At 46.9% G+C, this 57,671-nt stretch carries 56 protein-coding genes (2 of these 56 cut by a window edge); 55 read left to right on the forward strand and 1 reads right to left on the reverse strand.

Annotated features, from left to right (window positions below; translation table 11 throughout):
- From ACFOLF_RS19595 to argH, 50 genes are all read left to right on the forward strand, one after another.
- Positions 1-329: the 3' portion of a stalk domain-containing protein gene (locus ACFOLF_RS19595; RefSeq protein WP_210039018.1), read on the forward strand. Its footprint begins 2,392 nt before the window's first position; 329 of the gene's 2,721 nt are visible here — the last part of the coding sequence; its start codon lies off the left edge, out of view; it ends in the stop codon at positions 327-329.
- Between the two features lie 73 nt (positions 330-402).
- Entirely contained in the window at positions 403-1,563 is a 1,161-nt protein-coding gene (locus ACFOLF_RS19600; protein WP_210039017.1) for a sensor histidine kinase, read from the forward strand.
- Between the two features lie 7 nt (positions 1,564-1,570).
- On the forward strand, positions 1,571-2,299 hold the full coding sequence (locus ACFOLF_RS19605) for a response regulator (RefSeq protein ID WP_210039016.1): 729 nt from the start codon (positions 1,571-1,573) through the stop codon (positions 2,297-2,299).
- Positions 2,300-2,468: 169 nt separating this feature from the next.
- Entirely contained in the window at positions 2,469-2,867 is a 399-nt protein-coding gene (locus ACFOLF_RS19610) for a glycosyltransferase family A protein (protein WP_210039015.1), read from the forward strand.
- A 357-nt stretch (positions 2,868-3,224) separates the two neighbouring features.
- Positions 3,225-5,315 (forward strand): DEAD/DEAH box helicase, encoded by a 2,091-nt coding sequence (locus tag ACFOLF_RS19615; protein ID WP_379114466.1) that lies wholly within the window; start codon positions 3,225-3,227, stop codon positions 5,313-5,315.
- A gap of 12 nt (positions 5,316-5,327) precedes the next feature.
- Positions 5,328-6,164, forward strand: a complete 837-nt coding sequence (locus ACFOLF_RS19620; protein ID WP_210039014.1) for a ComF family protein — start codon at positions 5,328-5,330, stop codon at positions 6,162-6,164.
- A gap of 120 nt (positions 6,165-6,284) precedes the next feature.
- Entirely contained in the window at positions 6,285-6,707 is a 423-nt protein-coding gene (locus tag ACFOLF_RS19625; protein WP_210039013.1) for a TIGR03826 family flagellar region protein, read from the forward strand.
- Between the two features lie 174 nt (positions 6,708-6,881).
- Positions 6,882-7,163, forward strand: a complete 282-nt coding sequence (flgM, locus tag ACFOLF_RS19630) for a flagellar biosynthesis anti-sigma factor FlgM (protein ID WP_210039012.1) — start codon at positions 6,882-6,884, stop codon at positions 7,161-7,163.
- 28 nt (positions 7,164-7,191) lie between these two features.
- The gene (locus ACFOLF_RS19635; protein ID WP_210039011.1) at positions 7,192-7,692 is read left to right on the forward strand and encodes a flagellar protein FlgN; all 501 of its coding nucleotides are present in this window, start codon (positions 7,192-7,194) and stop codon (positions 7,690-7,692) included.
- A 19-nt stretch (positions 7,693-7,711) separates the two neighbouring features.
- Positions 7,712-9,244, forward strand: coding sequence for a flagellar hook-associated protein FlgK (gene flgK / locus ACFOLF_RS19640; RefSeq protein ID WP_210039010.1), 1,533 nt, complete (start codon positions 7,712-7,714; stop codon positions 9,242-9,244).
- An 18-nt stretch (positions 9,245-9,262) separates the two neighbouring features.
- On the forward strand, positions 9,263-10,171 hold the full coding sequence (gene flgL, locus ACFOLF_RS19645; RefSeq protein ID WP_210039009.1) for a flagellar hook-associated protein FlgL: 909 nt from the start codon (positions 9,263-9,265) through the stop codon (positions 10,169-10,171).
- A gap of 13 nt (positions 10,172-10,184) precedes the next feature.
- Positions 10,185-10,754 carry a DUF6470 family protein gene (locus ACFOLF_RS19650; RefSeq protein WP_210039008.1) on the forward strand — a complete coding sequence of 190 codons (570 nt, stop codon included), beginning with the start codon at positions 10,185-10,187 and terminating at the stop codon, positions 10,752-10,754.
- 108 nt (positions 10,755-10,862) lie between these two features.
- Positions 10,863-11,306, forward strand: a complete 444-nt coding sequence (gene fliW / locus ACFOLF_RS19655) for a flagellar assembly protein FliW (protein WP_210039007.1) — start codon at positions 10,863-10,865, stop codon at positions 11,304-11,306.
- Between the two features lie 16 nt (positions 11,307-11,322).
- The gene (csrA, locus tag ACFOLF_RS19660; protein WP_210039006.1) at positions 11,323-11,550 is read left to right on the forward strand and encodes a carbon storage regulator CsrA; all 228 of its coding nucleotides are present in this window, start codon (positions 11,323-11,325) and stop codon (positions 11,548-11,550) included.
- Between the two features lie 131 nt (positions 11,551-11,681).
- Entirely contained in the window at positions 11,682-12,449 is a 768-nt protein-coding gene (locus ACFOLF_RS19665; RefSeq protein ID WP_210039005.1) for a flagellin N-terminal helical domain-containing protein, read from the forward strand.
- A 284-nt stretch (positions 12,450-12,733) separates the two neighbouring features.
- Positions 12,734-13,501, forward strand: a complete 768-nt coding sequence (locus ACFOLF_RS19670; protein WP_210039004.1) for a flagellin N-terminal helical domain-containing protein — start codon at positions 12,734-12,736, stop codon at positions 13,499-13,501.
- Between the two features lie 773 nt (positions 13,502-14,274).
- Positions 14,275-15,042 (forward strand): flagellin N-terminal helical domain-containing protein, encoded by a 768-nt coding sequence (locus ACFOLF_RS19675; protein WP_210039003.1) that lies wholly within the window; start codon positions 14,275-14,277, stop codon positions 15,040-15,042.
- 125 nt (positions 15,043-15,167) lie between these two features.
- The gene (locus ACFOLF_RS19680; RefSeq protein WP_210039002.1) at positions 15,168-15,557 is read left to right on the forward strand and encodes a flagellar protein FlaG; all 390 of its coding nucleotides are present in this window, start codon (positions 15,168-15,170) and stop codon (positions 15,555-15,557) included.
- An 11-nt stretch (positions 15,558-15,568) separates the two neighbouring features.
- On the forward strand, positions 15,569-17,071 hold the full coding sequence (gene fliD, locus ACFOLF_RS19685) for a flagellar filament capping protein FliD (protein WP_210039001.1): 1,503 nt from the start codon (positions 15,569-15,571) through the stop codon (positions 17,069-17,071).
- Positions 17,072-17,084: 13 nt separating this feature from the next.
- A complete protein-coding gene (gene fliS / locus ACFOLF_RS19690) occupies positions 17,085-17,477 on the forward strand; it encodes a flagellar export chaperone FliS (protein ID WP_210039000.1) in 393 nt (130 codons plus the stop codon).
- Positions 17,470-17,793 (forward strand): hypothetical protein, encoded by a 324-nt coding sequence (locus tag ACFOLF_RS19695; RefSeq protein WP_210038999.1) that lies wholly within the window; start codon positions 17,470-17,472, stop codon positions 17,791-17,793. Before fliS ends, ACFOLF_RS19695 begins: the two co-directional genes overlap by 8 nt.
- Positions 17,794-17,889: 96 nt before the next feature.
- On the forward strand, positions 17,890-20,157 hold the full coding sequence (locus ACFOLF_RS19700; RefSeq protein ID WP_210038998.1) for a motility associated factor glycosyltransferase family protein: 2,268 nt from the start codon (positions 17,890-17,892) through the stop codon (positions 20,155-20,157).
- A 22-nt stretch (positions 20,158-20,179) separates the two neighbouring features.
- Positions 20,180-21,187, forward strand: coding sequence for an NAD-dependent 4,6-dehydratase LegB (locus ACFOLF_RS19705; protein ID WP_210038997.1), 1,008 nt, complete (start codon positions 20,180-20,182; stop codon positions 21,185-21,187).
- 7 nt (positions 21,188-21,194) lie between these two features.
- Positions 21,195-22,364 (forward strand): LegC family aminotransferase, encoded by a 1,170-nt coding sequence (locus ACFOLF_RS19710; protein WP_210038996.1) that lies wholly within the window; start codon positions 21,195-21,197, stop codon positions 22,362-22,364.
- Between the two features lie 30 nt (positions 22,365-22,394).
- Entirely contained in the window at positions 22,395-23,741 is a 1,347-nt protein-coding gene (locus ACFOLF_RS19715) for an NAD(P)-binding protein (protein ID WP_210038995.1), read from the forward strand.
- Between the two features lie 18 nt (positions 23,742-23,759).
- Positions 23,760-24,425 carry a class I SAM-dependent methyltransferase gene (locus tag ACFOLF_RS19720; RefSeq protein WP_210038994.1) on the forward strand — a complete coding sequence of 222 codons (666 nt, stop codon included), beginning with the start codon at positions 23,760-23,762 and terminating at the stop codon, positions 24,423-24,425.
- 12 nt (positions 24,426-24,437) lie between these two features.
- On the forward strand, positions 24,438-25,094 hold the full coding sequence (locus ACFOLF_RS19725) for a class I SAM-dependent methyltransferase (RefSeq protein ID WP_210038993.1): 657 nt from the start codon (positions 24,438-24,440) through the stop codon (positions 25,092-25,094).
- Positions 25,095-25,107: 13 nt separating this feature from the next.
- Positions 25,108-25,788: a WbqC family protein gene (locus ACFOLF_RS19730; RefSeq protein ID WP_210038992.1), complete on the forward strand. Its 681-nt coding sequence runs from the start codon at positions 25,108-25,110 to the stop codon at positions 25,786-25,788.
- 16 nt (positions 25,789-25,804) lie between these two features.
- Complete coding sequence (gene neuC, locus ACFOLF_RS19735; protein WP_210038991.1) at positions 25,805-26,998, forward strand: UDP-N-acetylglucosamine 2-epimerase; 1,194 nt, start codon at positions 25,805-25,807, stop codon at positions 26,996-26,998.
- Positions 26,999-27,021: 23 nt separating this feature from the next.
- Entirely contained in the window at positions 27,022-27,693 is a 672-nt protein-coding gene (locus tag ACFOLF_RS19740; protein WP_210038990.1) for a PIG-L deacetylase family protein, read from the forward strand.
- Positions 27,693-28,769: an N-acetylneuraminate synthase gene (gene neuB, locus ACFOLF_RS19745; RefSeq protein WP_210038989.1), complete on the forward strand. Its 1,077-nt coding sequence runs from the start codon at positions 27,693-27,695 to the stop codon at positions 28,767-28,769. Before ACFOLF_RS19740 ends, neuB begins: the two co-directional genes overlap by 1 nt.
- The gene (locus ACFOLF_RS19750) at positions 28,766-29,404 is read left to right on the forward strand and encodes an acetyltransferase (RefSeq protein ID WP_379114470.1); all 639 of its coding nucleotides are present in this window, start codon (positions 28,766-28,768) and stop codon (positions 29,402-29,404) included. Before neuB ends, ACFOLF_RS19750 begins: the two co-directional genes overlap by 4 nt.
- The gene (locus ACFOLF_RS19755; protein ID WP_210038988.1) at positions 29,401-30,450 is read left to right on the forward strand and encodes a nucleotidyltransferase family protein; all 1,050 of its coding nucleotides are present in this window, start codon (positions 29,401-29,403) and stop codon (positions 30,448-30,450) included. The genes ACFOLF_RS19750 and ACFOLF_RS19755 overlap by 4 nt, the downstream gene beginning before the upstream one ends.
- A complete protein-coding gene (locus tag ACFOLF_RS19760) occupies positions 30,447-31,382 on the forward strand; it encodes a Gfo/Idh/MocA family protein (RefSeq protein ID WP_210038987.1) in 936 nt (311 codons plus the stop codon). The genes ACFOLF_RS19755 and ACFOLF_RS19760 overlap by 4 nt, the downstream gene beginning before the upstream one ends.
- Positions 31,354-32,055: an acylneuraminate cytidylyltransferase family protein gene (locus ACFOLF_RS19765; RefSeq protein ID WP_210038986.1), complete on the forward strand. Its 702-nt coding sequence runs from the start codon at positions 31,354-31,356 to the stop codon at positions 32,053-32,055. The genes ACFOLF_RS19760 and ACFOLF_RS19765 overlap by 29 nt, the downstream gene beginning before the upstream one ends.
- Positions 32,056-32,059: 4 nt before the next feature.
- A complete protein-coding gene (locus ACFOLF_RS19770) occupies positions 32,060-32,884 on the forward strand; it encodes an SDR family oxidoreductase (RefSeq protein ID WP_210038985.1) in 825 nt (274 codons plus the stop codon).
- A 189-nt stretch (positions 32,885-33,073) separates the two neighbouring features.
- Positions 33,074-33,271 carry a cold shock domain-containing protein gene (locus tag ACFOLF_RS19775; protein WP_125666700.1) on the forward strand — a complete coding sequence of 66 codons (198 nt, stop codon included), beginning with the start codon at positions 33,074-33,076 and terminating at the stop codon, positions 33,269-33,271.
- A gap of 197 nt (positions 33,272-33,468) precedes the next feature.
- Entirely contained in the window at positions 33,469-35,508 is a 2,040-nt protein-coding gene (locus ACFOLF_RS19780; RefSeq protein ID WP_210038984.1) for a sulfatase-like hydrolase/transferase, read from the forward strand.
- A gap of 20 nt (positions 35,509-35,528) precedes the next feature.
- Positions 35,529-36,209, forward strand: a complete 681-nt coding sequence (locus tag ACFOLF_RS19785) for a class I SAM-dependent methyltransferase (protein ID WP_210038983.1) — start codon at positions 35,529-35,531, stop codon at positions 36,207-36,209.
- Positions 36,210-36,294: 85 nt separating this feature from the next.
- Positions 36,295-36,834 carry a ribosome hibernation-promoting factor, HPF/YfiA family gene (gene hpf / locus ACFOLF_RS19790; protein WP_210038982.1) on the forward strand — a complete coding sequence of 180 codons (540 nt, stop codon included), beginning with the start codon at positions 36,295-36,297 and terminating at the stop codon, positions 36,832-36,834.
- A gap of 172 nt (positions 36,835-37,006) precedes the next feature.
- Positions 37,007-39,523 (forward strand): preprotein translocase subunit SecA, encoded by a 2,517-nt coding sequence (gene secA / locus ACFOLF_RS19795; RefSeq protein ID WP_210038981.1) that lies wholly within the window; start codon positions 37,007-37,009, stop codon positions 39,521-39,523.
- A gap of 49 nt (positions 39,524-39,572) precedes the next feature.
- A protein-coding gene (gene prfB / locus ACFOLF_RS19800) for a peptide chain release factor 2 (RefSeq protein WP_210038980.1) occupies positions 39,573-40,680 on the forward strand; the annotation gives its coding sequence in 2 pieces (ribosomal slippage) (positions 39,573-39,644 and positions 39,646-40,680; 1,107 coding nt in all).
- A 296-nt stretch (positions 40,681-40,976) separates the two neighbouring features.
- Positions 40,977-41,897: a YitT family protein gene (locus tag ACFOLF_RS19805; protein ID WP_210038979.1), complete on the forward strand. Its 921-nt coding sequence runs from the start codon at positions 40,977-40,979 to the stop codon at positions 41,895-41,897.
- A 142-nt stretch (positions 41,898-42,039) separates the two neighbouring features.
- Positions 42,040-43,089, forward strand: a complete 1,050-nt coding sequence (gene argC / locus ACFOLF_RS19810; RefSeq protein ID WP_379114472.1) for an N-acetyl-gamma-glutamyl-phosphate reductase — start codon at positions 42,040-42,042, stop codon at positions 43,087-43,089.
- A 45-nt stretch (positions 43,090-43,134) separates the two neighbouring features.
- A complete protein-coding gene (gene argJ / locus ACFOLF_RS19815; RefSeq protein ID WP_210038978.1) occupies positions 43,135-44,376 on the forward strand; it encodes a bifunctional ornithine acetyltransferase/N-acetylglutamate synthase in 1,242 nt (413 codons plus the stop codon).
- Between the two features lie 20 nt (positions 44,377-44,396).
- The gene (argB, locus tag ACFOLF_RS19820) at positions 44,397-45,185 is read left to right on the forward strand and encodes an acetylglutamate kinase (protein WP_210038977.1); all 789 of its coding nucleotides are present in this window, start codon (positions 44,397-44,399) and stop codon (positions 45,183-45,185) included.
- Positions 45,186-45,248: 63 nt separating this feature from the next.
- A complete protein-coding gene (locus tag ACFOLF_RS19825; RefSeq protein ID WP_210038976.1) occupies positions 45,249-46,544 on the forward strand; it encodes an acetylornithine transaminase in 1,296 nt (431 codons plus the stop codon).
- 30 nt (positions 46,545-46,574) lie between these two features.
- Complete coding sequence (argF, locus tag ACFOLF_RS19830; protein ID WP_210038975.1) at positions 46,575-47,531, forward strand: ornithine carbamoyltransferase; 957 nt, start codon at positions 46,575-46,577, stop codon at positions 47,529-47,531.
- A 127-nt stretch (positions 47,532-47,658) separates the two neighbouring features.
- Entirely contained in the window at positions 47,659-48,897 is a 1,239-nt protein-coding gene (locus tag ACFOLF_RS19835; RefSeq protein ID WP_210038974.1) for an argininosuccinate synthase, read from the forward strand.
- 116 nt (positions 48,898-49,013) lie between these two features.
- Positions 49,014-50,429: an argininosuccinate lyase gene (argH, locus tag ACFOLF_RS19840; protein ID WP_210038973.1), complete on the forward strand. Its 1,416-nt coding sequence runs from the start codon at positions 49,014-49,016 to the stop codon at positions 50,427-50,429.
- Positions 50,430-50,593: 164 nt separating this feature from the next.
- Here the strand turns inward: argH and ACFOLF_RS19845 are convergent, their stop codons facing one another.
- The gene (locus ACFOLF_RS19845) at positions 50,594-52,150 is read right to left on the reverse strand and encodes a VanW family protein (protein WP_210038972.1); all 1,557 of its coding nucleotides are present in this window, start codon (positions 52,148-52,150) and stop codon (positions 50,594-50,596) included.
- A gap of 296 nt (positions 52,151-52,446) precedes the next feature.
- On the opposite strand from ACFOLF_RS19845, the gene ftsE reads away from it, so the two are divergent.
- The 5 genes from ftsE to ACFOLF_RS19870 form a co-directional block, all read left to right on the forward strand.
- A complete protein-coding gene (gene ftsE, locus ACFOLF_RS19850) occupies positions 52,447-53,133 on the forward strand; it encodes a cell division ATP-binding protein FtsE (protein ID WP_210038971.1) in 687 nt (228 codons plus the stop codon).
- Positions 53,123-54,040 carry a permease-like cell division protein FtsX gene (ftsX, locus tag ACFOLF_RS19855; RefSeq protein ID WP_210038970.1) on the forward strand — a complete coding sequence of 306 codons (918 nt, stop codon included), beginning with the start codon at positions 53,123-53,125 and terminating at the stop codon, positions 54,038-54,040. Before ftsE ends, ftsX begins: the two co-directional genes overlap by 11 nt.
- Positions 54,041-54,052: 12 nt before the next feature.
- Positions 54,053-55,225 carry a murein hydrolase activator EnvC family protein gene (locus ACFOLF_RS19860; protein WP_210038969.1) on the forward strand — a complete coding sequence of 391 codons (1,173 nt, stop codon included), beginning with the start codon at positions 54,053-54,055 and terminating at the stop codon, positions 55,223-55,225.
- A gap of 161 nt (positions 55,226-55,386) precedes the next feature.
- A complete protein-coding gene (locus ACFOLF_RS19865) occupies positions 55,387-56,853 on the forward strand; it encodes a S41 family peptidase (protein WP_210038968.1) in 1,467 nt (488 codons plus the stop codon).
- A 136-nt stretch (positions 56,854-56,989) separates the two neighbouring features.
- Positions 56,990-57,671 carry the 5' portion of a PDZ domain-containing protein gene (locus ACFOLF_RS19870; RefSeq protein WP_210038967.1) on the forward strand. It continues 614 nt past the right edge of the window, so 682 of the gene's 1,296 nt are visible here — the first part of the coding sequence; its start codon is at positions 56,990-56,992; its stop codon lies off the right edge, out of view.

The raw sequence follows: 57,671 nt of genomic DNA on the forward strand, positions 1-57,671 counted from the left end.
AGGTTGGAGGAGTGGCGATGAAGCTGGATGTGGCTCCTCTGGTGATTAAAGGCACCACGTATTTGCCGCTCCGCTTTGTTACCGAAGCGATGGGGGCACAGGTTGTGTGGGAGCCTGCGAATAAGCGGGTATCCGTCCTTCGCGGCGACAAGCTGATGGAAATGTGGATCGGACGCGAGGAATTCCTGCTAAACGGACTGCTCAAGGAATCAGAAGTAGCCCCAATTACCCGGTCAGGACGGACCTTGGTCCCAATCCGCCTTGTGTCGGAACAACTAGGACTTACCGTAAATTGGGATGGCAAAATGGGCACGATTACCGTCGAATGATAGTGACTCGTTTGCGTAATTGTGTGCTATGATAGAAAGTAGATATTTTTTAAGAAAGTGGGCCGAGTCTAACGTGGATTATCGCATTAACGATATCGATCGCGTGATCAAAAACGCCGTTCTTGTGATGGAAGACAGTAAATACCAAATTTACGAAATTTGCGAATCCGCGCGCAAAGAGCTTTTTTCGCTCGGCCAGGAGCTTACCCAGGTCATTAAAGAAGCAGCTGAAATTATTGATAAAGTGGACAAGCTGGAGCTCGACTATCGTCGGGCTCGGATCCGGCTTACGGAAGTAAGCCGTGATTTTGTAAGGTTTAAAGAGCAGGACATTAAGATTGCCTATGAGAAGGCTACCCAATTACAGCTGGATCTTATGGTTTTTCGGGAGAAAGAAAGCTACTTGAAGGCGCGTCGCGATGATTTGCAAAAGCGGGTTCGCAATGTCGAGCGGTCTGTTGAACGGGCCGAGTCGATCGGATCCCAGATCAATGTCGTCCTCGAGTATCTGTCCGGCGATCTGAATCAGGTGACCCGAATCCTGGAATCCGCCAAAAATCGCCAACAGATCGGGCTGAAGATTATTTTGGCCCAGGAAGAAGAGCGCAAACGAATCGCCCGGGAAATTCATGATGGTCCCGCACAATCACTCGCAAATATAGTTCTTAGGACGGAAATTGCGGAAAGAATGCTGGGAAAGCAGGAATTTCAATTAGTACAAGAAGAATTAATAGACTTGAAGGGACAGGTTCGCTCGGGAATTGAGGAGATCCGTAAAATCATCTTCAATCTGCGTCCTATGGCCTTGGATGACCTGGGACTTATCCCGACCCTTCGCAAGTATGTCCAGGATTTTGAGGAGAAGACCAAGATTCGGACGATATTCGACACAATCGGAAAGGAAATGCGATTGCCCTCCGCTATGGAAGCAGGCATGTACCGGCTTGTTCAGGAAGCCTATAGCAATGCTTTCAAGCATGCAAACCCTACTTTCGTCGCGCTTGAATTTACGTTTCAGGCACAGATGGTGAAGATTGTCGTTAAGGATAATGGCGTCGGTTTCCATGTCGATCTGATTGAATCCCGGACCAAGGACAACGCACATTTCGGTTTGATCGGAATGCGTGAAAGAGTGGAACTGTTGGAAGGGAGGATGGAGATCGAATCGGCAATCAACGAGGGAACAAGAATTACGATTCATATCCCTATCAACGCGGAGCAAAGAAAGGAGTAAACTGACGATGGATCAAAGAGCAACGACTGCCAAACGCAAGATTAAAGTATTAATTGCAGACGATCATCAACTATTCCGCGAGGGACTCAAGCGGATCCTTAATATGGAAGATGATTTGGAAGTCATTGGCGAATGCAACGATGGTATACAGGTGCTGGAGTTCTGCAACGAGAACAAGCCGGAAGTTGTGTTGATGGATATTAATATGCCCATCGAGAACGGTGTTGTCGCAACCGAGCGGCTGCGCGACATTTTTCCCGATGTGAAGGTTATTATTTTATCCATTCATGATGATGAGAGCTACGTGTTCGAGACCCTTCGCAAGGGAGCATCCGGTTATTTGCTCAAGGACATGGAGGCGGAGGCCTTAGCGAATGCGATTCGCTCCGTCGTGAGCGGCTATGCATACATTCATCCCAAAGTGACGGGCAAGCTGATCAATCAGCTGCGCCGGATGACTTATCTGGACGAGATCGGTTCAACTTCGGGCGCTGCGGCAAGCCGTGAGGCCGGTGTGAAATTTGTCCCCAGCGAGAATAATCCGCTGACTCGCCGTGAAGCGGAAGTGCTTCGCTTGATGGCTGAGGGCAAAAGCAATAAAATGATCGGCGAATATTTGTTTATCAGTGAAAAGACGGTCAAAAACCATGTCAGCAGCATTTTGCAAAAAATGGAAGTTGACGACCGGACGCAAGCGGTCATTAACTCCATCAAGTTCGGCTGGGTGACCCTCTAGCATTAACGTTTTACATACAAAGGAGAAGAGCTTCCGCATCAGGCGGAAGCTTTTTTCATTTTTTTATCAGCTATCCCGTACAGAGGCCTCTTTGTGCGACTTGTCCGTTGGTGTCCCGCACTTATAGGCTGCTGGCGGCATATGATGTCACAAAAAGGAGGTGGCCGCCTTGATCCCGATTTTGCTGGGAATCATCGGTTGTTACGCCTTGGCGGCAGCTGCTGTGCATCTGGCTTATGTCTTCACGAGGAAAAGGAGACGAGCTGAGCGGCATTATGTCCTGCTCGCCCGGAATGAGCAGCATATGATGGAATGGTATATACGGTCAATCCGCCGGCTATCCCACCGGACAGGAGAAGAAGTAAAGGTTACAGTGATCAATCAGGGAAGCGAAGACGATACCTTGCAGATTGCGGGGAGATTTGCAAGAAGCGGGATGAAGGTGGACATAGCTGCCGGGTTGCAGCCTGACGTAACCAGTGCCGTATCGGACGATGAACCATATGAAGGAGAGCAGGTGCTCGTGGATCTGGGAAAACCTGCGGAACTGTTGAAGCTTCCTCTATGACAGCCTGGAGGACAAGAAAAGAACCATTTATGAGGATTGCTTACGCAGAGGAGGTCGGGGTATAATCAGCTATATACAAATATCGGACGAGTGAAGCACACACGTACCGCTGCCCCAAGGCAGCTGGCGGGTGTGCTTTTTTTGTTCGATTTATACATTCTGCAGGGAAGATTCGCTTCACTATCAGTGACGGTATCAGCGATTAATTTCTTCTTGCTGAACACGAATGCAAGCGGCTTTTATCGTTTTTCCATGCGGCTGGTGAAGGAGCTTGCCTGTTAGGATGCCCACTTATGTGGTTCAGGACAGCTTGAAAGTGGTTGTTTCACGGAATAATCGGATCTGGAGGAGGAGCCTTTGAAAGTTACTTTATACATAATGAGATCCGGGCAGGAATCCCGTGCGTCATGGTCGATAGCGCCCGAGATTGATTTTGCCTACTGGCTGGATACCGCTTTCCGGAATGAGGCCGATCAGGAGACCAAGGGGATTCTACTGGCTTCCGGGTATGGGAATATGAATACTATCGCCAATGAATTGAACGGGCGCTTGCTTGAAGCAAAGGTCATAGAACTGATTGTTTGGCCATATATGCTGCCGCTTGGTCTTGCGCAGAGGATTTCAAAACATTGGCCGGATTCTGTTCGCAAGGGGGCTGGCAAGAAGGAAATAATCAGCCATTTGACACGTCAGATTCGCGAGTCAAAGCTGATGGACATGAAGATGGATCAAGCTCATCCAATGGCACAACCCGTCGAGATAAGAACACCGGATTCCCCCACTTCCACGGACGCGGTGGCTGCCCGGGAATTGGCGCGGCAAGCATGCGGCGCCGCCATGAGAGTGCAGGGGCGGCTGCTCCTTACCGGCGAAGTCCTTGCACTAATTGCGGCGGATGCCCGTGAGATCTCTGAAGGCGTGCCCGTACAGGCGTCCTGGGACGCTGTTGCCCCCACACTCCAGTTGGCCGCTTTGCAGGGTCTGATGGGTTTGGAAAGCGCAGTTTCCCAGCAGGTCCCAGATTCGCAGCCGTTATGGCGTTCTATGCGGCGTAATGGTGCGGGGGTACAGCTTCAATGCCAGCGCTGCGGCAGCACGGCTGCCCGGATGAGACGAACGCCATGTGCAGTATGCGGACAGTCGTGCACCTATTGCGAGGCGTGCTTGACCATGGGACGAAGCCGCGAATGCAGCCTGCTTGTCAGCGGCACTCCGGTGCGGGCGACCAGAAAAGACGGGGTCGGATCTGCTGATGAGTTCGCCGCGCCTCGTACGCTTTCAAAAACACGGAGCACGGATGACCGGCTTGCACGCTGGAGCCTGAGTCCGGCGCAGAGTGCTGCGACTGCGGCAGCGCTGAGTTATATGGAAGGCGGCGAAGCTTCTGGTCGGACCACATGGATTCAGCGTATTGCCGGGCTTATTGGAGGCACTGCGCCAGCCAGCCAGCAGCGACGCTTCCTGCTGTGGGCCGTGACGGGGGCGGGCAAGACGGAGATGATTTTTCCGCTGATTGAAGCCTGCTTGCAGCAGGGGGGCCGGGCGCTTATTGCGACACCAAGGCGCGATGTTGTGCTTGAACTGGATCCCAGGCTGCGCAAAGCCTTTCCAGGCACAACCGTTGTTACCTTATATGGCGGGAGTACACAGCGCTGGGAATATGGGGAGTTGACGATTGCCACTACACATCAGCTGTTTCGTTTTCGTCATGCTTTTGATCTGGTGGTAATCGACGAACTCGATGCTTTTCCTTACCATAACGACCCGATGCTTCAATATGCGGCAGGCCATGTATGCAAGCCTGGTGGAACAACAGTCCTGCTTTCTGCCACACCGCCTGCGCAGTTGAGGCGTGCTGCGCAGCTTGGAGGCTTGGCGCATGTCCGTGTACCCGTGAGATTTCACCGGCATCCGCTGCCTGTGCCAAAGCTAATCCGGATTCCGCCGGTAAGCAAGCTGCTGCGGCAGCGAACTTTGCCGCACCTCCTCGTCTCAGCTTTGAAAATATCAATTGGGCGGGGCGCTCAGGTCTTTATGTTCGTCCAGCAAATCCGTGACGTGCAGCCGCTTGTCGGGAAGCTGCAGACTTTATTTCCCGACATTGCGATTGAGGGAACCTCCTCCAAGGACGGGGGCCGTGCCGACAAAGTGCTTCATTTTCGCGACCGCAGCATTCGTTTATTGGTTACAACGACCATTTTGGAGCGTGGTGTGACCGTTCCCAAAAGCGATGTCTATATTCTTGACGCCGATGGAAAATTATTCGACGATGCTTCGCTTGTACAGATGGCAGGACGTGCAGGCCGATCCAAGGATGACCCGGCAGGTCATGTCTATTTCTGTGCTTCAGCACGAACAAAGTCTCAGAAGTCTGCGATTGCCCAAATTAGAGGAATGAATAGAATCGCAAGAAAAAACGGTTATCTTGTTACACCAGGGAAGGAGTAAGGATCAGAGCCCATGCCATCCTTTTGGAGCCTGCTGCACCAAACATTACCGAAAGCTATTCATAGCATTACCGCTCTGTTGGCGCCATCGTCCAGTCAGTGTCTGATGTGCGGCAATGCGTCACGGCGTACGGCGGATGCCCCATTCTCCGCTCTTTGCGGAGACTGCCAGCAGGCTATACCATGGATCAGGCATATTCATTGCCCGGTTTGTGGACGGCCCGAGCACTGTCCGGACTGCATGCGCCGCGAGGATACGGCATTTATATGCAACCGCAGCGCGGTTCGATATAGTCCGCTCATAAGAGAGTGGCTCGCTTTATATAAATACCGCGGCCATGAAGCGATTGCGCCGCTTCTTGGAGAAATGCTCTTCACTGCATATTCACAGACGGTCAGAGAGATGACAGGGAGGTCGGAAGCTTTTGCCATCAACGGATTCATTCCCGTGCCGGTGAGCGAAGAACGTCTTCTTGAACGCGGCTTCAACCAGGCCGAACGGCTCGCCAGGATTATGGCAGAACGCAGCGGACATCCGGTATTCGATATTTTAAGACGAACGCGACATAGCGGCAAGCAAAGCTTCAAAACCAGGGGCGCCCGTATAAAGGATGCCGAGAATCTATTTGCAGTGGATCATGATAGTTTTACATCCATGCTGCTTCAGCTTTCATCGATTCGTCCGGAGGGAAGTTTACAGAATCATAGACCCCGGCTGATGATCATTGATGATATTTATACGACGGGAAGCACAGTCAATGCCTGTGCTCATGCGATCCAGGACGCGTACCGCAGGAGCTCTTCAGACGGCATAATCGAAATTTTTATTTTGACATTAGCCAGGTCCTAAGTTAATTACCGTTATATGGGAGGCGGAGATCGCGCAAACATTTGAAAAAGATGATGAATATTGTCAAATTATGAGTTAGAATAAAGGTAAGTGTACGTGCTGTAGAAGGAGGCAAGAGGCATGGAGCTCGACAACTGCCCGCGATGCGGCAAATTGTTTGCCAAGAACTTTCGTGAAGTATGTCCCGCCTGCATTAAAGTCATCGATCAGGAATACCAGACATGCGCCGATTATTTACGCAAAAACAGAGGAACAACGATCAACGAATTGTCGGATGAGACGGGGATTACGATTAAACAAATTACCAAATTCATTCGTGAGGGCCGGATCTCTCTCATCGATGCTCCTAATTTATCTTATCCATGCGAGGCTTGCGGAACGCTCATTCGGGATGGCAACATGTGTCTGGACTGCAAGACCCGGCTTCTGGCGGATGTCAAAAAATCAAATGTGCAGCAAACAGCCAAAGAAGAGCCGGAGAAACCGCCTTCCTCCGCAGCGGCAGCCTACCGGATTATGGACCGTCTTCGCGATCGAAAATAACGATATCCATTCTTCTATAAATTTTTATACAAAAGTGCCGATAATACTCTTATACAGAGTTATCGGCTTTTTTACGTAGTAAAATATACATCTTCTCTGTACTTTGATTTAATATATAGGGGACGGCACCTGCCTGCCGATCCTGATGGTTGCCTTACATTTGGAGGGATTACAATGAAAATCAATGAAACACAGAGAATTGGAGCAATGAACCCTTATCAGAAGCAGAACGAGCAGCGGACTGAGAATGCAGGACGCAAGCGGCAGATCGATGAGGTACAAATTTCAGCAGAGGCGCAAGAGATGCTATCATACAGCCGCACAAGCAAAGCCGACCAAAGCAAGCGTATCGACGAACTGAAGCAATCCGTAAGCACTGGGAGCTATCATGTTGACGCCGGTAAAATTGCCGAGAAGCTGCTTCCGTATCTGACAGATAAGAAGAAAGACAACTAAACAACCATTATGAAAATAGGTGAGCCCTGTGTCAGTTGAAATCATCGTCGAAACGCTGGAGAAGCAGGCGGAGCTGTATGCACTGCTTTTGGAAACGGCCAAGCTGAAAACTCCCGTGCTTGTGAAGAACGAAGTGGAGCAGTTGAATGCAATCATCCAAAAGGAGCGCAAGCTGCTGGTGCAGGCCGAGAAGCTGGAGCTGCAGCGGATGCAGTATTCGCACAGCTATTTTCAAAGCATTGGCGTGATCCGATACAAGGGCGGCAAGATAATCGATATCATTCGAACCATCACATCTCCGCAGGAAAAAAAAGAATTAACCGAGCTCCATGGAAAGCTGACGGGATTGCTGGATGAGCTTCAGAAGGTCAATAAACTCAACCAGGAGCTTACGATGCAATCGCTCAAATTTATTGATTATTCAATTGATCTTGTCATCGAGGATCCCAATGATTCGGTTACCTACCAGCATCCGATGAATACCGGTTACGGGAATCAACGAAACGGTTTTTTCGATACAAGAGGGTAGATAGAGGAGGCAACCTGCAATGGCGTCAACTTTTCATGGCATTGAAACGGCCAAAAGAAGCGTATTGACTCAACAAGCGGCAATCAATACGGTAGGCCATAATATTTCGAATGCAAATACGGATGGATACTCCCGCCAAAGAGTGACCATGGTTGCGAGCCGGCCTATGGAAGCATTCGGCATGAACCGCTCTACGGCTCCGGGCCAGCTCGGGACAGGTGTGGAGTTCACGGCAATCAACCGGATCCGTACGGCTTATCTGGACGATCAATTCCGCAATCAGAGCAAATATCTGGGAAGCTGGTCGGTCCAATCCGATACGCTGAGCAAGCTGGAGGCTGTCGTCAACGAGCCATCGGACACGGGGATCCGCACGGTTATGGATAAATTTTATCAATCGTGGTCCGATTTGAGCAAAGACCCGGAGAATGTTACAGGACGTAAAATCGTTCGTGAAACCGCTTTGGCTTTAACGGATTCCTTCAACCAGACCAGCAAGCAGCTGTCCGATTTGAGCGCCGATCTAACGAGCAGCATCGATGTGAAAGTAACACAAGCCAATACGCTGCTCAGTACCATCTCTTCGCTCAATTCCGAAATCAAACGTATTGAATCTCTTGGCGACAATGCCAATGATCTGCAGGACCAACGGGATCTGTTAACAGATCAGCTGTCGCAGATCGTGAATATTCAAGTGACCAACACGCCCGATGGCTACACGATCGCTATGGGAGCTACCAATCTATTGACCGGTGATACAGCGGTTCCGTTAACCGCCGCTTCTGTGGCAACCGCTTATCAATCGGGAGATTTGAATAACGGCGAAGTATTCGGGATGATCGTTTCCCGTGATGTCTACGTGGCCGACTATCAGCGCCAGTTGGACGTGCTGGCCAATACACTCGCCAATGGCGATATTAATGTCACCGTGCCTGCCGGTTCCATTCTTCCGGGAACGACAACTCCGCTTGCCGCAGATACGGTGATGACGGTTAAAGGAATCAACGGCTTGCATAAATTGGGTTATACGCTCGAGGAGCCGGCAACGGCAGGGCAGGATTTCTTTACTTTCAAGGCGGGGACGACCGCTATAACGGCATCCTCCATTCAGCTTAATACGACTATCAGCAATGACGCCAATAAAATAGCAACTTCCATGCGGACGATTACGACAGGCGGCGTTGCATCGGTTGTGAAGGGCAATAACAGCATGGCTCTTTTGATGTCCGAGCTGAGCGACGTAAAATTCAAATTTGACCAGTCCGCAACGGGCAACGGGATTTCCGAAGCGACAATCAGCAACTTTTACAATTCGATGGTGGGTTCGCTTGGCGTGCAGTCGCAGGAATCTCAGCGTCAATACCAGAATGCGCAGGCACAGACCGATCAGGTTGAAGGCAGCAGACAGTCGGTCAGCGGTGTCTCACTTGATGAGGAGATGTCCGACCTGATCAAATATCAGCATGCCTACAGCGCCTCTGCGCGATTTATGACAACTTATGATGAAATGCTCGAAAAATTAATCAACGGAACCGGAACGGTCGGCCGTTAAGAATAGGAGGGGATCATAATGTCACTACGAGTCACTCAAAGCATGATGCAAATGCAGCTCTCGCGCAACCTGAACCGCAACCTCTCCCAGATGGAAGGTTTGCAGGATCAGTTGACAACAGGCCGTAAGATCAATAAAGCATCGGATGATCCAGTCGGTATCACCTATGCGCTGCGTTACCGCGGGGAGCTCGCATCTAATGAGCAGTATACGAAGAATGCGGATTCTGCCCACTCATGGCTGGATTTTAACGATACCGTTCTTAATCAGGCAGGGGATGTTCTGAAAAGGGTAAAAGAGCTTGTTGTACAAGGTTCCACGGGAACGAACCCTCAAGTGGCTCTTGATAATATCAGAGACGAGGTTATTCAATTAAAGGATCAGATTATTGATATCGGAAATAGCAAAGTGAATGGTAAATATGTTTTTAATGGTCAAACCTATGATAAAAAGCCCTATGATGTTACCGCAGCAGGATTCGATGCCAAGGCTATTGTTACGGATGGCGGCGATGTCTCTTATGCGATAGGTGTTGGAGTTGTACTGCCGGTTAACGTTTCAGGAAACGAAGTTTTCGGTAATCCCGGCGATGCCGACAATGTGTTCACTGTACTGGATAACATCATCTCTTCTTTGTCTTCTGGTGATTACGCTGGTACATCAGCCCAATTGGATAACCTGGATTCAAGAACGAACAAGGTACTCAACGCCGCCTCCGAGATAGGTGCCAGAGTCAATCGTGTGGAATTGATGCAAAACCGCCTGGATGATTTGGGTCTTAATCTGACATCCATGCAATCCAAGGTAGAAGATGCAGATTACGACAAGCTGCTGATTGACTCTAAAGTTAATGAAAATATCTATCAGGCTTCCTTGTCCGTTGGAGCCAAAGTTATTTCGCCGTCGCTGGTAGATTTCCTTCGATAGAGGGTGAGTTTGAATGAAACTGCCATATATCCAGGCGGAATCGGTGAAAGGACGAATTGGCATTGAGACGCAGCCAGGCCAGTATGATATACAGACCCAGCAGGCAGAGCTGCAAATAAACTCGACACCCGCACAAATGAACACACATTCGCAGATGGCTTCGATAGAAATTGACTCGGACCGGATGTGGGCGGCGTTCAATGGCGGCAAGCCAACCGAATTCATCAACCGCATATATTCGCAGATGCCGGATATCGCTCTGCAGGGAATTGCGCTCATTGTGGAAAAAGGAAACAGAATGGGTGATCTGCGGAATAAGGAGGATCCTGTTCCGGATATTGCACTGGAGGGTATGCTGGAAGGCCCTTCAAGTGTTGAAGTATTCGGCCCTGCATCATACAAAAATGTAGATGTATATATAACCCCTCATTACGCGGATGTTCAGGTTGACGTCGGGGGTGTAGATATACAGGTACAAACTCACAAGCCGGATATTGAATATCAACGAGGCAAGATTAATGTATATATGGAGCAGTATGCATCCGTACGCTTTCAAGTGGCGAATTTGGACATGCTGGTTTAGGTAGTGTGATTATCAGTAATAAGCTTAAGCTATAGAGAACCGGAATCGGTTTCATTCTATAGCTTTTTTCTTTCGAATTCGATAAGATGTCATCAGAATGGAGTGTGAATGAAGATCATGCAACTGCGAACGGAGCGCTTCGGCGAAATAAACATTTCGAAAGAGGATATCTATATTTTCACAAAAGGCATTCCAGGTTTTGAGGAGCACACCGGTTTTGTTATTATTGCTCCGGAAGACGATCAACCTTTTGCTTTTTTACAGTCGGTTAACGATGAGAAGTTAAACTTTTTGATTGCGGATCCGTTTCTTTTTTATCCCGAATACGAATTTGAGATTCCGAGTTCTGCACTTGCGGAGCTGGGCGTAGATTCCGTTGAGCAGGTGATGGTGCGGTCCATTATTAATATAGATAACAGTCTTGAATCGGCAACAATTAATTTAGTCGCGCCAGTCGTATTTAATACCAGTCGTCGGGTTGCCAAGCAGGTTGTTCTGGGCAGAACATCATACATGACCAGACATCCGTTATTTGCAACTGCGGAGAAATGATAGAGGAGGTGCTTTCATGCTTGTTCTTTCGCGTAAGAAGGGTGAATCCATTATTATTCAAGATGATATTGAAATTACGATTCTTGAAGTGAATGCGGATACGATAAAGTTGGGATTTAACGCACCTCGGGATGTGGAGATTTTACGAAAAGAAATTTATACCATGATCGCACAAACCAATAAGGAATCAGCTGCTCATGGGATGGATATTCAGGTATTGAAAGACAAGATGAAGAAAACATAAAAATAACGGATTGCTCTAACAGAGCAGCGCTTTCCTGCCGATATAGATAATAGAATCGGTTAAGGGTGATCGACCTTATCACGGTTTACCACAAGGATGTGGTAAAAAACCATTTCAGGGAGGAAATTAAAATGCGTATTAATCACAACATTACAGCTCTAAACACACACCGCAACATGACATTGAACAATACGGCAGCAGGCAAATCGATGGAGAAACTGTCTTCGGGTCTTCGCATCAACCGTGCGGCCGACGATGCTGCCGGCCTGGCGGTATCCGAGAAAATGCGCGGTCAAATCCGGGGTCTGGAACAAGCGCAGCGCAACGTTCAAGATGGTATCTCGTATGTTCAAACGGCTGAGGGCGCGATGAATGAAGTTAGCTCCATGCTGACCCGTATGAAAGAGTTGAATGTTCAGAAGGCGAATGGAACCTATTCTTCCGGCGACAAGGACAACATCGATCAAGAGCTGGATCAATTGGGTGAACAAATCGATAGCATTATTGACGATACGAAATTCAATGGTATCAATATTACTTCCGGTGCAACGATCCAAAGCGATGATGCTTCTCAACAGATAACGATTTCTGGTGTTGCTACATCAGGAATTAAAAGCTTGACTAGTTCGGCCACATTAACAAATATCGAAACAGCAATCAAGAACACTTCGACGGAACGCGCAAAATTGGGTGCGAAACAAAACCGTTTGGAATACACATCCAACAACCTGGGCACAACGGTTGAGAACCTTACAGCATCCGAGTCCCGTATCCGTGATACAGACATGGCTTCTGAAATGGTGAACCTCACGAAGAACAATATTCTGCTTCAAGCTTCGCAAGCGATGCTGGCCCAAGCCAACTCGCAGCCGCAAGGCGTGCTTTCCTTGCTCCGTTAATTCATATTCAAGCAGAAGGCTCTGGATTTCCAGAGCTCTTTTTCTATACGCTTTAATTATTGATAGGGTTAATTGTCGGCCTTTGACCAAATGGCATCAACCGCCTGTATGAGAATATCAAAGTTTTAAAAAACAAGCTTAACAATCTAAAGAAAATACTAATTGCTATAACAGAGTAGCGTTTTATTACCGATATAGGTTAATAGAATCGGTTAAGGACGCTCAACCTTATCACGGTTTACCACATGGATGTGGTAAAAAACCATTTCAGGGAGGAAATTAAAATGCGTATTAATCACAACATTACGGCTCTAAACACACACCGCAACATGACATTGAACAATACGGCAGCAGGCAAATCGATGGAGAAACTGTCTTCGGGTCTTCGCATCAACCGTGCGGCTGATGATGCTGCAGGTCTTGCGGTATCCGAGAAAATGCGCGGTCAAATCCGTGGTCTGGAACAGGCACAGCGCAACGTTCAAGATGGTATCTCGTATGTTCAAACGGCTGAGGGCGCAATGAATGAAGTTAGCTCCATGCTGACCCGAATGAAAGAGTTGAATGTTCAGAAGGCGAATGGAACCTATTCTTCCGGCGACAAGGACAACATCGATCAAGAGCTGGATCAATTGGGTGAACAAATCGATAGCATTATTGACGATACGAAATTCAATGGTATCAATATTACTTCCGGTGCAACGATCCAAAGCGATGATGCTTCTCAACAGATAACGATTTCTAGTGTTGCTACATCCGGAATTAAAGGTTTGGATAGTACAACGTCATTAACGGGTATTGAAACAGCAATCAAGAACACTTCGACGGAACGCGCAAAATTGGGTGCGAAACAAAACCGTTTGGAATACACATCCAACAACCTGGGCACAACGGTTGAGAACCTTACAGCATCCGAGTCCCGTATCCGTGATACTGACATGGCTTCTGAAATGGTGAACCTCACGAAAAACAATATTCTGCTTCAAGCTTCCCAAGCCATGCTGGCCCAAGCCAACTCGCAGCCGCAAGGCGTACTTTCCCTGCTTCGGTAATTATTATAATAAAGTGAGAGGTCTTGAGATTCTCAAGGCCTCTTTTCGTATTAGCAGATCAACCAGACTTTTCTGGATGGCCTCTCTTATGGTCGTAATACGATGAATGCAGCCGGGAGAACATGGGCTTTTTTTGGTGAGCACCTGTTATAAGGCGTTGGCTATTCGACCGACAACATGTTACGGGCATGTTCGTGCAAGCGAAGTTAAACACGAGATCGTTACTGGAACAGGTCTTTTCGGCCTATTAAAAGTTCTTCGATGATCTGTTCTCTGTTACGTCGCCAAAGGTGTTGGCTCGTGTTTAGAAGGCGAGCTTGTGGATCTTGTCGACGCGATCGTACAGGGAAGTCTCATTCCAGGTGTTGGGCGGAAGAGGAAGCGGAGCGACTCGAGGAGTTCCTGTTCACGTGTACGCCATCTTTAGTAAGAGTCAGCCCTACAGCCAATAAAACTAAATTTATCCATAGCCTTTCTCAGAGAATTGTTCGCACTGCGCGCAGCTCCCAGCGCGCGGTGTGGCGTTGCATGACGGCGGCCGACCACATGATTTTATGCTATTAATTAAACAAATCATTAAGATTGCCAATTAAAATATCATTGATATTCAGTATTTAAAAGTGAAGATAGAAAAATAAATGAAAATTTGTAATTGGTATAATAGAGTAACGGTTACTTACCGATATAAGTAATAGAATCGGTTAAGGGCGATCGACCTTATCACGGTTAACCACATGGATGTGGTAGAAACCATTTCAGGGAGGAAATTAAAAATGCGTATTAATCACAACATTACGGCTCTAAACACACACCGCAACATGACATTGAACAATACGGCAGCAGGCAAATCGATGGAGAAACTGTCTTCGGGTCTTCGCATTAATCGCGCGGCAGATGATGCTGCAGGCCTTGCGGTATCCGAAAAAATGCGCGGTCAAATCCGTGGTCTAGAACAGGCACAGCGCAACGTTCAAGACGGTATCTCGTTTGCTCAAACAGCTGAGGGCGCAATGAATGAAGTTAGCTCCATGCTGACCCGGATGAAAGAGTTGAACGTTCAGAAAGAGAATGGAACCTACTCTAGCGGCGACAAGGCCAACATCAACCAGGAACTGTCTCAATTGGGTGCTCAAATCGATAGCATTATCAGCAATACAAAATTCAATGGCATCAATATTACTGCTGGAGCAACAATCCAAAGCGATGATGCTACCCAAACGATTACGATCGCTGCTATTTCAACAACAGGGATTACTCAATTGACCAGTGCATCAACTTTATCGGCTATCGAAACGGCAATTAAGAACACTTCGACAGAGCGGGCCAAATTGGGAGCAAAACAAAACCGTTTGGAGTATACGTCCAATAACTTGGGTACAACGGTTGAGAACCTTACAGCATCCGAGTCCCGTATCCGTGATACAGACATGGCTTCTGAAATGGTGAACCTCACGAAAAACAATATTCTGCTTCAAGCTTCGCAAGCGATGCTGGCTCAAGCCAATTCGCAACCGCAAGGCGTTCTTTCCTTGCTTCGTTAATAACAATAATAAACTGAGAGGCTCTGGAAATTCCAGAGTCTCTTTTTTTGTGCAAATAATCTAATAATGCTGCGGAATAATTCCGATATAAACAATAAGAACGAAACTTGAGGCGGGGTGCCATTATGTCGATGAATATTCATTCTGCAAACACGACAACAAGTTATACACCAGAGAGAAATTCAACTGATAGCGAACAAGGGCAATTGAAATCAATAGAAAACGTGAGTCAAATTAATTCGGTAAGAGCATTAACGAAAGCAGAACTGACAGGTGTTAAGGTGACTACCGGAGATGAGCAGACGGTCAAAAATATTGAGCGTGCACTCAAGGTCATCCAAGGGCATGACACATCATTTGAAATGTCGGTACACAAGGCAACGAATACCATCACGATTAAAGTGTTGAATAAAGATACCGGTGAGTTAATAAGAGAGATTCCACCAGAGAAAACGTTGGATTTAGTTGCGAAGTTTATGGAGATTAATGGAATCCTTATCGACGAGAAAATTTAAGGGGGGTTTATATGAGAATTTCAGGTTTTGCCTCAGGTTTGGATATCGATGCAATGGTCAAGGAATTAATGAAAGCCCAGCGTGCGCCGCTTGATAAACTCTCCCAACAACGAACAGTGGTGGAGTGGCAGCAGGAGCAATATCGGGATATTAATATTAAAATGGTGGATTTTCGAAACAATAAATTATTCAGTTATGGCATGAGTGATCAAATAAGCGCCAAACAAGTTAATGTTACCGGCAATACAAATGCAGTAAGCGCAGCAGCCGTTTCAGGAGCAACAACCGGTTCAATGACGATTGAAGTCACTAAACTTGCCAGTGCTGCATCTTTGACTAGCGGCCCTGGCACAGGACCAGTAGATACAAATCTTTCTCTCAGTGCGCTTAAAGCCGCGGGAGCTGTTAATTATGATTCGGCAGACCAAAGTATTACCATAAACGGCAATAAAATTACCTTTGATGAAAATACAGATACATTGGCGAGTCTGGTAAAAAAAATTAATAGCAACAGCGGAGCCAATGTCAATGCGTTTTTGGATAGCACAACCGGGAAGATGTCTATCACATCCAAGACGACGGGTGCTGCAAGTACAGTTGCCGTCTCGGGAGATGTGCTGGGAAGATTCAATTTAACTGTATCAAAAGCGGGAGCCGATGCCGAAGTTAAAATCAATGGAATTGAAACCACACGATCAAGTAATACCTTTACGGAGAACGGTGTCGCCATTACATTGAATGCTGTATCGGGCGGTGCAGCAACAACATTAAATGTGACTGGCAATACTGATAAAACATTAGAAACGATTAAGTCATTTATCGCCGATTATAATTCCTTGTTGGATACCGTCAATGGCAAGCTGAATGAGCAACGTTATCTGAAATACCAACCATTAACTGATGAACAAAGAACAGGAATGAGTGACGATGAGATCAAATTATGGGAAAGTAAAGCAAAGAGCGGTTTGCTTTATAACGATTCCACCCTTTCTCAAGCGATCAGCAGCATGCGGCTTTCATCCATTACAGATGTAGTTATTGATGGTAAGAATGTCAATTTGACATCATTAGGGATTACCACAGGAGACTATACCAGTCGCGGTAAACTCGTCATTCAAGATGAGAATAAGCTTCGGGCTGCTATCGAAGCAGATCCTGATAAAGTTATGAAATTTTTTGCCCAACAAACCAAAGAAACAGACTCGGTGAAGAAAGCCTCTCCGACCAATCCAGATAACGGTCTGTTTAACCGGCTATCCAACAATATTATGGCTGCCCTCGATGGGATGTATCAAAAAGCGGGAACGTCCAAACTCAGTACAGACGCAAACGCTGCATTTTCGCCAACCAGCTTATTAGGAAGTCAGCTTAGAGATATTGACACCAGAATGAGCAATCTGACCGACCGTTTAACAGATATTGAGAATAATTACTATAAGCAATTTACGGCTATGGAAACCGCAATGAATCGTTATAATGCGCAGGCGTCAAGTTTATTCGGTGCTTCGCAATAAGAGGAGTGAAGAGATGATCCCGACACCATATCAGAAATATCAGCAATCCTCTGTTCAGACCGCATCACCTGGACAGTTGGTCATTATGCTGTATGATGGAGCAATACGATTCGTTAAACAAAGCATAGAGGCTATAAAAAACAAAGATATTCAAAAAGCCAATCATTTTCTGCTCAAAGCGCAAACCGTCATTCATGAACTAGTAGCGTCTGTAGATATTCAATACCCAATTTCGAAACAATTGCTTCAAATTTATGAATATATGATGCACCGGCTCATTCAAGCAAATGTGAATAAAAACTCAGAGGCTGCAGACGAAGTGCTTTCCTATCTGACAGATTTGAAAGAAGCTTGGTTAGTCGCAGTCAAATCGACTACTCAGATGAGCCAGAACTATAATGGATAAATTATTGGAACAGCTCTTAGCGGAAAGCCGTACATTAAGCCAATATGATCCGTCTATTACATATGAACGCTATGGGGAATTGGTAGATCAGCGTCAAACCGTTACAGATTTAATTGCTCAAAGAGAACTGACTCCATCAGAAAAGCAGTACCTGCAAGAGATTTTAAAGTACGAATCAATGATATGGAAGCAAATGCAGCGGCTGAAAAGTGAGGCTGCGGAGGGAATAAATCGTCTAAATATTTTCAAGAAACAAAGAGTCGCTTACGATCAACAAGGAGCATATGAAGGTTTTCTGCTTGACAAGAGAAAATAATGAAGCAAGCATCCTGAGTCATGCCGTCGTTCTATGAATCGGCAAGACTGAATTTATCTTTGTTAATTATGAATTGAACACCTGGAGGTATGGGTTATGACTAGTGCGACAATTGAATTGGATCTTACACTGGATGAATTGAGAGTTTTTCTACCCAACCTGATTGAAGCATGTGATTATATGGCCGAGCAACTATACGTTCACGTTACTGAGGGTACCTGGCAGGAATTTAGTCAATTATTACAAGCGATGAACGATTTATATAAATTATCGAAAGACATCCGCTTTGAACTGGAAAATACAGATGGAAATTCCTATCTTCATATAGTTTTAGGACAATTTATTTCCGAGATGGAGCAAAAGTTCAAGGCTTTGAACCAATATATGGATGAAGAAGCTTATATTCATGCTGCCGACTCTATCCGTTATGAGTTGTCCCCTTTATTTCTGGGCTTGTCTTCAGCACTGGGGGAGGAGACATCAGTTGTTGAACAGAGATTCTCTGAAAATTTGCTTTATCTTCAGCAACATTATCCGGATGTTTATAACGTTGTTAAGGATTTGAAATGGGATCGTGAAAAATTTCAAGTTACGAGGTCGATAAACGGCCAATCCAATATTTATACCTATACATTCAATGGAAATATGAGCTTTTTTTATAGTAATTACGACCAACATCATGAAATTGAACGATGGAAACAGTCAATAAGAGTGAACTTGAATGAGAAATCAAATGTCATCGTATATGGATTTGGTTTGGGTGCCCATTTAGTTCAATTATGTCAACAATATCCCCATCTTCAACTGGTAATAATGGAACCGGATGAGCAGTTTTTGCTTGCTGCGATGAGAGCAATCGATATTGGGGAAGTATTCTCCAAGCTTCATATTAAAGAATTTTTTGTAGGTGATGATAAGAGACGGAGGGAAGGAGTATTTTATCGCTTTTTTACGCTAGCCAAGGGAGAAACAGAAGTTTTATCCATTCCTTTTTACGATCAATGGAGTCCTGCAAAAAAGAAAGTATTTGTTGAAGATGCTAAAACGGCTGTTCTGGATTATATTTCTTCTGTGGCCACATACAGGATTTTTGGGATGCAGTGGATTCAAAATCGCTTGAATAACTTTTCGCAGATTTTAAATACACCCTCTATAGAAGGCTTGAAAGGGACTATGGAAGGTGTGACAGCCGTAATAGTAGGAGCAGGGCCTTCCTTGGAGGAGGATATTGAGCAATTGCGTAAATTGAAAAGTCATGCACTCATTATCGCAGCAGGCACCGCTATTCAGTCTTTAAAGCATTTTGGTATAGATCCTCATTTAATTGTCTCAATGGATGGATCAGATAGCAATTATGCTGCGTTTAAGAATCAGGATATTCAGGATATCCCTTTTTTATTTGCTCCACAGGTGCAGTACAAAATTATTGAAAACAATAATCGGTTATTTCACTTATTCTTGAATAACGATCTCGTAACTCGATATATGGCAGGACTTACTGATGAAGATCCGGTTTTTGGTGTCAATCATTCTGTTTCAGGAATTGCTATTCGAGCAGCTATATACATGGGGTGTAGCAATATAGTATTTACCGGGCAGGATTTATCTTATTCTGGCGAAAAGAAATATGCCGTAGGTGCAATTCATGCGAAACAAGAAAATATCGATAAGGAGATTCGGAACGCTGAGCTTACTGTGAAAAATGTTCAGGGCACAATGAATCGATCTTCGAATGCGATGTTCATTACATTAAGGGATATTGAAGATTTACTTTCTGAGCATCCAAATGTAAAATTTATTAATACTTCCCAAAGGGGAGCTGCCATCAAGTATACGGAATGGCGTTCATTAGAGCAGGTTCTTGATGAGTTAGCAGACGTCATTATTCCTCCGGATTTTATGATAGAAAGTATGGCTCAATATTTACAACCTTATAATGAGATACGTATAAAAAAAATGTATGAGCGCTTATTTAACATGCCAGAAGAACTCAATAAGCTGGAATTGAATCTGAAACGAATGGAAAACAAACTGAAGGAACTGAAGCTTCAAAGTAGAACGAAGCCTAAGAAATGTTTAGATACGATGGTGGATATTGAAGACATCTGGGAGATCGTAGTAAGCAGTGCACCGTTTATAACTTTAATTACAACAGTTTTTATGTATGAAATTCGTAATTTCGACCGTGATCGTCCCGAAATGGAAAAGGAAAATAATATAATAAAGAAAGCGGACTTGTTTGATAGCATATTGGGTACGCTTATTTCGAGCATACAAGCCCGCTTACCAGAACTAAGTCAAATTGTGTATGAGGCGGCAAATATAATGAAGGTTCGCAATGAATTTAAACTGGCAACAAGCTGAATACGACAGGGGTATATATGGAATGGCAAAGAACAAGAAAGTTCTTATAACCGGTGCTGATGGATTTATTGGTTCTCATTTGACAGAGGCATTAGTCCGGGAAGGTTACGATGTTCGCGCTTTTGTCTTATACAATTCCTTTAATACATGGGGATGGCTGGATCATTGCGCCGAGGATGTCAAGGGGAATTTCGAGGTGTTTGCTGGCGACGTGCGTGATCCATATGGAGTAAAGCGGGCTATGGAGGGTTGTGAGATGGTTTTTCATCTTGCTGCACTGATCGCTATTCCTTATTCATATCATTCACCGGACACCTACATTGACACCAATATTAAGGGGACACTTAATATCCTGCAGGCTGCACAGGAGTTAAATGTATCTCATATAATCCATACTTCAACTAGCGAAGTCTATGGGACAGCTCAGTTTGTGCCCATTACAGAAAACCATCCGCTCCAAGGACAGTCTCCATATTCTGCATCTAAAATCGGTGCTGACCAACTGGCGTTGTCTTTCTATAGGTCATTCGATACGCCGGTTTCAATAATTCGACCATTTAATACTTATGGGCCAAGGCAGTCTGCGAGAGCCATTATACCGACAGTTATTAGTCAAATCGCTGCTGGTGTTAAAGAAATAAAACTCGGTGCTTTGCATCCTACAAGAGATTTCAATTACGTTGAGGATACTGTTAGAGGCTTTATCTCTGCCGCAACACACTCACAGGCGATTGGGGAAGAAATTAATATCGGCAGTAACTACGAAATTTCAATTGGCGATACAGTAAAACTAATTTCTGAAGTGATGGGACGGACAATAGAGATTATTGCGGATGATGCTCGAATGCGCCCAGAGAAAAGTGAAGTCACACGTCTATGGGCCGATAATTCGAAGGCGAAACAATTGATTGAATGGGAACCGGAGTATGCTGGGATCGAAGGTTTTAAAAACGGTTTAAAAAAAACAACAGAGTGGTTTTTAAATCAAGAAAATTTAATTCGCTATAAGAGCGATCTATACAATATATGAGGTAAATATGAACATAGAAGAGTTCTCTACTAATGTGGTGAGTAGATTAAAATCCAATCTCCCAGAAGGACGCGAATTTATCGCACTTCACGAGCCAACGTTTGAAGGCAATGAATGGAACTATTTAAAAGAATGTTTGGATTCTGGGTGGGTATCATCAGTTGGTAAATATGTAGATCTATTCGAGCAAAAAGTTTCGGCTTTTACCGGAACGAATCATGCTGTAGCGGTAATGAATGGGACCGCGGCGCTTCATATCTGTTTAAAGCTGGCGGATGTTCAGCAGCAGGATGAAGTGCTCGTACCGTCTTTGACTTTTGTTGCTACAGCTAACGCGATTTCATATTGTGGAGCCATACCACATTTTGTAGATATTTCCCATCAGACACTTGGCTTAGATCCTTATGTTTTGTCCGATTATTTAGAGTCTATATCTGAAATACGTTCAGGCGCTTGTTATAACAAAAAAACGGGCAGGAGAATAAAAGCTGTTGTCCCGATGCATACATTTGGCCATTCGGTGGATTTAGATCCGCTTGTCATTTTATGTGAAAAATACGGCTTGGAATTAGTGGAGGATGCTGCGGAGTCACTAGGCTCTTATTATAAAGGACGCCATACTGGCAGTTTCGGCCGGACAGCAGCTATAAGTTTCAACGGTAACAAAATCATTACGACTGGCGGCGGCGGAGCAATCGTAACGAATGATGAAAGCATTGCAAGGAAAGCCAAGCATTTAACGACTACATCTAAAATCGCTCACCCTTGGGAATATGATCACGATCACATTGGATATAATTACCGAATGCCTAACATAAATGCTGCACTCGGTTGTGCACAATTAGAGAAATTACCAGAATTATTGCATAAGAAACGAGACTTAGCTGCTCGTTATCATATAGCATTTGCCGATATGGATGGAATTCAGGTATTCAGGGAGCCTGATTTTTCCAGTAGTAACTATTGGTTGAATACTCTGATTTTAGACCGGAAATATGCAGCCGCCAGAGATATTATTCTGAATGACTCAAATAAAAACGGTATCATGACTAGACCGGTCTGGAAGCTGCTGCATAAACTAAGCATTTATGAGCATTGTCCTAAAATGAACACTCCTGTCGCCGATGATTTGGAAAAGCGCATAATCAATATTCCAAGCAGTGCTAACTGCCTATAAATTATGACTGCTATAGTAGGGGGGAGAACGATGAAAGTAGCGGTAGTTGTTGGGGGGGGCATTGCAGGGTTAGTCTCATCTATCCTGCTTTCGAAAAAATATGTTACCTATCTTATCGAGAAAGAAGAAGAATGTGGAGGATTGTTAAGATCTATTAAAAATTCTGAAGATGTTTACTTTGATCAAGGAACACATATTATCAGTGAAACCAACATTCCGGAATTGGATAATTTACTTTTCGGTACATTGCAAGAAAATGATTGGGAGTCTTTTAATGTTTTAAAAACGGGAAACTACTATCTTGGTAAAATGTATAGCGATAATAATTATGTGTATGCACCTTCATTGCCGCGAGATTTATTTAATCAAGGGCTAGCTGAACTGCTATCAACCGAATCCGCCTGTGTGGAAACACATAACATGAAGGATTATACGGAAAAGCAATTTGGCAGCACATTTTCAAAACATATATTTGCACCCATTATGAAAAAAATAACAGGTTGTGCTTTGGAAGAACTTCATCCATCAGCAGTGAACTTATTTACGTTGTCCAGAATTATTGTTGGAGATGAACATATGAGCCGCGAGTTAAAAAAATCACCATTCTTTGATTCGAAGCTTTCATATAGCAGTTATAATGAAGGGGTTTCAGCGATCAAGAAATATTATCCTCAGAATAAAAGAGGAATCGGACAATGGATATCCATGCTCGTAAATCGCGCTATGTCCTCAGGTGTTAAAATAATGAATGGGAGATCTGTAAAGTCAGTTGGCAGTTACAATAATAATGTCCGTTCTATAGAATTGGATGATGGAGCTATAATTAATTGTGACCAATTGATCTGGACCATCTCAGCGTTTCCTCTGCTGCAAGCAGCGAATATTCCCTTTAATGGCACCCGGCCAATATTTAGACCTATGACGCTCCATCATTATATGATTGATCAACCTTTTCTTGATTCGAATTACTACGTATATTGTTATGATAGTGATTTGTTAAGTTATCGAGTTACATTATACCCCAATATTACAAATAGTGAGGATAAACTGTCGCCGCCATATACATGTACCGTAGAAGTATTATCTGATCAGACGGATGATTTGAATGTATTGAACAATACGATATTTCAAGAACTAAAGCATATGGGAATCGTGAATTCCACCTCTCGTTTGTTATATCAAAATGTACAGGTAGTGAAAGAAGGATTTCCTGTTCCTACACCCGAGTTTATAGCTCAAACAAATGAAATGAACAATATTGTGAATGAAAGATTCAGTAATGTAGCACTGCTTGGAAAAGGGAGCGGCAATGGTTTTTTTATGAGAGATATATTAAAACAAGTTCATCAAGAAACGACCCGGCTGCTTGAAATGTAAAAACATTGGAGGTTTGTGATGGAGCATAGTGTAGAATACAGCAGAGAAAAAAATATCAATATCTGGGAAAACCTCTATTCTCAGCAAGAGGGAGATTTGTTTTACCCAAATGAATACCTCGTGAGAGTAAGTCATCGCTTATTAAATAAAGAAGCACATCATAAAATACTGGATTATGGATTTGGCAGCGGGACTAATCTTATTCATTTCTTGAAAAAGGGTTTTACAGTAAGCGGGGTTGAAGTCAGCGAAAGTGCAATAGAGCAAGTAGCCTCTAAATTGGAGCGCTCCGGACTTGAAGCGATCCTCAAACATGATAAATCCGGAATAATTCCATTTGAAGATGACTCCTTTGATGTTGTGATCGCTTGGCAGGTATTAATTTATAATGACTGGGCGACATTTCATAAAGCTATGAATGAAATAAATAGAGTTTTGCGTTCTGGAGGAATTTTTTTAGGAACAATGGGAGCTGTGGGAGATTTTTCACATTCCAATAGTATCTCGCTTGGAAATAATCTTTTTGAATCAACTGTTCCGGGCCAGGAAGGTGCGATCTTAATGATATTTGAGAAGGAAGATCTGCAGCAATGCTTTCCCGACAAGAATATTACGGTAGGAATGTATGATTTTTCCTTTGCAGAACGCCATAGTAAACACTGGATTGTAAGTTACGTGAAGTAGGGGATGATAATAATGGTTGATCCGAGACAGAAGAACATTTCCATATGGGAAGATATTTATAATAGCCATGAAAGCAATTTGTCTTATCCAGATGAGAACTTGGTAAGAATTAGCCACCGGCTATTTCAGAAAGAAACACATGCAAAAATTTTGGACTATGGATTTGGCAGCGGCAGCAATTTGATCCATTTGGCCCAAAAAGGGTTCGAATTACACGGTGTTGAAATTAGTGAAACTGCTATCAGAAATTTAAAAGATAAGTTGTCGAAAATGGACATGCCCGCTCATTTGCACTCGATAAGGGATAAAAAAATACCCTACGAAGATCAGTTCTTTGATGTCGTTGTTGCATGGCAAGTTCTTTATTACAACGACTGGTCATCCCTTGAGATGGCAATCAAGGAAATAGACCGCATCCTGCGGCCAGGCGGCATATTTCTGGGTACAATGGGGGCTATAGGTGATTTCTCCCATAGGCACAGCAATCCTCTGGGTGATAGTATCTTTGAATCCACGGTTCCAGGACAAGAAGGCGCCATTGTCATGATTGTCGAACAGGACCAGCTGTATCGCTGTTTTAAGAATAAAAATATTACCATTGGTAAGTTTGGATTTGAATACGATGATCGTCAATCACATCATTGGGTAATCAGCTATGTGAAGGAATGAAACGAGGGTTACGATGATTAAGGCAGCTATTCATCAAAGTCAATATATCCCCTGGGTCCCTTATATTAAGAAGGTGGCTTCAGCAGACATTTTTATTATTATGGACAACGTTCAATTTCAATCTAACGGTGTACAAAACCGCAATAGAATTCGCAATAAGGCTGGTCAGTTCTGGTTAACGGTTCCGGTCACAGGCAATCTCGCAGATACGATTGGGGAAAAACGTATAGTGGGAAGAGATTGGGCCACAAAACATTGGAAATCGTTACAGGCTTCCTATTCGAAAGCCCCTTTTTGGGGAATGTATAGAGATGAACTTTTTCAACTCTATGAGCAGAATTGTTCTACGCTTTTGGAAGTAAACCAACTTTTTTTTACCTATTTAATCAAGAAAATGTCTATTACCACTAAAATTATTCATCTTTCAGATCTTAACATAAACGCAAAGAAAGCGGATTTGGTACTGCAGGCATGCAAAGATGTAAATGCAGAAATTTATATTAGCGGAACGGGTAGTAAAGCTTACTTAAATGAAGAAATTTTCCGTCAGGAAGGTATCAGAATTGACTACCAACCGTCGATACCTCCGTCGTATGATCAATTTCATGGAGACTTTATCGATGGATTATCCATTATTGATATGTTAATGAATGTAAGGCTTGAAGAAATTGTTGCTTACGTGAATACACAATGAAACTGAGGATATTGTCATGACAACAGAAGCAGTCCTAAGTAGTTCTGACGGTCTTATTAAAGTGCTTGCCCTTACAGGCATTCGATCGGAATATGACCTATTATATCCATTATTGAAGGAGCTTCAGGAAGATTCGGAGTTTGATTTGGGGGTCATCGTTTCTGGCGTTCATCTCACTGAGCTGCATGATTACTCGGTAAAACTTATTGAGAGGGATAACTTTCGAATTGCCGATAAAATTGAAAATATGATTTATTCCAATACGGCAAGCGGTAAGGTGAAATCCGTTGGTATACTTATTCAAGGTTTAGCACATGTCCTTGAACGGGAAAAGCCAGATCTACTGCTGATATTGGGTGATAGAGAAGAGGTTGTAGCGGGCGCTATGGCTGGGACTTACATGGGTGTCCCTGTTATCCATATAGCGGGGGGAGACAACACATTCCCTGAAGGCGGTGACGTTGATGAGGAGATTCGTCACGCCGCAACCAAATTAAGCCATGTTCACCTTACCATGCATGAAGAACATTCACGACGCATTGAAAAACTTGGTGAAGAGCCATGGAGAATTCATACCGTTGGTAACGGCGGAGTAGATCGCTTAAGAATGGGAACAGAGTTAACGTTACAAGAGATGGCTAAACAATTTCATGCGGCAGTTTTAGAAAAATATATCGTATTTATTTATCACCCCTTAAGTTCAGAACTGGACAGTTGCGCTAACGATGTAAGAATATGTTTTGAGGCATGCCTGGCAACCGGACTTCAAGTATTTGTAGGCGCTCCTAACAGTGATCCCGGGTATCAGGATATTGCTAGAGTTTTTCAAGAGTATGCAGAGCACCCAAATGTCCACATGTATAAAAATTTACCAAGAGACGAATTTGTAACCTTGCTGAGACATGCGGCATGTTTAGTTGGAAATTCATCTCTCGGCATTCATGAAGCTCCTTACCTGGGTTTGCCCGTTATAAATGTCGGACAGAGGCAGCGGGGCAGAGTTGCAGGAAAAAATGTCCAATTTGTATCTGCTGAATATAATGCTATCAATAGTGGGCTTGAACGAGTTCTACATGATCATGTGTACCGAAGCAATATCAAGGTAGGAGATCCTATTTATGGCGATGGACACATGGCGGAAAAAGCCAAAATAATCATTAAAAATCTTCCTAGTAGGGCGCAATTGCTTGCAAAAAAAATAACGTATTGATTTGATCCTTCAAGAGGTGCTAAATGACAAAAGTAATCGTCATTGCGCCGCATCCCGATGATGAAACGCTAGGGTGTGGTGGAACATTATTAAAGCATAAAGAACAGGGGCATGAAATTCACTGGGTAATCATCACAAAAATTTCTGATCTCTTAAACTACTCCATTGAGCAAATTCAAGAACGCGAATGGGAAATAGACGAGGTTGAGCAGCTCTATCAGTTTGATTCTGTACGGAAGCTCGCTTTTCCGGCAGCAGGTCTTGATCACTCTATGATATCTGATTTGGTCAGGTCAATTGGGCAAGTGTTTAAGGAAATTCAACCAAATGTTGTATACATCCCATACAGAGGTGACGTACACACAGACCATGCCGTTGTTTTTGATGCAGCTATCGCTTGTTGCAAATGGTTCCGTTACCCGTCAGTAGTAAAAGTGCTTGTCTATGAAACATTATCGGAAACTGAATTTGGCATTAATTCTGATCTTAATGGCTTCAGACCACAAGTTTTTCATAATATTGACAAGTATTTAACTGCTAAAATCAATATCATGCTTAAGTTTAAGAGCGAGGTAGCAGAGTTTCCTTTTCCCCGTAGTGAAGAAGCTATAAGATCTCTTGCTAAGGTTCGGGGTGTAGCATCTGGTTGTAAAGCTGCAGAGGCCTTTATGCTGTTAAAAGAGGTGTGGATGTAATGAGTAAGCATACTTATATTATCGCGGAAGCGGGAGTCAATCATAATGGCTCTTTGGAAATGGCAAAGCGACTGATAGATGCTGCTGTTGAAGCCAGAGCGGATGCGGTTAAATTTCAAACCTTCAAAGCTGAAGGATTAGTAAGTAAGCATGCTTCAAAAGCAGAATATCAGAAGAAATTCACAGATGCTAACGAATCACAATATGAAATGATAAAAAAACTCGAACTTAACGAGGAAGCACATCACGAATTAATCCAATATTGTTTTGAAAAAAATATCGATTTTTTGTCCACTCCATTTGATATGGATAGTGTTGAACTGCTCGCACATAAATTCAATTTGCCGGCATTGAAAATATCTTCTGGCGATTTAACAAATATGCCTCTACTATACAAAGCGGCAACTTCTCAAAAGTCCATTCTATTATCCACTGGTCTTGCTACATTAGGAGATATCGAAAGTGCACTTGGTGTTATTGCATTTGGATACGTTAATGAAGATGAACAACCCTCATTAGATAACTTTAATAAAGCCTATTTATCTCAAAAAGGTCAACTTGCGCTGCAAGAAAAAGTAACGCTGCTGCATTGCACTACCGATTATCCTACCCAATATGAAGATGTACACCTTAATAAGATGACAACGTTGAGCCATGCATTCGGGTTGAGAGCAGGTTACTCTGATCATACGATAGGAATTAGTGTTCCAATCGCAGCAGTTGCACTAGGGGCTGTAGTAATCGAGAAGCATTTTACAATGGATAGATCTCTGCCGGGACCTGACCAACAAGCTTCATTAGAACCGGATGAATTGCAACAAATGGTGAAGAGCATTCGAGAGATAGAAAAATCATTAGGGTCGTTTGTAAAGGGACCCGTAGAATCGGAATTGAAAAACAAGAATGCTGCCAGGAAAAGTATTGTAGCGGCTCGAGCTATTCGTAAAGGCGAGTTATTTACTGAAGACAATATTGTCTTGAAGCGTCCCGGAAATGGTCTATCTCCAAACCTTTACTGGGAAATGCTTGGCCAGATATCCGGCAGAGATTATGAAATAGATGAACTATTGAAATGATGAGCGTTCTTCCGGTCATCATATTAGGCAATGGAGGACATGCCAAAGTTTGTTGTGATTTATTAATGTTATGCTCCGTCCATATAATTGGTTTTGTATCCCCGGAGCCGTCGAATGAAACTTACATGGGCGTTCGGGTAATTGGAGATGACCCAACAATAAATCAATATCAGCCAGATGAGATATTACTTGTGAATGGTATTGGATCTATAACACAGCCTGTATTGAGGGAGCAAGTCTTTAACCGTTTTAAGGATAGGGATTACAGTTTTCTTTCTCTTATACATCCATCATCCGTCATTGCCAGTAATGTGCAGCTGGGCGAAGGGGTGCAGGTGATGGCGGGCTCTATCATTCAGACTGGTGTTCGTATAGGCAAAAATACAATCATTAACACCAAAAGCTCGATTGATCATCACAGTAAAATTGGAGATCACGTTCACATTTCTCCGGGAGTCACAATCTGTGGAGAAGTCAATGTGGAGGATGGGGTACATATTGGAGCGGGATCTACTATTATACAAGGCTTGCAGATTTCCAAAAACAGCATTGTCGGAGCAGGGTCTTTAGTTTTAAAAGAGGTTAAAGAGGGCGCAAAGGTTTATGGAGTTCCTGCCAAGGAGGCACACAGGTGATAAACATCAAGGATATATTCATATCTCCGAATGCAACCATTCTCGATGCATTGAAAATTATTGATGCTGGTACCCTTCAAATTGCATTAGTCGTTAATGAAGATAACAAGCTGTTGGGGACACTTACCGATGGTGACGTCAGACGGGGTATTCTGAAAGGGGGGAGTTTGGATTCAAGTGTCACAACCATAATGAATTCTACTCCAGTCACCGCAAGAGCTTTTGATAATAAACATCGTATACTTAGATTAATGAGAAACAAGCAGCTTCGACATATCCCAATCGTTGATGATAAGGGCATTGTAATGAGGCTCGAATTGATTGACCAAATCATTGGGAATAAAAAGAGAGATAATTTGGTGGTTCTGATGGCTGGTGGATTAGGGATGCGATTACGTCCATTAACGGAAAACTGCCCAAAGCCACTATTGAAAATAGGAGCAAAGCCCATTCTGGAAATTATAATTGAGAACTTTCTTGAATATGGTTTCTATCAGTTTCTGATCAGTGTTAATTATAAAGCGGATATGATTAAAGAATATTTTGGAGACGGTTCAAAATGGGGTGCGGAAATTACCTATATCGATGAACTGGATCGTATGGGGACCGCAGGATCGTTGAGTTTAATTAAAGAAAAACAAACCAAGCCAATTTTAGTTATGAACGGTGATTTATTAACAAAGATCAATTTTCAACAACTAATAGATTATCATATGGAAATAAATGCAACAGCAACGATGTGCGTCAGGGAGTTTGAATATCAAATTCCATATGGGGTCGTTAATATTGATGATCATCGTTTAACACAAATTGAAGAAAAACCGACTCAACGTTTTTTCATTAATGGGGGTATTTATATACTCAATCCGGAAGTGATTGAATATATTCCGCAGGATCGGTTTTTGGACATGCCCGATTTATTTCAGGCATTAATCGATCAAAAAAAATTAACATCCGTTTTTCCAATTCGTGAGTATTGGCTGGATATCGGTAGAGTGGACGACTTTAATCGGGCTAACGGTGAATTTTCAGAGGTTTTTGGATGAAGGCGCTTGTTGTAGGTTATGGTTCGATTGGGGCGCGTCATGCGAGGCTACTTCAAGGTTTAAATATTGAAACAGCCGTGGTGAGTAAACGAATAGTTGAATTTCCAGTTGTATTTGGAGATATTGCGGAAGCCATAAAGAGGTTTAACCCAAATTATATCATTATTGCTAATCAAACATCCGAGCATATTGTAACATTAAATACACTCTTGGGGCTTCAATGGAGCGGAAATGCTCTTATTGAAAAGCCACTTTTTCATCAAAAGGAAACTATCGCGAATAGCGGAAGAATGAATATCTTTGTGGCCTATAATCTTCGCTTTCACCCTGTTCTTTATCGGCTCAAGGAATTACTTAAGGAGGAACGGCTGCTTTCAATTACAGCCTATGCGGGACAATACTTGCCAGATTGGCGACCCAACCGGGATTATAGGTTAAGTTACTCCTCACATAAAGATGAGGGTGGTGGAGTGCTGAGGGATTTAAGTCATGAACTGGATTATTTAACATGGATCTGCGGATCATGGCTGACACTCACCGGGCTTGGTGGGCATTACAGTTCTCTTGAGACTTCTGCGGATGATTTCTGCAGTGTGATGATGCAAACCGTGAGATGTCCATCAGTAAACTTTCAGCTCAATTGTCTGGATCGGCCTGGAAGAAGAGAAATGGTAGTTGTTACAGATTGTCATACGTACAAAATTGATTTTGTCAAAGCAACGTTAGAACGAGATGGCAGCGTAGAATCTTTTAAAGTGAATAGAGATGATACTTATCTGGCTCAGCACAAGGCTGTAATGGAGAACGATTGGGAGAATTTGTGCAGTTATGAAGAAGGACAAGCAATTGTATCCATGATCGATGCGGTTGAACGATCTATTCTATCCAGGGAGTGGGTACACAATGAAAAGATTATGCACCATCTGCGCTAGAGGAGGCTCTAAAGGAGTCAAAAATAAAAACATTCGCGATATGCATGGAAAGCCGCTGATTGCTTACAGCATTGAGCTAGCAAGGCAATCTGGCTTATTTGATATTATCGCTGTTAGTAGCGATTCACAGCTTATTCTAGATGTCGCGGCTGACTGGGGAGCAGATATCCTCGTAAATCGCCCGTTGGATATGGCCGCGGATACGTCGGCGAAGCTTCCGGCTATACGTCACTGTGTACAGCAAGTAGAGGAAATTATGCAATATAAGTTTTCTACTCTTGTTGATCTGGATGCCACATCCCCGTTAAGAACGGTTCAAGATCTTAGAAATGCAGTTGAATTATTTGAATCGAGAGGCGTATCCAATGTTATCACAGGGATGCCGTCTCGGCGCTCTCCATATTTTAATCTTGTAGAATTGAACGATGAAGGATTCGTTCAGTTATCCAAGCCGCTAACCGTTCCTATAGTAAGAAGACAAGATGCACCGCTATGTTTTGATATGAATGCTTCTATATATGTTTGGAAAAGAGAAATTTTGTTAGGCGATTATGGTTTGTTTCAAGGGGATACCCTGCTTTACGAAATGCCCGAGGAACGCTCAATCGATATAGACAGCGAGTTGGATTGGAAATTTGTGGAATGGATTTTGGGTGGCAGGGAAGGAAAATGATGTTATGAATCAATCATTTAAAGGCTCTTTCGATCTGACAGGTAAGACCGCTATTGTAACGGGAGCACTTGGTATCATTGGGAGAAGAGTTTGCGTCGGATTTGCTGAGTTTGGGGCCAACGTAATGGTAGTGGATCTTGAGGAATCGGCGGCTGTAGAGTTTGCTGACCACTTGATCTCCACATATGATGTCAAGGCGGCAGGGATAGGATGCAATGTTGCTGATCCGGCACAAGTGGCGTGTATGGTTGAGCGTTCCGTTAGTATCATGGGTGGCATTCATATTTTGCATAATAATGCAGCTAGTAAATCCTCAGATTTGGATCAGTTTTTGGCTCCATTTGAAGAATATTCTCTGGAACAATGGAGAGAAGTTATGTCGGTCAATCTGGATGGTATGTTTCTTGTTGCAAAAGAGGTTGGCAAGCAAATGATAAAACAGGGAGAAGGCGGATCCATTATCCAGACTGCTTCGATATATGGGATAATGGCGCCGGATCATCGGATTTATGAAGGCTCTTATTTTATGGATCGTCCTATTACATCCCCCGCAGTGTATGCTGCTTCGAAAGGAGGCGTAATTGCTCTTTCGAATTATTTATCAACATATTGGTCTAAACATGGTATTCGAGTTAATACCCTCACTCCTGGTGGAGTAGAAAGTGGTCAGAACGAAGAGTTCAGACAAAAATACTCTGCACGCGTCCCTTTAGGAAGAATGGCAGAAGCGGATGAAATGGTAGGAGCCGTACTTTATTTGGCTTCGGATGCTTCTCGTTATGTCACGGGACACAACATTATCGTAGATGGCGGACTGCATGTTTGGTGAAGAAATGAATTTATGGTTTCAAAGAGAAAAAAAAGCTTTATAAAATAGTAGGGATAACTGCCGTTATAAGTGCAATGTATTCGCTTACACAAATTCGTTGACAATTGTGTGACAACGGTGGTATATTCGATTTGCGGGCCACGCTTACCGTGATCTCGCAGCTATTTGAAGATGAAGGGAATGTTATGCATGCAAGGTAAAGTAAAATGGTTTAACGCTGAGAAGGGTTACGGATTTATCGAGACTGAGCAAGGCGGCGACGTATTTGTTCATTTCTCCGCAATCCAATCCGAAGGGTTCAAAACGCTGGAAGAAGGCCAATCGGTCGAATTCGATATCGTGGAAGGCGCCCGCGGACCGCAAGCTGCAAACGTTAATAAACTGTAATCATCCGGCTGTTAAGCGGCCACACCATATATGGTTCACGCTTAACCAAGAATGCAAACAGTGCCCTGGGAAACCAGGGCTTTTTTGTTGTTTTTGACATCAAATACTCATATAAAATTCTCTAATTGCCGATATATAAAACATGAGAATTTATGTGGTTTTACATCGTAAACCACATTGTGAGGAGATACATACCTATGGAAACAACGCAAAATGTTAAAGAGCAGCTGAATTATTTAAAATCACTTAGTCATGAAATCAGCATACATTTAAATCAAAACCGATTAGCTGAAGCCCAAGAGAAGATCGCCGAGTACTTGACATATAGTACAGATACGGAGATTTATTCCTTGCAGGCGACTTGGCATTACCAAAACGGAGAATACGACAAAACCTTGAATATTCTGCTGGAGGGTCTACAAAAGTTTCCTTATAATTTTGAAATCAATTTTAATCTTGGAATTATATATGAAGCATTGGGCAGGCCGGAAGAAGGTCTTAGATATCTTGCCTTTGCCGTCAAAATTTCACGGAATCAAGAGGAAAAAGAAGAATGTATCGAATCAATCAAAAAAATTACGGCTCAAATAATTAGATCACCTCAAAATAATGAAAAAATCAACGAGGTCAAGAAAATATTAAGCAGTGTAGATGCCAGAGAATTTCCGCTTGATCAGAACCGTGAGAGCATGATTCGTAATGTTATGAATAAGGGAACCAGTGATGAATACATGCTGAATATGTATAAATCATTTCAAGTCTCTAATATTGCCAATGATACGCGTTTGTACTTTAAAACAGAGATGTTTAAAGGCACAACTGTCGTAGGTGAAGCAGAAATCGACATAAAAACGCCCTCAATGATCCCTTTATCGCTGATTGCAGCGCAGACAAAAGTCGATTTTTGGATCAATAATCGTCAATACAGTTTTTCTGAGAAAGTGTTACACATCAATAAATATCACTATATCCGGCTGGATGAGACGGGAACATTAAAAATAACTGCAAACAAGAATATATTTGTCGGTACACCGATTCCTCTGGAAGACAAGTCAAAAGCCCCGAAACTTGTTTTGAAGGTGTTTATCGACGGTCTCTCCTATAAATTTCTTGAGCAGCACGGTTTGGAAAATATTATGCCTAATACATATGCCTTTTTCAAAAAAGGATTTACAGCTGCCAATTGCTATGCCACGAGCGAATGGACTTTACCAAGCAAAGCGAGCATTAATACAGGAAAGTACTCCTATAAACACAAAATGCTTCATCCCAGTTCTTGTGTAAGTATTGAAAAGTACAACAAGCTAATGGCTGAATATTTCAAGGAATCAGGACTCTTCACCGCTAATATTAATAACAACTGGAGAACAACACCTACATTTGGTTACTATAAAGGTTTTGATCGAATAGTGTACCAAAATATGCTGGGTGGAATGGATTGCAAACAAGTTATTACGGAGGCCATCGAGCACTTGGAAGCGTTCCACATGAAGAATAATTACCTTTCCATATCTCTGATGGATCTTCATTGCGTTCCCGATGAAATTGAGGACAACTTATACTCCCAGATGAATACTGACATCCTCTACCGGCTGGGAAACAAGAACCAAGGAGAAACCTCCGTCCAAACCAAATATGACGAAAACAAAATCGTGAAATATTATGAAGAAATTAAGAGACTCGATATTTTCTTGGGCATTTTGTATGACTTTATTACGAAGAAATATGTTGATGAAGACATTGTGGTCCTTATGCATTCCGATCATGGGCAGACCTTTCTGGAAAGGGATAACAGCATTCTGCATGACAGCCGGAGAAAAATTCCATTAATGCTGAGAGGCAGAGATGTTCCTGAAATGATGTCGCATGAACTGATTGAGGCAGTTGATATACTTCCGATTCTAATGAAATTATGTGGAAATGAGATTCCGACTGATATAGACGGTAAGTTGCCATACTGCTTCGGGGGTGTGGAAGAACGGAAATATGCGATGACCCAACTCATTCATCCGGGACAAAAATACCAAGTGGCAATATCAGATGATCAGCATATCTTTCAATTTGAAACAACGGATAACGTTCTGAACGATATGACAGTTAGTCTAGAACAGTTCAATACTGTACTTCTGAACAAGAACAGTAAAGTCGATGAGACCGCAATGTACAGGGAAAAGTCAGATTTATTTGAGAGAGTGGTTTTTGAGAATAGTAAGGATTTATTGAGATGGAATAAATAGAATGTCTAGGGGGCAGACAAATGGACTATCTAACAGCGGAAGTCAATGAAAAGGATAGCGTGGAATATTGGGACAATTTTTACCGGGAAATAAAGATTCAACATGAATCGAATTTCTGTTTATTAATTAAATCCATGTCTACAGATCAATCCGTTATTCTGGACATTGGCTGCGGTTCCGGAAGAGATGCGTTTTCTTTCGCAAAGGATGGGTATGAGGTTGTTGGCATTGATCGTTCTAAACAAGCGATTAGCGCGAATAAAACGATGAAGAATCATCCGAAATTTAAGAATTTGAATATTGAATTCAATGTTGTGGACTTGGGCAATGTCAGAAAATTGAATGATATTATAATTGCTGTCATCCAAAGAACGAAAAAACAAAACAAATCGGTAATTGTATATGTCCGATTTTTACTACATTCCATTAATGAAAGAACGGAGCAAATATTACTTGACACTCTTTCGGCGAACCTGCAGAAAGGGGACCAATTCGCTGCAGAATTCAGAACGATTGAGGATGAGGGTCGGAATAAGGTTTATGATAATCACTACCGCAGGTTTATAGACGCTGATCATTTGCTGGACAAGCTGGTTACAAAATATGATTTTTCCCCGATTTTATTTGAGAAAGGCACAGGGTTATCCATTTTCAACAATGAGGATCCATTTTTGGGCCGAATTGTGGTTGAGAAAAATTAAGAAAATTCAGAAAAAAACAACAAAATGCTTTTGAGATCGCCCAGAAGGGTATGATATAATAAGAACATGTAAAGGAGGAGTGCCCATGAAATACAATGTTCGAGGTCAGCACATTCAAGTGACAGACGCTATGCGTGATTATGTCGTGAAGAAGCTTAGTCGCCTGGATAGGTATTTTGAAGAGCCAATCTCCGAATCAACCGTGACGATGTCCGTCACAAAAGGGAAACACGCCGTTGAGGTGACGATTCCTCTGACCAATGCTTTTCTCCGCGCCGAAGAAAAGAGTGATGACATGTACGCCTCAATTGACGTTGTGGTGGACAAACTGGAGCGGCAAATTCGTAAACATAAAACAAGAATCAATCGCAAGTTCCGCCAGGAGAGCGGAATCAAAATGTTGTTCAAGGATGAAACCTCCCCGGTCAAGGTGCTGGAGGAGGATGATTATGAGCTTGTCCGCACCAAACGCTTCATGCTGAAGCCGATGGATGTGGAGGAAGCGATCCTTCAAATGAATATGGTCGGCCATTCGTTCTTCATGTTCGCCAATGTGGATACCAAGGAAGTGAACGTGGTTTACAAAAGAGACGATGGCAAATACGGCTTGCTTGAACAATACTGAACTTCTATCATTCATGAATATTCAAGGGCAGGCTTCCTCGTGAAGCGCTGCCCTTTTACAATGCAAGAATAACCATTGGCGGAAAATGTCGCTGACGCTATACTCGCATTGCGGGAAGTGCCGCAAACTGATACAATTTATCCATTAGGCGTAACCACGAAAGGGGAAGACCATGCTCGGACTTGTAAAGAAAATATTCGGAGATGCGAACGAACGGGAAGTCAAGCGTCTCATGCGCACTGTAGAGCAAATTAATGAATTGGAACCAAAGATTTCACAATTATCTGACGAGGATCTTCGGGGAAAAACCGCCGAGTTCAAGATCCGTCTGGCCGAAGGCAGCGATGAGCTGATCGACCTGCTGCCGGAAGCATTTGCCGTTGTACGCGAAGCCTCAGTTCGCGTGTTTGATAAACGTCATTATGACGTTCAACTGGCTGGGGGAATGGTTCTTCATGAAGGCAAAATTGCCGAAATGAAGACAGGGGAAGGGAAGACGCTTGTTGCGACTCTCCCGGTCTACTTGAATGCACTCCTCGAAAAAGGCGTCCACGTGGTAACGGTCAATGATTATTTGGCCTCCCGTGACAGTCAGCAGATGGGACAGCTTTATAATTTCCTCGGACTTACGGTAGGCTGCAATATGCATGGCTTATCCCATGCCGAGAAACAAGAGGCATACGCCTGCGATATCACATACGGAACGAATAATGAATTCGGCTTCGATTATTTGCGTGATAATATGGTGCTGTACAAGGAACAAATGGTACAGCGTCCGCTTTATTTTGCCGTTATAGATGAAGTGGATTCCATCCTGGTCGATGAAGCGAGAACGCCGCTTATTATATCCGGACAGGCCGCCAAATCGACAGAGCTTTATTTTGCAGCCGACCGTTTCGTAAGCCGGCTCCAGGCGGAAGATGATTACACGATCGATGTCAAGCTCCGCTCGGTAACGTTGACGGAAGCGGGCGTGGAGAAGACCGAACGCGCTTTTGGCATTGAGAATTTATTTGACCATGCCAATGTGCTGCTGTACCACCATATCCAGCAAGCGCTCAAAGCGCATGCGATTATGAAGCGCGATGTCGATTATATCGTGCAGGATGACGAGGTTATCATCGTCGATGAGTTTACCGGACGTCTGATGGCAGGTCGCCGCTACAGCGATGGCTTGCATCAAGCGATTGAGGCCAAGGAACAGATCAAGGTTCAGAACGAGAGCATGACGCTCGCAACGATTACATTCCAGAACTACTTCCGGATGTACCGCAAGCTGGCCGGGATGACCGGTACGGCGAAGACGGAGGAAGAGGAGTTCAAGAAAATCTATGGTCTGGATGTCATTCAGGTTCCAACGAACCGGACCATGATTCGTGAGGATATCGCCGATGTCGTCTACAAAACCGAGAACGGGAAGTTCAAGGCGGTTGTAGAGGAAATCGTGCAGCGTCACGGCAAGAATCAGCCGGTGCTTGTCGGTACCGTCTCGATCGAAAACTCGGAAAAGCTGTCGGAGATGCTCAAGCGCCGCGGCGTGGCCCATAAGGTACTGAATGCCAAATACCATGCCGAGGAAGCAGAAATCATCTCACGCGCCGGGCAAGCCGGATCTGTCACCATTGCAACGAACATGGCGGGCCGGGGTACGGATATTTTGCTCGGTGATGAGGTTGCCGGTATTGGCGGACTGCATATCATGGGCACGGAGCGACACGAGAGCCGGCGGATTGATAATCAGCTTCGCGGTCGTGCCGGACGTCAAGGCGACCCGGGTTCTTCCCAGTTTTATTTGTCGCTTGAAGATGAATTAATGCGCCGTTTTGGTGCGGACAACATTATGAGCATGATGGAGCGTCTGGGCTTCGAGGAAGACCAGCCCATTGAGAGCCGTCTGATTTCACGGGCCATCGAATCCGCACAGAAGCGTGTGGAAGGAAGCAACTTTGACACGCGGAAGATCGTACTCCAATATGATGATGTTATGAATCAGCAGCGTGAGATCATATACAAGCAGCGCCGTGAAGTGCTGTACTCGGATAACATCCGTCAAATCGTGCAGGATATGATTACACCGGTTATCGACCGGATTGTCGGCGCACATTGTCCCGATGATGAGGTGCCGGAGAACTGGGAGCTGCAGGAGATCGTCGATTATGCCCAAGGCACATTCCTGTATGAAGGCATGATCACGAAAGACGATCTGTGGGGCAAAGAGAAGGAAGAAATTGTAGAATTTTTGAACGAAAAAGTGAGTGCCCTGTACGACCAGCGCGAGGAAGAAATCGGCGTCGAAACGATGCGCGAATTCGAAAAGGTTGTTGTGCTGAGGGCCGTTGACAGCAAATGGATGGATCACATTGATGCGATGGATCAACTGCGTCAAGGGATTCACTTGCGTGCATACGGCGGAACGGATCCGCTGCGCGAATATCAATTTGAAGGCTTTGAAATGTTCAAGGAAATGATTGATAACATTCAGGAAGAAGTCACCAAATATATTATGAAAGCCCAGGTTGAAAGCAATCTGGAGCGTCAGGAAGTTGCCAAGGGACAGACGGAGACCGGAGGCAGCAGCGAGCCGAAGGAGAAGCGCCCCGTTAAGAAGGACGAACGTGTAGGACGTAATGATCCATGTCCGTGCGGCAGCGGCAAGAAATACAAGCAGTGCCATGGTCAACAGGCCTAAGCGCGCTGCAAGATGCAGGGCAATCGACAGGATGAGGTGAAGGCGTAACATGATAGATATTACAGTGAAACAAGATATGCGTGAAATGGCTAAGCGACTCCAGGAACTTAGGGGGTCTCTTTGACTTAGATCTTAAGCAAGAGATGATCGCCAACTTCGAAGAGAAGATGACAGCACCTGATTTCTGGGATGATAATGACCGGGCGCAAAGCACCATTGCGGAGCTGAATGCCGTTAAATCCGTAGTCGATGATTACAACCAAATGAATAATGAGCATGAGGATTTGTCTACCATGCTGGAATTGGCCGAGGAAGAGGGAGATGAATCCCTGGAGGCTGATTTGGCCAAGAGTGTGACTGCGCTTGTGAAGAAGGTAAGCGACTTTGAACTGCAGCTCCTTCTAAGCGAACCCTACGACAAGCTGAATGTAATCCTTGAGCTCCATCCTGGAGCCGGAGGCACCGAATCGCAGGACTGGGGCCAGATGCTCTATCGGATGTATACCCGCTGGGCCGAGAAGCATGGATTCAAGGTGGAAGTGCTGGATTATCTGGCAGGCGATGAAGCGGGCATCAAAAGTGTGACCATCTCCATCAAGGGCTATAACGCCTACGGGTATTTGAAAGCGGAGAAAGGCGTTCACCGTCTCGTGCGCATATCGCCTTTCGATGCCTCGGGACGCCGGCACACTTCGTTTGCCTCATGCGATATCATGCCGGAAATTGACGACACCATCGAAATTGATATTCGCTCGGAAGATCTGAAGGTCGATACGTATCGGGCCAGCGGCGCAGGCGGACAGCATATTAACAAAACGGAATCGGCTATCCGCATCACGCATATTCCGAGCGGCATCGTTGTATCCTGTCAAACTCAGCGCTCCCAGATTCAGAACCGCGAACGCGCCATGCAGATGCTCCGCTCCAAGCTCTATGAACGCAAGATCGAAGAGCAGAAGAAGCATTTGGCGGAGATCCGCGGCGAGCAATCGGAGATCGGCTGGGGCAGTCAGATCCGCTCTTATGTGTTCCATCCCTACAGCATGGTCAAGGATCACCGGACCTCTGTGGAGACAGGAAATGTGGGAGCCGTGATGGACGGCGATCTGGATATTTTCATCGACGGCTATTTGCGCAGCCAGATTCGTCACGAATAAACATAAACTTACACAATCCATGCATAGGCAAGGGCAAGAGTTCCGACACTGTTAAAGTGTTGGAACTCTTTTTTTGTTCAAATATAGAGAGTTTAAAATTCGGTCTGTATTTTGCTTGTTTTAATAGAGGCGCCGCCTGAGGACAGCACATCCGGGACTTCTGACACGGGATTCTTACAGCTCCGCAGAGACGTGAATATTGAACAGCCGCGTCCTCTTCCGCACAGGAAGATGCGAACATACAACCATATTATAAGTTGAGGATGGTATCCTCAATTTGAGAAGGAGGAGCCCCCATGATCGAAAAACAGCAAACGAGGAGCAGAAGCGAGACGTTCTCCCCGCAACGCAAAAAGCCAAACAAAGGTAACGGCAGCAGAGGCCGCTACTCGGAGGCAACGATCAACATCGCGCTCCTGCTGGTCGGCTCTCTGCTGATTGCGGCGAGCTTCAATCTGTTTCTCGTTCCGCTGGGTATCGCATCAGGCGGGGTGTCCGGCATCTCCATCCTGGTACAGCGGGCGACGGGATTCCCGCCGGCGTTTACGCAGTGGGCGATCAATGTGCCGCTGTTTCTGCTGGGTCTGTGGCTGCTGGGCGGTCGTTTCGCGATGAAGACGGCGCTGGGTTCGTTTGTTTTGCCGCTGCTGGTCCTCCTGACCTCACACTGGCCGGCTCCCACGGACAACGCGCTGCTTGCGGCGATCTATGGCGGCATTGGTGTCGGGGCAGGTCTGGGCCTTGTTTTCCGCGGGCGGGGGTCCACGGGCGGACTGGATCTGGCGGCGCAGCTGCTGCATCGTTATACAGGCATGCGCCTGGGGCTTGCCGTGGCTTGCTTTGACGGTTTTGTCATCGCCGCTGCAGGAATATTGATTGCGCCTGAGAATGCGCTTTATGCGCTGATCGGCTTATATGCGACGAGCAAGACGATTGATTTTGTCCAGACCGGAATTGCGATCTCCAAGGTGGCTTTCATTATTACCGATTGCCCGGAAGCCATCATCCAGGTGGTGCTTCATGATTTGGACCGCGGACTGACCAGGCTTGACGGCCGCGGCGGATTCACCGGCGATGAGCGCTCCGTGCTGATGGTAGTGGTTGGGCGGGGTGAGGTGTCCAAGCTGAAGCAGCTGGTGAAGGCGGTTGATCCGAAGGCTTTTGTCATCATCAGCGATACGGCGGAGGTTCTGGGGGAAGGCTTCAATTTGCCCTGAAACAAGCTGTGGCGACCAGGAATTTAGTATTGAATTATTATAATTATGAATGTATAATAATACAAAAACCTGGCTATTTCCTCTGTCTCTCGCTTCGTGTAAAATGGATAGTTAGGAAGTTAGCGGATGGGAGAGGGCATGTATGGGTTCAAAACTGAAAACAGCCATTATTGGTTCTACCGGCTATGGGGGCGTGGAACTGATCCGGCTGCTCGCCAGCCATCCACTGGCAGAGGTGACATCAGTCATATCCTCGTCGAGCGCAGGATCGCCAATAGCCGAAGGTTATCCTCATTTAACAGAAATTCGCACCGATTTGCTTGATGATGTGGATCCTGCACTTATCAAAAGCAAAGCGGATGTTGTTTTTATAGCGACACCCTCCGGAATCGCCAGCAAGCTGACGCCGTCGATGCTTGAAGCAGGACTCAAAGTGATTGATCTCTCCGGCGATCATCGTTTGAAGTCACCCGAAGTTTATGAAACCTGGTACAAAAAAACACCTGCCTCCCAGAATACTCTGGATCTTGCCGTATACGGGCTTGCGGAAATATACGGCGATGCGGTGCGCGATCAGACGCTCATCTCAAACCCCGGCTGTTATTCGACAGCCACGCTGCTGGGTTTGATTCCAGCCGTTAAGGCGGGCTACATAGATCCGGCCACGATTATTATTGATGCCAAATCCGGTGTATCCGGAGCAGGGCGCGGCGTTAATCTGGGTTCGCATTATTCCGAGGTTAATGAAAATTTCAGCGCTTATAAACTGAATAAACACCAGCATAATCCCGAGATTGAGCAGGTGCTCTCAGCGGAAGCCGGTTATCCGGTCGTTACCACATTCTCCACCCATTTGGTGCCGATGACCAGGGGCATTATGAGTACGATGTATGCCACGGTCAAGGATGGAAGAAGCACCGATGAGTTTATTGCATTTTACCGCAGCTTTTATGAAGGACGACCTTTTGTCCGCATTCGCCAAGAAGGAACCTGGCCTTCCACGAAGGAAGTATGGGGATCCAATTACTGTGATATCGGCTTCGCCGTTGACGAGCGGACGGGGCGGGTAACCATCGTATCGGTCATTGATAATTTGGTCAAGGGCGCGGCAGGGCAAGCCATCCAGAATTTAAATCTGATGATGGGCTGGGACGAGACGCTTGGCCTGCAATTTGTACCTGTTTATCCGTAAGCAATCATTCATCTATCCACCTGAAGAAGGAGACTCGATCAAATAATGGGACAGGGGAACATAGCGGCCGCCTACACGGTTGTGCCGGAGGGCTCGATTACAACTCCCAAGGGCTTCACGGCGGGAGGTCTTCACTGCGGCCTGAAAAAAACGACGCGCAATGACTTGGGAGCAATCGTCTGCGAGGTGCCGGCTGCTGCAGCTGCCGTGTATACGTTGAATGCCTTTCAGGCAGCTCCGATTGCGGTAACCCGCGAAAGCATCGGCTCAGGCGGCGTACTGCGCGCCGTCATCGTCAACAGCGGCAACGCCAATGCCTGTACGGGCAAACAGGGCGATGCCGACGCTTATGAGATGCGCAGCCATTTTGCTGAAGCCATTGGCGTGCCGTCCGATCAAGTCGCCGTCGCTTCGACGGGGGTCATTGGCGAGCCGCTCAAGATGGACCGCGTCCGCCAGGGCATCGCGGAGCTTCCGGCGAGGCTGGCTGCGAGCAGCAGGGGCGGGGATGATTTCTGCCAGGCGATTCTGACAACGGATCTGGTGAAGAAAGAGGTCTGCGTTTCGGTCATGGTGGACGGCAAACCCGTTCACATTGCCGGAGCGTCGAAGGGCTCTGGCATGATTCACCCCAATATGGCAACGATGCTGGGATTCGTCACCACGGATGCGATGATCGGCAGTGCGGCACTGCACACCCTTCTGCGTCAAGTGACGGATCTTACTTTCAATATGATTACGGTGGACGGCGATACTAGCACCAACGACATGCTTTTGGCAATGGCAAGCGGCCTGGCGGGCAACCGGGAGCTGGATGAATCGCATCCGGATCTTGCGGCGTTCTCTTCCGCGCTTCGCTATGTTTGTGAGGTTCTGGCCAAAGCGATCGCACGCGATGGCGAAGGGGCAACGAAGCTGGTGGAGGTTCAGGTGAGCGGTGCGGTATCGGATGCTGCGGCGCAGGCCATCGCCAAAACCGTCGTCGGCTCGTCCCTTGTGAAGTCTGCGATCTTCGGCGCGGACGCCAACTGGGGCCGCATTATTGCCGCAGTCGGCAGGGCCGGCCAGCCGGTCAATCCGGATACGGTCGATATTCGGCTGGGGGACATTGTGACGCTTGCAGAGTCGCGGCCGGTCGCTTTTGACGAGGAAGCGGCGCTGGAATATTTGAAGGGCGATACGGTTGTCATTTATGTCGACCTGCATATGGCTGAAGGCTCCGCAATTGCTTGGGGCTGCGATCTGACCTATGATTATGTGCGCATTAATGCGGCATATCGGACTTAAGGGAAAGGAACGAGCGGATTATGAAACAACGGTTTGTCATGAAATGCGGCGGAAGCACGCTTGCCGCGCTGCCTGATTCTTTTTTTGATGATTTGCGCGGGCTGCAGGAGAAAGGCGTGAAGGCGGTTATCGTGCACGGAGGCGGTCCGGCGATTTCCGAGACGCTGCAGAAGCTTGGCATTGAGAGTGAATTTGTAAACGGTCTGCGCAAAACCAGCGAAGAAGTGCTGGATGTCGTGGAGATGGTGCTGAGCGGACGCATTAACAAGGAGATTGTCCGTAAAATTCAGCAAAGCGGCGCCAAGTCTCTTGGCCTCTCTGGCGTGGACGGCAAGCTGATTCAAGCACAGCCGGTTGCCAATGCGGCTGAAATCGGTTTTGTAGGTGATGTGACGCAGGTGAACGCATCCATTATCGAAGGTGTCATGGATATGGGCTACATACCGGTTATTGCTCCAATTGGTATTGACGAGGCCGGTCAACGCTACAACATCAATGCAGATACCGCAGCCGGTGCGGTAGCCTCCCATCTTGGGGTGGAACGGATGATTGTCGTGACCGACGTTCCGGGGATTCTGAAAACCGTGGACGGAGAGAAACGGGTGCTTTCTTCGGTCACAATCGAAGAGATAGAAGCCATGATTGCCAGCGGCGAGATATACGGGGGCATGATTCCGAAGGTGCGCGCAGCCATTCAATGCATACAGGGACGCGTGCGCGAGGTTGTTATTGTCAGCGGCGATGAACCTGGCGTGCTGAGCAAAGCGGTGCTGGAGGGCGGAATCGGAACGCGCATCGTACAGTCCTAGATTATCAGGCACCAGGCGGGCTCGGCAGGACGCTATAATATTCATGAAAGAGGTGTGCCAATCATGAGCGATGTCAAAAAAACAGCAGCGGATGGTCAGAAGACAGGCGGAATCGGAACGAAATTACAAGAGCAATCCGCGGCTAGCCCTCAGGCTGGCTTGAACGCTCAAGCCGCAGGAAGCGTGAACAGCTCGCTGCTTCCAACCTACGCCCGATATCCGATCACGCTTGTCAAAGGCGAAGGAAGCTGGCTGTGGGATGATAAAGGGAACAAATATCTCGATTTCATGTGCGGTCTGGCCGTTACGAACCTGGGCCATGCCCCTCAGCGCATCAAGGAAGCGTTGATCAAGCAGCTGGATGAGCTGTGGCATGTGTCGAATTTATTCCATATTCCAAACCAGGAGGCAGCGGCGAAGCTGCTGACTGACAACAGCAGCGCGGATGCCGTATTCTTCTGCAACTCCGGCGCCGAGGCGAACGAGGCGGCGATCAAGCTGGCCCGCCGCTACCATCAGAAGGTGGCCGGCACCGGACGCTATGAAATCATCACCTTTGAACAATCCTTTCACGGGCGCACGTTGGCAACGCTGACGGCTACGGGCCAGGAGAAGGTCAAAGAGGGCTTTGGCCCGCTGCCGGAAGGGTTCCGCTATATTCCGCTGCATGATATCGAAGCGCTGGAAGCAGCCATTACAGACAAAACAGCAGCTATTATGCTGGAAACAATATTGGCCGAAGGCGGCGTAATACCTGTCGAGCCGGCATTTATACAGCATGTTGCGAAGCTGTGCAAGGAGCGCGGCTTGCTCCTGATCATCGATGAGATTCAAACCGGAATGGGCCGTACGGGCAAACTGTTTTCATTTGAGCATTATGGCATCGAACCGGATATCTTCACACTTGCCAAAGGATTGGGAAGCGGCTTTCCAGTGGGCGCTATGCTGGCGAAGGGCCATCTTGTCGAAGCATTCAGCGCCGGCAGCCACGGTTCCACGTTTGGCGGCACTCCGCTCGCAACGGCAGTGGTCAAGGCAACGGTCGAAACCATCGTAGGCGATAATCTGTCCGCCCGTGCTGCGGAGATGGGAGATTACCTGATCGCCCAGCTTCATGACAAGCTTGACGGACATCCGCTGGTTCAGACTATCCGCGGCAAAGGGCTGATGATCGGGATCGTCTGCAAGGAGCCGATCGCAGCGTTAATTGCGGAAGGACAGAAGCGCGGTCTGCTCGTCGTGAGCGCCGGCCCTAACGTGATCCGTCTGCTGCCGAACCTGCTCGTATCCCGAGAGGAGATTGATCAAGCGGTGTCACTGCTGGCCGCCATCTTTGCGGATCAGACGGCTACGGCTTAATCAAGAGAGTCACAGAAGGGAGCAACAGCTATGCAGCAAGCATTGAATGAACAATTAGCGGTCAACCTCAAGGGGCGCGATTTCCTCGCTTTGGCCGACTACAAGCCAGAGGAAGTCCGCTACCTGATCGACCTGGCCATAGAGCTTAAGAATAAACAAAAAGCGGGCGAAATCTACCATCCGCTTCAAGGCAAAACACTGGGAATGATATTTGAGAAATCCTCAACCCGTACCCGGGTATCCTTCGAGGTCGGGATGTACCAGCTTGGGGGACATGCGCTGTTCCTGAGCGGCAATGATCTGCAGATCGGACGGGGAGAGACTATCTGGGACACGGCACAGGTGCTGTCGCGTTATCTTGACGGCATTATGATCCGCACCTTCGCACACCGCACGGTTATCGAACTGGCACGTGGAGCGACTATCCCGGTTATAAACGGCTTGACGGACGCTTCCCATCCTTGTCAGGCGCTGGCCGACTACCAGACGGTGCTGGAGCATAAAGGCCGCCTGGAAGGCCTGAAAGTGGCCTACATCGGGGATGGCAACAATATGGTGCACTCCCTGCTCATGGGGGCTGCCAAGCTCGGCATGCACATGTCGGTAGCGACTCCCGAAGGCTACGAGCCGGATGAAGAGATTATCCGCTCGACGAAGGATATTGCTTCGGAGACGGGCTCGCGCATTCATATTTGCTATGATCCCAAAGAAGCGATTGCCGATGCAGACATTGTATACACGGATGTTTGGGCGAGCATGGGCTTTGAAGCGGAGCAGAAGGACCGCGAAATCGCTTTTGCCAATTATCAGGTCAACGAAGAGCTGGCCAAGTATGCGAAGAAGGATTTCTTGTTCATGCACTGCCTGCCTGCGCATCGGGGCGAAGAAGTGAGCGAAGGCATTATCGATGGCAAGCATTCTATTATTTTCGATCAGGCTGAGAACCGTCTGCATGCGCAAAAAGCAATTATGGCTGCCATTATGTAGCATTCTACAGACAGAGACACAAAAGGCTTCGAATCCGAGAGGGACGCGGATTTGCCAGCCGGGCATTTAGAACAGCGGAGTGCATGCAGACATTTTTTTTCACTTATAAGGAGTGTTAACTTACACAATGGCAAAAGACAAAATAGTATTGGCATACTCGGGCGGTCTGGATACGTCCGTTATCTTAAAATGGCTCAAAGAAACCTATGATGCTGAAATTATTGCCTTTACGGCAGATATTGGGCAAAAGGATGAGCTGGACGGCCTGGAGGCCAAGGCGCTCGCTACTGGAGCCTCCAAGGTTTATATCGATGACCTGCGCGATGAGTTCGCACAGGATTTTATTTATCCGATGTTCCAGGCTGGAGCTTTGTATGAAGGCCAATACCTGCTGGGCACATCGATTGCCCGCCCGCTGATCGCCAAAAGAATGGTCGATATCGCCCGTGCGGAAGGCGCTACGGCCATCGCACATGGCGCTACGGGCAAAGGCAACGACCAGGTCCGCTTCGAATTGACGGCTGCGGCGCTTGCGCCGGATATTGAAGTGATCGCGCCATGGCGCATCGAAGAATTCCGCCAACAGTTCCCGGGACGCGCTGAGATGATCGCATACGCCGAGAAGCATAACATCCCGGTTCAGGCCTCGGCGGCCAAACCGTACTCGATGGACCGCAATCTGCTGCATATCAGTTTCGAGAGCGGCTTGCTGGAAGATCCGTGGTTCGATCCGAGCGCCGACTCCAATAGGGATATGTTTGTTTTGAGCGTTGCCCCTGAGGATGCGCCGGACCAAAGCGAGTACATTGAGCTGTCATTTGATGCAGGCAGCTGCACCGCGATCAATGGGGAACAATTGAGTCCGCTTGCCGTGATGGAGAAGCTGAATGAGCTTGGAGGCAAACATGGTATCGGGCGCGTTGACATGGTGGAGAACCGTTTCGTCGGCATGAAGAGCCGCGGTGTATACGAGACTCCGGGCGGCACCATTCTGTTTGCGGCACACCGCAAAATGGAATCGCTGACGATGGACCGCGAGGTTATGCATCTGCGTGATTCGCTCATTGCCAAATACGCGACGCTGGTATACAACGGCTTCTGGTTCGCTCCCGAACGCCTTGCCATGCAGGCGCTCGTGACGGAGAGCCAGAAAAATGTAAGCGGCGTTGTCCGCCTGAAGCTGTATAAAGGCAATATTATCGGAGCAGGGGTAAAAAGTCCGGTCAGCCTATATAATCCGGATATCGCCACTATGGAAGCCGATCCTTCCAAAGCGTATGATCAAGGCGATGCTACTGGTTTTATCCGTCTGAACGCGCTGCGCCTGAAAGTATCCTCCGGTGTGGAGCAAAGCAGGAAACAATAATAAGTGAAAAAACATCACGTTTAGGTCGGACTATTAGGCATTTCGGTAGTCCGGCCTGCGTTGTGTTCGGAATGAACGCGATGCAAGAGGTGAAATGATAAAGGGGTGTACCAGCAGTGAGTAAATTGTGGGGCGGCCGGTTTACCAAGAAAACCGACCAATTGGTAGAGGAATATACAGCGTCGATCATGTTCGATAAAGAGCTGGCTGAAGAGGATATTCAGGGGAGCATTGCGCATGTGACGATGCTCGGCAAGCAGGGAATTCTGTCTGCGGATGATGTGGAGAAGATCAAGGACGGGCTGCATCGCGTCATGCAGCGCATCCGCCGCAATGATATCGAGTTTTCGATTGCCGACGAAGATATTCATATGAATATCGAGAAGACGCTGATCGACGATGTGGGCTCAGTGGGCGGCAAGCTGCACACCGGGCGCAGCCGGAATGATCAGGTTGCTACCGATATGCATCTTTACCTGCGCAAGCGCGTGGTTGAATTCGTGGATTTGCTGGGCAAGCTGCAAGCGGCGTTGACCACACAGGCCAAAGCCAATCTGGATACGATTGTTCCCGGCTACACTCATTTGCAGCGGGCGCAGCCTATCCTGTTCGCGCATCATTTGATGGCATATGTCTCCATGTTCGGCCGGGATATTGAGCGGCTTCAGGACAGCTACAAACGCATCAATACGCTGCCGCTGGGCGCGGGGGCGCTGGCGGGGACGACGTTTCCGATTGACCGCCATTTTGTGGCCAGCCAGCTGAAGTTCGACCGTGTCTATGAGAACAGTCTGGATGCGGTCAGCGACCGCGACTTTATACTGGAATTTTTATCTCAGGCTTCGATTATAATGATGCATCTCTCGCGCCTTAGCGAGGAGCTTATCCTGTGGTCCAGCACGGAGTTTCGTTTCATAGAGCTTGACGATGCTTTCTGTACGGGGAGCAGCATTATGCCGCAGAAGAAAAACCCTGACGTTCCCGAGCTGGTCCGCGGCAAAACGGGCCGTGTATACGGCAACCTGGTCGGCCTGCTGACTGTGCTCAAGTCACTGCCGCTTGCCTACAACAAGGATATGCAGGAGGACAAGGAAGGGATGTTCGATACGGTTCGCACCCTGCAGGGGGCGCTTCAGTTGTTCGCACCGATGATTGCGACGATGAAGGTCAACAAGGACCGGATGCGCCAGGCCGTGAACCAGGATTTCTCCAATGCGACGGATATTGCAGATTTCCTCGTAGGCAAAGGACTGCCGTTCCGTCAAGCGCATGAGGTGATCGGCAAGACTGTGCTGTACTGCATCCAGCAGGAGAAGTATTTGCTTGATCTGACGCTTGAAGAGTTCAAGCAGTTCTCCCAGCTGTTCGATGAGCGGATCTACGACGTACTGCAGCCGGAGAATGTCGTCAATGCGCGCAACGTCTACGGCGGCACTGCCCGCACGCAGGTAGAAGAGGCGATCTCACGCGCCGAAAGCGAGCAGGAGCAAACTGCTGCATGGACGGTCGAATATATCGAACGCAGCCGTTAAGTGATGCCTCAACACATATAGATTTAACCAAAAGCTGTCCGGGGAATTTTTCTGCTTGAGCAGAAAAGCCCGGATAGCTTTTTTAAATACAAGTGTTTTATCCTTTGCTGATATTTTTGCGGAAGAAACTAACTTTGCCGCCAAAGGATGGCGATAGCCTCATCTTACTCCGCAACACCATCTTCAATTATCTGCTTGCCCTTGCGCACATTGTCAGTTCCGCTTCCCGACTTATCAGCAGAAACGCCATAGACGGCAGGCTGCGCCCGGTATGTATCCCGTGATATCCGCTCCCGCGATACAGTCTTGCCGTTCTTCGTCAGAGTGCGGTAGGTCTCTACGATGTAACCGGACTTGCCCGATGAAAGCAGGAGCCGTCCGCCGGGTGGAACGGCTTTGGAGGGAACCTCCCGAACGGGCGGATCTATGACCTTAACGGTTCTGGAATCGATGCTGTATTTCACATTTGCGGGCATGGTCCCGAACAGCTTCACGGTCAGCCGGCCGTTCTCGACAACGGTCCGTATGATCAGATGCTTACCGGTCGTATTTTTGAAACGGAAATTGATTGCGCCCTCGGCAAAGGTGGCGTCCTGTCCTTTGGGAAGATAAGAAACAGGAAGGGAGTGATTCCGCCGCTCCACCATTTCAAGGCCAGCAAGCAGGGCGGCATTGTACAGGGTGCTCGAGACCTGACAGATCCCTCCGCCGATGCCTGGCACCAGCTCGCCGTTCAGAATGACCGGAGCCTGCCGGTAACCGTATTTCTCCCTCGTCAGGGCAATGACCTTGTTGTAGTCAAATACTTCGCCGGGAGCCAGCTCCCAGCCGTTTAGCGTCTTGGCGGTCATGCTTACATTAAATGCGCGGCCGGCTCCGCTTGCGCTGAAGTCCGTCGTGAAGGAAATGATTTTCCGTTCCACTCCCTCATTCTTTAAGCGTTCCAGCGTCACATTGGGGGAAGCAACGCGTACGGCAAGCGGCAGCGTAATTCCGGCGGGGCCATTGGCAGCAGCCCCTCCACTGCCTTCCGGCCCCCCCTTGTCCGAATCGGGACCAGCCTTCAGACGATTATTCCAATCTTTGGCGAGGAGTTCCTCTACTGCCTTCTGCGCCTGTGCGAACAGCTTCTCCGTATCCAGCCGGTACGCGTTGGAATGGGGCTGATAGACCACTTTGTCATCGTTTGTAATGGTCCGCTTGGCATTGGCCGGTTCATTGGCGTCCAGCCATCCCCACTGCCCGCGGATCTTGTTCATAAATACGGTTTTATTCCAGCTAAGCTGCCCGGTCAGCTCCTTGGGAAAATGCCACCTGAACTTCGCCCTCTCCCAGACGCTTCCCTCGTGCAGCTTCATGAGGGCTTGTTTGGCTTCCCCCAAGTCGACGACCACGCCCATGTCGGCCAAAGTCCAGATGCGCTGCTGCTGACCGGATTCATTGGCTTCGATGCGCAGAGGAAGGCTCATAACGTTGTTCATTCTGTTGTCCAATTCCTGAAGGGCCGTATCGATGTTCAGTCCGCCGAGATCGACGGTTTCGGTATTCTTCAGAACGATTGCCCCGTCTGCCGTCTTCGTTGTCCCTGGATCATGTCCAATCAGAATAACGCCGCCAGGAACGGTATCTCTGGAAGCATAAATCCATAGGTAGCCCCACCCGGCGGAGCATACAAGCAACAGGGCAGAGGCAAGGATCAAGGCCAAATGCAGTTTCTTCATATCCACAATCACCCCAGGTCTGCAATTCATACATGTATATGCGAATAACCCGCGCTTCTTTCCTCGGGTTTTCCGAAAGCCAAAGGGAGCAGACAAATTGTATAACGCCAATACCCACCTGGGAGAAGGCAGGTTTTTCCTTTTTAATGTCGAATGAGATGTAATTATTTGGTCGAAAGCCGCAGGCTAATGAATTATGAAATATAGGAAAAATGCAGAAAAACAGGACAATCATAGAGGATTTGAAGCAAACGTGTCGAAATCCTATAAGCTGAATATCTACAGGATGTGATAATGTGATCGAATTGCAAGACATTTGGAAGACGTACGCAGACGGCACTCATGCGCTGCGCGGCGTTTCTGTTCTCATAGACCGCAATGAATTTGTTTACCTGGTCGGGCCGTCCGGAGCGGGGAAATCAACCTTCATGAAGCTGATTTACCGTGAGGAAATACCGACTAAAGGGCAGATCTCGGTCAATGGCTTTAACATCGGCAAGCTGAAGCCTCGTAAAATTCCTTTCGTGCGCCGGAACATAGGCGTCATCTTTCAAGATTTCCGGCTGCTCCCTAATCTGTCGGCTTATGAGAACATCGCCTTCGCAATGGAAGTTATAGAAGCCCCAAGACGCGTCATCAGGAAAAGGACATCCGAGGTGCTGGAGCTCGTAGGGCTCAAAAACAAGCAGAACAGCCTGCCGCAGCAGCTATCCGGCGGAGAGCAGCAGCGGGTGGCCATCGCCCGCGCCATCGTGAACAATCCGGCGGTCATTGTCGCGGACGAACCGACCGGCAACCTTGATCCCGAGACTTCATGGGGCATTATGAATCTCCTGGAGGAAATCAATTTCCGCGGAACGACGATTGTCATGGCTACGCATAACAAGGAAATCGTCAACACGCTTCGTAAACGGGTGATCGCCATTGAGCATGGCACCATTGCCCGCGATCAGGCGAGAGGAGAATACGGCTATGAAATTTAGCACTTTTCTCCGGCATATCCGCGAAGGTCTGAAGAACGTGATCCGCAACGGCTGGATGACGTTTGCCTCCATCAGCTCGATCGTTATTTCGCTGTTTATCCTCGGTGTCTTCCTGCTGCTGGCGCTGAATGTGAATAATCTGGCTGACCAGTTTGAAAGCCAGGTGCAGGTGCAGGTATACCTGCAGCTGGATACGGACCAGGCCAAGATAGATGAGCTCAAGACAGCGATCGGGAACATTCCGGAAGTGAGCAAGGTGGAGTTTGTATCCAAGGAGAAGGGTCTTGAGCTGATGCGCAAGAACCTCGGCGAGGATGCTTCCCAGATACTGGATGGCTATGACAAGGACAATAATCCCCTTCCCGACAAGTTTACGGTTGATGTATACGAGCCACAGACCATCGCGTTTGTGTCCAAAAAAATCGAAGCGATCGGCATGGCCGATGAATCGAATCCCTTTACCAGCGTGAATTACGGCAAAGGTACTGTAGAAACGCTGTTTAGAATTACGAACGCCGTCCGCAACATCGGGCTTGTTATCGTGATTGGTCTTGCCGTTACGGCGATGTTCCTGATTTCCAACACCATCAAGATGACTATTCTTGCACGCAGGCGTGAAATCGGAATTATGAAGCTTGTCGGAGCAACCAATAACTTTATCCGCTGGCCGTTTTTTATTGAAGGCACATTGATCGGAGTCATCGGTTCGAGCATCACGATTGCGATCCTGCTGTTTGGTTATTCAAGGCTTGTGCAAGTGTCCGAGGTCGAGCTGGGACTTATGATGATCAAGCTGATTACCCTGAAGGACGCCGGTTGGCTGGTTGCGGGTCTGCTTCTCGGGCTTGGAACACTGATTGGCATCTGGGGCAGCACGTTATCGGTAAGAAGATACTTGAAAGTGTAGGTGAAGGTAGACGTGAAAAAAGGACTTGCCCTCCTAGCCGCAGTCGTATTCGCAGTTTACATCTTTCAACCCTTCGGCGGAGAAGCTGCATCACAGGTAGACAAGATTAACAGCGAGCTGGATAAGGTTCGCAAGGAAATGAATGCCGCCGCCGATAATCGCAAAAAAGCGGACGAGAACAAGCAATACGCGCTTACAATGAAGGAAGAGACCGCCAAAACAGTTAATGAAATCATAGCGCAGCTGAACGATGTCGGAACCCAGATGAACTCTGTTCAAACGCAAATCGATACAGCGGAAGAGAAATTGTTGAAGGCGGGGGAGGAGCTTCAGGCTACGGAAGACCGGATCAAATCCCGGGACAAGCTGCTGCAATCCCGCATTCGTCTGATGTATACGGATGGTGTTGTTTCTTATCTGGATGTGCTGATGAGCTCCACGGATTTCAGTGACTTCATTGACCGCTTTGACTCGCTCAAGTCAATTCTGGGCCAGGACCAGGAAATTCTGGAGGGCCACAAGAAAGACAAGGAACTGATTACGCAGCAGAAGCAGGGAATTGAGAAATCGCTTGCGGATGTCAAGGTCATGTATGCGAAGCTTGACGATTACAATGAACTGCTGAAGGACAAGGAAAGCCAGAAGGAAGTCATGATTCTCAAGTATAAAGACCAGGCCGAGGAATCTGAGGAAATCAGCGCAGAGCAGGAAAAGCTGCTGATTGATCTGGCCAAGAAAGCGTCTGATCTCGAGAAAAAGAAAAAGTCTCTCAAGACCTACTATACCGGCGGCAAGCTTGGGATGCCGCTGCGGGCGGAATACCGCTTGTCTTCCCCGTTCGGCTACCGCATCCATCCCATCACGGGCGTGAAGAAGCTTCATGCCGGAATGGATATGGCGGTGGGAAGCGGCACTCCGATATATGCGGCGGAATCCGGAGTCGTACTGGTTGCGCAGTGGTGGAGCGGCTACGGCAACTGTGTCATCATTGATCATGGAGGGGGACTTTGGACCGTCTACGGGCATATCCGCAATGGCGGCATCAAGGTGGAGAAAGGTCAAACCGTCAAGCGTGGGCAAAAAATCGCGGAAGTGGGCAGTACCGGCGATTCCACCGGCAACCATCTGCATTTTGAAGTGCGCAAGAACGAAGTGCCGGTGAACCCGGCGCCTTACTTGAAATAACCGCATACAGCGCAGCGAACCCGTGCTTTTTATGATGCCGTACCCGTTTATGCAAATAATTGGGTGCGGCTTGTCATATACTAGGAAGGTTGCAATCGGATACATATGCCAGCCTTACGGCTCGTTGTGCGAAACGCAAACATTTAATGAGGTGAGGAAACATGCATTTCAAAGGTCGTACAGTGGCGGCATTCATATTGCTGACGATGGTGGCGTCGGTGCTCGTTACGTTGACGCTTGCCGACCGTTGGATTGCGCTTGGCAGCGGGGGAGTGGCGGCAGGCTCCGCTTCAAATTCGCCGGGGCAGGATGACCTCAGCGAGAAGGAGCTGGGCAAGCTGAACACGGTGATGGAGCTGATCGAGACCAAATATTTCCGTGAGGTCGACCGGACGAAAGTGCTGGACGGTGCCATTAACGGGATGATGGAGGCGCTTGACGATCCCTATTCCGTATATATGGAGAAGCATACCGCAGATCAATTTTCCGAATCCATTGAGGGCTCGTTCACTGGCGTCGGAGCCAGCGTGACGATGAAGGACGGCAAGATCACGGTGGAATCGGCGATTAAGGACTCTCCGGCCCAGCGTGCCGGCGTGCTTGCGGGCGATGTGCTGCTGAGCGTGAATGAGGATAAGCTCGAGGGACTTTCTCTCAGCGATGCGGTGGCCAAGATCCGCGGTCCCAAAGGGTCGAAGGTGAAGCTGGGCATCCAGCGCCCCGGGGTGGCGAATCCGATTCATTTGACGATCGTCCGGGATGATGTTGATTTTGAGACGGTATTTGCGAATTTGCGCAGCGACGGCATCGGCGTCATTGAAATTCGCCAGTTCTCGCTTAATACGGGCGAGCGGTTCATTGAAGAGCTGGACCGGCTGGAGAAGCTGGGGATGAAAGGACTTGTCATCGATGTTCGCGATAATCCCGGCGGTGTCCTTCCAGTCGTCGTATCGGTTGCCCAGCCGTTTGTCCCCAAAGGCAAGCCTATCGTGCAGGTCGAAGACCGAGGCGGCAAACGCGAGCAGACCTTGTCCAAGGGCGGGGGCAAATCCTATCCGGTCACGGTGCTGATGAATAAAGGCAGCGCAAGCGCCTCCGAGGTGCTTGCGGGCGCTTTGAAGGAAGAAGGAAATGCGGTGCTTGTCGGGCAAACCTCTTTCGGGAAGGGAACCGTTCAGGTGAGCTATGATAAAGTGCTGGATGATGGCGGTCTGGTCAAAATGACAATCGCCAAATGGTTGACGCCGCTTGGCAACTGGGTGCATGAGAAGGGGCTGAAACCCGACGTGGAAGTACTGCCTCCGGATTACTACACCGTTGCCCGGCTGTCGAAGACCAAGACGCTTGCCCGTGATACCATTGATGAAGATATCAAGAGCCTGCAGATCATGCTTGCCGGGCTCGGTTATGAAACAGACCGCAAGGATGGTTATTTCAGCGAAGTGACGGAGAAGAGCGTCAAGGCTTTCCAACAGCAGACCGGAGTGCCGGTCACAGGAAAAGTCGACAAAACAACAGCGGAGAAGCTGGAAGAAAAGCTCATTGAGCGCGTTCGGGAAGACAACAATGATACGCAGCTGCTGAAGGCGGTAGAGGTCTTGAAAAGCAAGCTGGATATAACCCCTTAAAAAGCAGGCAGGATTTTGCATGGGGGCGTCGAAATTGTAGAGGGTTGAAGCTGCGAGTGTTGCCGGCAGCTTTAGCCTTCTTTTTTTGACATTATGGCATTTAAGGCATCACTATCTCGATAAGGGAGTTGAAGCTGTGGATGTATTGTTGGAAATGCTCCGGCAGGCGGGGTCAGCTGCAGTTCAGCTGTTGTTGTCTCCTTTTTATTATATTTCTGTGATTCTGATCATGCTTCAATATATGCGGCAAACCCGGCTTGAGCGGAAACTGTTCCATGTCCGTCTGCATGCCTGGCCGGGGCAACTGGGCCGCACGATGCTGGCGGGATTGATCGTCGGGGTGCTTCTGTCATGCATAGGTCTGTTTCTGGGTATCACCATTACAGGCGAAGCTGTGCTTTGGATGTGGGGTGCTGCTGTGGTGCTGGCGGTTATCCGTATCCGTTTTTTGTGCTTTGCCTACAGCGTTGGCCTTCTTGGCATACTGCAATGGGCGGTCGGCTGGACTGCTATGGCAGAGCGAAGTGACTGGATGGGCCGCGCAGCGGCTTCGCTGGACGGTCTGGACATCCCTGGCCTGCTGCTGCTTGTCGCGCTGATGCATTTGGCGGAGGCGCTGCTTGTCCGCAAACAGGGAGCCAAATTCGCAAGTCCCCTGTTCCTGGAAGGCAAGCGCGGCAAAATCGTCGGCGCATACGCCCTTCAGGGGTACTGGCCGGTTCCGATGCTGATGCTTGTTCCGGCAGTTTCGGGCGGTTCCGGTGATATCCTGCTCCCGTGGCAAACGCTGCTTGCCGATACCTCCATGTGGAGCGGAG

This window comes from Paenibacillus sepulcri (assembly GCF_042647105.1).
Lineage (GTDB): Bacteria > Bacillota > Bacilli > Paenibacillales > Paenibacillaceae > Paenibacillus_Z > Paenibacillus_Z sepulcri.

Excerpts from the sequence above, each read along its gene's own strand:
- fliW (WP_210039007.1), top strand. The coding sequence starts at position 10,863 with ATGAAGATCATGCAACTGCGAACGGAGCGCTTCGGCGAAATAAACATT.
- ACFOLF_RS19740 (WP_210038990.1), top strand. The coding sequence starts at position 27,022 with ATGACAAAAGTAATCGTCATTGCGCCGCATCCCGATGATGAAACGCTA.
- ACFOLF_RS19700 (WP_210038998.1), top strand. The coding sequence starts at position 17,890 with ATGACTAGTGCGACAATTGAATTGGATCTTACACTGGATGAATTGAGA.
- argJ (WP_210038978.1), top strand. The coding sequence starts at position 43,135 with ATGGGACAGGGGAACATAGCGGCCGCCTACACGGTTGTGCCGGAGGGC.
- argC (WP_379114472.1), top strand. The coding sequence starts at position 42,040 with ATGGGTTCAAAACTGAAAACAGCCATTATTGGTTCTACCGGCTATGGG.
- ACFOLF_RS19670 (WP_210039004.1), top strand. The coding sequence starts at position 12,734 with ATGCGTATTAATCACAACATTACGGCTCTAAACACACACCGCAACATG.
- ACFOLF_RS19625 (WP_210039013.1), top strand. The coding sequence starts at position 6,285 with ATGGAGCTCGACAACTGCCCGCGATGCGGCAAATTGTTTGCCAAGAAC.
- flgM (WP_210039012.1), top strand. The coding sequence starts at position 6,882 with ATGAAAATCAATGAAACACAGAGAATTGGAGCAATGAACCCTTATCAG.
- ACFOLF_RS19650 (WP_210039008.1), top strand. The coding sequence starts at position 10,185 with ATGAAACTGCCATATATCCAGGCGGAATCGGTGAAAGGACGAATTGGC.
- ACFOLF_RS19750 (WP_379114470.1), top strand. The coding sequence starts at position 28,766 with ATGATGAGCGTTCTTCCGGTCATCATATTAGGCAATGGAGGACATGCC.
- ACFOLF_RS19825 (WP_210038976.1), top strand. The coding sequence starts at position 45,249 with ATGAGCGATGTCAAAAAAACAGCAGCGGATGGTCAGAAGACAGGCGGA.
- ACFOLF_RS19780 (WP_210038984.1), top strand. The coding sequence starts at position 33,469 with ATGGAAACAACGCAAAATGTTAAAGAGCAGCTGAATTATTTAAAATCA.
- flgL (WP_210039009.1), top strand. The coding sequence starts at position 9,263 with ATGTCACTACGAGTCACTCAAAGCATGATGCAAATGCAGCTCTCGCGC.
- ACFOLF_RS19865 (WP_210038968.1), top strand. The coding sequence starts at position 55,387 with ATGCATTTCAAAGGTCGTACAGTGGCGGCATTCATATTGCTGACGATG.
- secA (WP_210038981.1), top strand. The coding sequence starts at position 37,007 with ATGCTCGGACTTGTAAAGAAAATATTCGGAGATGCGAACGAACGGGAA.
- ACFOLF_RS19805 (WP_210038979.1), top strand. The coding sequence starts at position 40,977 with ATGATCGAAAAACAGCAAACGAGGAGCAGAAGCGAGACGTTCTCCCCG.
- ACFOLF_RS19845 (WP_210038972.1), bottom strand. The coding sequence starts at position 52,150 with ATGAAGAAACTGCATTTGGCCTTGATCCTTGCCTCTGCCCTGTTGCTT.
- ACFOLF_RS19765 (WP_210038986.1), top strand. The coding sequence starts at position 31,354 with ATGAAAAGATTATGCACCATCTGCGCTAGAGGAGGCTCTAAAGGAGTC.
- ACFOLF_RS19620 (WP_210039014.1), top strand. The coding sequence starts at position 5,328 with ATGCCATCCTTTTGGAGCCTGCTGCACCAAACATTACCGAAAGCTATT.
- ACFOLF_RS19665 (WP_210039005.1), top strand. The coding sequence starts at position 11,682 with ATGCGTATTAATCACAACATTACAGCTCTAAACACACACCGCAACATG.
- argB (WP_210038977.1), top strand. The coding sequence starts at position 44,397 with ATGAAACAACGGTTTGTCATGAAATGCGGCGGAAGCACGCTTGCCGCG.
- ACFOLF_RS19695 (WP_210038999.1), top strand. The coding sequence starts at position 17,470 with ATGGATAAATTATTGGAACAGCTCTTAGCGGAAAGCCGTACATTAAGC.
- ACFOLF_RS19785 (WP_210038983.1), top strand. The coding sequence starts at position 35,529 with ATGGACTATCTAACAGCGGAAGTCAATGAAAAGGATAGCGTGGAATAT.
- ACFOLF_RS19725 (WP_210038993.1), top strand. The coding sequence starts at position 24,438 with ATGGTTGATCCGAGACAGAAGAACATTTCCATATGGGAAGATATTTAT.
- ftsX (WP_210038970.1), top strand. The coding sequence starts at position 53,123 with ATGAAATTTAGCACTTTTCTCCGGCATATCCGCGAAGGTCTGAAGAAC.
- fliD (WP_210039001.1), top strand. The coding sequence starts at position 15,569 with ATGAGAATTTCAGGTTTTGCCTCAGGTTTGGATATCGATGCAATGGTC.
- ACFOLF_RS19775 (WP_125666700.1), top strand. The coding sequence starts at position 33,074 with ATGCAAGGTAAAGTAAAATGGTTTAACGCTGAGAAGGGTTACGGATTT.
- ACFOLF_RS19715 (WP_210038995.1), top strand. The coding sequence starts at position 22,395 with ATGAAAGTAGCGGTAGTTGTTGGGGGGGGCATTGCAGGGTTAGTCTCA.
- ACFOLF_RS19680 (WP_210039002.1), top strand. The coding sequence starts at position 15,168 with ATGTCGATGAATATTCATTCTGCAAACACGACAACAAGTTATACACCA.
- neuB (WP_210038989.1), top strand. The coding sequence starts at position 27,693 with ATGAGTAAGCATACTTATATTATCGCGGAAGCGGGAGTCAATCATAAT.
- flgK (WP_210039010.1), top strand. The coding sequence starts at position 7,712 with ATGGCGTCAACTTTTCATGGCATTGAAACGGCCAAAAGAAGCGTATTG.
- hpf (WP_210038982.1), top strand. The coding sequence starts at position 36,295 with ATGAAATACAATGTTCGAGGTCAGCACATTCAAGTGACAGACGCTATG.
- ACFOLF_RS19710 (WP_210038996.1), top strand. The coding sequence starts at position 21,195 with ATGAACATAGAAGAGTTCTCTACTAATGTGGTGAGTAGATTAAAATCC.
- ACFOLF_RS19835 (WP_210038974.1), top strand. The coding sequence starts at position 47,659 with ATGGCAAAAGACAAAATAGTATTGGCATACTCGGGCGGTCTGGATACG.
- ACFOLF_RS19730 (WP_210038992.1), top strand. The coding sequence starts at position 25,108 with ATGATTAAGGCAGCTATTCATCAAAGTCAATATATCCCCTGGGTCCCT.
- fliS (WP_210039000.1), top strand. The coding sequence starts at position 17,085 with ATGATCCCGACACCATATCAGAAATATCAGCAATCCTCTGTTCAGACC.
- ACFOLF_RS19705 (WP_210038997.1), top strand. The coding sequence starts at position 20,180 with ATGGCAAAGAACAAGAAAGTTCTTATAACCGGTGCTGATGGATTTATT.
- ACFOLF_RS19760 (WP_210038987.1), top strand. The coding sequence starts at position 30,447 with ATGAAGGCGCTTGTTGTAGGTTATGGTTCGATTGGGGCGCGTCATGCG.
- neuC (WP_210038991.1), top strand. The coding sequence starts at position 25,805 with ATGACAACAGAAGCAGTCCTAAGTAGTTCTGACGGTCTTATTAAAGTG.
- argF (WP_210038975.1), top strand. The coding sequence starts at position 46,575 with ATGCAGCAAGCATTGAATGAACAATTAGCGGTCAACCTCAAGGGGCGC.
- ACFOLF_RS19675 (WP_210039003.1), top strand. The coding sequence starts at position 14,275 with ATGCGTATTAATCACAACATTACGGCTCTAAACACACACCGCAACATG.
- ACFOLF_RS19605 (WP_210039016.1), top strand. The coding sequence starts at position 1,571 with ATGGATCAAAGAGCAACGACTGCCAAACGCAAGATTAAAGTATTAATT.
- csrA (WP_210039006.1), top strand. The coding sequence starts at position 11,323 with ATGCTTGTTCTTTCGCGTAAGAAGGGTGAATCCATTATTATTCAAGAT.
- ACFOLF_RS19720 (WP_210038994.1), top strand. The coding sequence starts at position 23,760 with ATGGAGCATAGTGTAGAATACAGCAGAGAAAAAAATATCAATATCTGG.
- ACFOLF_RS19770 (WP_210038985.1), top strand. The coding sequence starts at position 32,060 with ATGAATCAATCATTTAAAGGCTCTTTCGATCTGACAGGTAAGACCGCT.